We start from the raw sequence: 55,303 nt of genomic DNA, 5'->3' as shown, positions 1-55,303 counted from the left end.
TCACCGCGAACGACGGCGCCTCCGTCCGCTGGCACCGGGCGCTCCCTGCGGCCGACGACTGGCTGCCCACCCACCGCGGCACCGGAGTGCTGCGCCCCCTGGGCCGGGGAATCCTCGCCGTCGTCACCCCGCCCCGCATCGCCGGCTACCGCCTCGCAGACGGCGACCTGCGCTGGGTGGTGCCCGCACGCGAAAGGTGCGTGTTCACGCCCGAGCGTGCCGTACGTCACGCCGGAGCGCTGATCGTCGCTCAGCCCTGCCCGGCGGCGGCGTGGACGTCCCAGCTCATCGCCGTCGACGCCCTGGGCCGGATCACCCCGCACCGCACCTCCCTCGGCAACGACGTTCCCGGCCGGCGGCCCGAACACCCGAACACAGAAAAAGTGCTTGCACGGCCCCGTTAGACTTGGCCCATGGCCATTCTCCTCGCGCATTAGACGGCGGGAACGCCTCAGCCGCCCACCCGTCAACCCTTTCTGCCCTGGAGCCTGTCCGTGATCTCCGCCTCCGGTATCGAGCTGCGCGCCGGTGCCCGCGTCCTCATCGAGTCCGCCTCCTTCCGTATCGCCAAGGGCGACCGCATCGGCCTGGTCGGCCGCAACGGCGCCGGCAAGACCACCCTCACCAAGGTCCTGGCCGGAGAGGGCATCCCGGCCGGCGGCACGGTCACCCGCTCCGGCGAGGTCGGCTACCTCCCGCAGGACCCCCGCACCGGCGACCTCGACATCCTCGCCCGCGACCGGATCCTCTCGGCGCGCGGCCTCGACGTACTGATCCGCAAGATGCGCGACAACGAGCAGCGCATCGCCAACGGACAGGGCGCGACCCGCGAGAAGGCGCTGAGGCAGTACGAGCGCCAGGAGACGGAGTTCCTCACCAAGGGCGGGTACGCCGCCGAGGCCGAGGCCGCCACCATCGCCGCCGCGCTCAACCTGCCCGACCGGGTGCTCGGCCAGCCGCTGCACACGCTCTCCGGCGGTCAGCGCCGCCGTATCGAACTGGCCCGCATCCTGTTCTCCGACGCGGACACCCTGCTGCTGGACGAGCCGACGAACCACCTCGACGCGGACTCGATCGTCTGGCTGCGCGACTACCTGAAGACCTACCGCGGCGGCTTCATCGTGATCTCCCACGACGTCGACCTGGTCGACACGGTCGTCAACAAGGTGTTCTACCTGGACGCCAACCGCGCCCAGATCGACATCTACAACATGGGCTGGAAGCTGTACCAGCAGCAGCGCGAGGCCGACGAGAAGCGCCGCAAGCGCGAGCGGGCCAACGCCGAGAAGAAGGCCGCCGCCCTGCATTCGCAGGCCGACAAGATGCGCGCCAAGGCCACCAAGACGGTCGCCGCGCAGAACATGGCCCGGCGCGCGGACAAGCTGCTCTCCGGCCTGGAGGCGGTGCGCCAGAGCGACAAGGTCGCCAAGCTGCGCTTCCCCGAGCCCGCGCCGTGCGGCAAGACACCCCTCACCGCCGAGGGACTGTCGAAGTCGTACGGCTCACTGGAGATCTTCACCGACGTCGACCTGGCGATCGACAAGGGCTCCCGCGTCGTCATCCTCGGCCTCAACGGCGCCGGCAAGACGACCCTGCTCCGCCTCCTCGGCGGCGTCGAGAAGCCCGACACCGGAGAGGTCGTCGAGGGCCACGGCCTCAAGCTCGGCTACTACGCCCAGGAGCACGAGACCCTCGACCCGGAGCGCACGGTCCTGGAGAACATGCGCTCGGCCGCCCCCGACCTCGACCTCGTCGAGGTGCGCAAGACGCTCGGCTCGTTCCTGTTCTCCGGCGACGACGTCGACAAGCCGGCCGGAGTGCTGTCCGGCGGTGAGAAGACCCGCCTGGCGCTCGCGACCCTGGTGGTCTCCTCCGCGAACGTCCTGTTGCTGGACGAGCCGACCAACAACCTCGACCCCGCCAGCCGTGAGGAGATCCTCGGCGCCCTGCGCACCTACAAGGGCGCGGTCGTCCTGGTCACCCACGACGAGGGCGCGGTCGAGGCGTTGCAGCCCGAGCGGATCATTCTGCTGCCGGACGGCGTCGAGGACCTGTGGGGCGCCGACTACGCGGACCTCGTCGCCCTCGCCTGAGAGCGCCGGAGAGTCAGCACAGCTTGATCGAAGGCGTGATCCACAGCGTATGGATCATTCGGCCGATCCGTGATCCATCATCTGTGTGAGATCTCCTCGTACCGAGGTGTGTCCTACATCCATTTCGCGGCCGAGCCCTTTATCGACAAGGGCTCGGCCGTCGTACGTCTCTGACCTGGCACTTCATAAAAGAACCCGTTCGGCGGTACGAACGCAGTCGGGGGGAATTATTGATTCCGCTTGTGGGGATGTGCTCCTGTCGTCAAAACCCTGTCTCACGGACCTTGCCGAATGGGTGGCCATGAAAGCCCGGAGGGGTGATCATGAGGGGACCAGAGCGCACTTCCCATGAGGAGGCACGGGTGGCCGAGACTCTGAAGAAGGGCAGCCGGGTAACCGGCGCCGCGCGCGACAAGCTCGCGGCAGACCTGAAGAAGAAGTACGACTCCGGTGCGAGCATTCGGGCGCTGGCCGAGGAAACCGGCCGCTCGTATGGCTTCGTGCACCGGATGCTCAGCGAGTCGGGCGTCACGCTCCGTGGGCGTGGCGGCGCGACGCGGGGCAAGAAGGCCGCCTCGTCCTGATTCCGGGCGGCCCATCGGCTTCGATGGTGGCCACCCGGTCGGTCGGCAGATCGACCGGGTGGTTACTGTGCAGTCACTTAGCTTTGCGCTTTAGCTTGCTCTGCTGACCGCACTCATCGGAGGCACTCCATGGCTTCGCCTGCCCAGGACCTCGGTCCGGTACTCGACAAGGACGGCGTACGGCTCACCGTCGACGACGCGATCGCCACGGTGACGCTGACCAACCCGGCCAAGCGCAACGCGCAGAGCCCCGCCATGTGGCGTGCGCTCGCCGAGGCCGGGAGGGTCCTGCCGGGGTCCGTCCGCGTCGTCGTGCTGCGCGCCGAGGGGCAGTCCTTCTCGGCCGGGCTCGACCGGCAGATGTTCACGCCCGAGGGAATCGAGGGCGAGCCGACGTTCATCGACCTTGCGCGCAGCAGCGACGGTGAACTCGACGCGAGCATCGCCGAGTTCCAGGCCGGTTTCACCTGGTGGCGGCGGAGCGACCTCGTGTCCATCGCCGCCGTCCAGGGCCACGCCATCGGCGCGGGCTTCCAGCTCGCGCTCGCCTGTGATCTGCGCGTCGTCGCCGACGACGTGCAGTTCGCCATGCGCGAGACCAGCCTCGGTCTGGTGCCGGACCTGACGGGCACGCATCCGCTCGTCGGGCTGGTCGGCTACGCCCGCGCACTGGAGATCTGTGCGACCGGGCGCGCCGTCCTGGCCGAGGAGGCCGTCAGCACGGGCCTCGCCAACCTCGCGGTGCCGGGCGACCAGCTCGACGGTGCGGTGCGGGATCTGGCGTCGGCGATTCTGGCTGCGCCGCGGGATGCGGTGATCGAGACCAAGGCGCTGATCCGTGGGGCGCACGGTCGCTCCTACGACGAGCAGCGTGCGGCGGAGAGGGCTGCGCAGGCGCGGCGGCTGCGGGATCTCGCCGGTCTCGGGGAGTGAGCCTCCGGCGGTGCTGCGGTGTGTCGTCTTTTTGCCTGCAGCGCCGTCGTGGCCGGTCGCGCCCGCGCGGCGGAGCCGCAGATTGACACAGCCCCGCGCCCCTGAAAGCCGCTGCCGGACCGGCGCGGAATCAGCCGACTGCTGTCACCAGCACCGCCACCGTCGGGTGATCGGGCAGTGACTCGGTGACCGCCGCGCGGACCTGCCGGGCCACGTCCGAGGCTCGGTGGCTCGCGCTCACCGCGAGTTCCACGCGGGCGTGGCGGTGCGGGAGGCTGCCCTCCTCCTGGAGGGTCGTGATGTGCACCGCCGCTCGGCCCAGGCCGCCCGTCAGATGGGTGACGCCCGGGACCATCAGGGCTGCGGTCGCCGCGCGCAGTTCGTCCGCGTCGTCGGGCTCCGCGGCGGGCGGCGGTGCCGGTGCTCGTACCGGGGCGGGTTCCGGGTCCTCGTCCAGCAGGGCCGTGACCCGCAGGTCGACCTCGGCCACCGCCAGGCCCAGGAGTTCTGTCGCCGCGGCTTCCAACGTCGTACGCACCAGGGCCGCCGTCGTCGGCAGCGGCTCGGACGCCGTCGCGGCGAAGTCCGCCGTCACGCGCAGCGGTCCGGGCGGCAGGGCGCTCGGCGGCGGCGGTACGGCGGGGTCGTGAGCGGTGTCCGGGTCGGCGAGTGCGATGCGGAGCGCGTCCAGCCGTACCCCGCGCAGTTCCCCGGCCGTGCGCCGGAGCACCGCCTCGGCCGCCTCCTCCGAGATCCATGAGCCGTCGTGCGGCCCGCCCAGGGGCAGGAGCCTGCCGAGGCCCAACTGATGCCGTACTGCCTGTGCCCACCGTTCCGTCGTCATTCCTCCAGCCTGCCGCATCCCCGGCGCGCGGCGGCGCAACCCCGCTTACCGTGGTCGTAGGACGACGAACCGAAAGGGACGTGCGGCGATGACCGACATGACGGAGCAGAACCGGACGGGGAACCCCCAAGGAACGAGCGAGGCGACGGACCCCCCGACGATGCGCAAGGCCCAGCCGACGCGGCGCGGCGGAGGAGACCCCGCCACCCGGGGGCGGACGACGATTGCCGACGGGGTCGTGGAGAAGATCGCCGGGCTGGCCGCCCGGGACGTGGTCGGCGTACACGCCCTGGGCAGCGGGCTCAGCCGCACCTTCGGAGCCGTGCGCGATCGGGTACCCGGAGGGTCGAAGTCCGTGACGCGGGGTGTGAAGGTCGAGGTCGGCGAGGTGCAGACGGCGCTCGACCTGGAGATCGTGGTCGAGTACGGCGTCTCGATCTCCGATGTCGCCCACGCCGTGCGCGAGAACGTGATCGCGGCGGTGGAACGAATGGCGGGCCTCGAGGTCGTCGAGGTCAACATCGCCGTGAGCGATGTGAAGCTGCCGGAGGAAGAGGACGAGGAGCCGGAGACCCGGCTCCAGTGACCCGCCGGCGACCGGACAACCGCACCACCGAACCGGACAACCGCACCACTGAGGGGAGCGCACGATGAGCAGGGCCATGGTCGGCATGATCGCCGGAATGGCGCTGGGCTTCGCCGGATACTTCGGCGGCTTCGGCGCCTTCGTGCTGGTGGCCGCCCTGGGCGCCATCGGGTTCGTCGTCGGCCGGTTCCTGGAGGGGGATCTGGAGATCGGCGACTTCTTCCGTACGCGTGACGACCGTCGGCGGTGAGCACGGTGAGCACGGTGAGCGACGGTGTCGGTGAGCTGCGCAGACCCACGGCCACCGTCGCGCCGGGCGAGCGCGGGGCCACCAGGATCGCCGACCGGGTGGTCTCGAAGATCGCCGCCCAGGCGGCCAGGGAGACCCTCAGTGACCAGTCCGAGGACACCTCACCCCCGCACGCCACCGTCGTCGTCCGCTCCCACTCTCGGCTTCCCTCGAGCGGGGGGACCCCCATCGCGGCAGCCCACGTCCGCATCCACATCGAGCTCGACTACCCCTGCGACATCGGTGCCCGATGCGCGGATGTGCGTCGACATGTCGCTTCGCGGGTAGGCGCGTTGGTGGGCATGGAGGTGCCGGAGGTGGCCGTTCACGTGGAGCGGCTGCATCTGACCCCGGCACACGGCGTGGCACAGGGGAGGACGCGATGAGCGAGCCCCAGGGCTCCGAGGGCACCACACAACGACTACCGGTCATCGAGAAGGCACCCGATGACGCACCGGCATACGGGCCTGAGCCGTCCGGCCACGACGGTGATCAGGGCCGCTTCTGGTCGGCGCGCCGGATCCCCGCGGGCATCGTGGCGGTACTGGTCCTGGCGGTCGCCGGCCTGTTCCTGTACGACATCGCGGCCGTACGGGCGCACCGGCCCGCGATGGCCTGGCGCCGCGAACTCGCCCGCCGGCTCGCCGAGCGCCCCCTCGACGACACCTGGGTGCTCGTCGGCGCCGGGGTCGCCGCCGTCCTCGGCCTCTGGCTGGTCGTGCTGGCGGTCACCCCCGGTCTGCGCGGGGTCCTGCCGATGCGGCGCACCCACGCCGACGTCCGCGCCGGACTGCACCGCGAGGCGGCGGCCTTCGTGCTGCGCGACCGCGCCATGGAGGTCGCCGGCGTCCAGTCGGTACGGGTCCGGATGCGCCGCGCCCGTGCCGACGTGTACGCCGTCTCGCACTTCCGCGAACTGGGCGACGTACGCGCCGACCTGAACGCCACGCTCGACGACGCGATCAGGGGCCTGGGGCTCACCCACCCGCCCGCGCTGTCGGTGCACGTACGGCGTCCCGGACGGAAGGGGTGAGGGCGATGCTCAGGATCGTCAACCGGGTACTTATCGGGATCGTCGGACTCGCCCTGCTCCTGCTGGGCGGCTCGGTCCTGGCCGTCGGGCTCGGCGCTCCGCCCCCGTCCTGGTGGATCCACGACGGCCGGCACGACGTCCTGCTCAGCGACGCCGAACGCACCCGCTGGCAGGGCTCCGGCTGGTGGTGGCCCACCGTCATCGCCGTACTGGCCGTCCTGGTCCTGCTCGCCCTGTGGTGGCTGACCGCGGTCCTGCGCCGACGCCGCCTCGCCGAGGTCCTGGTGGACACCGGTGACGGCGAGGGCGCGCTGCTGCGGGGCCGGGCCCTGGAAGGCGTACTGGCGAGCGAGGCGGGCGAGTTGGAGGGAGTGGCGCATGCCCGTGCCCATCTGACCGGCCGCCGTACCGCCCCCGAGGCGCGCGTGCAACTCCTCCTGGAACCGCACGTGGACCCGGGAACGGCCCTGCACGAGCTCACGACCCGGGCCCTGATGCACGCACGCAATTCCGCGGGTCTCGCCGCATTTCCCGCCGAGGTGCGGATGAAGGGCGTCAAGCACCGTGCGGAGAGGGTCAGTTGACCTTCAGAATCCGTGCCGCATTCCGCCGTCGACGGGGATCATGATCCCGGTCAGATAGGAAGCGGCGGGGGACAACAGGAAAGCCGCCGTCCGCCCGAACTCCTCCGGTGTGCCGTAACGCCGCAGTGGAATACGGGATTCGTTCGCGGTACGCGTGGCTTCGGGATCGGCGGACAGTCCGTCCAATTCGCGGACCCGGTCCGTGTCGATACGGGAGGGCAGCAGACCCACGACCCGGATTCCCCGGGGCCCCAACTCGTCGGCGAGGGACTTGGCGAATCCGGCCAGCCCGGGGCGCAGCCCGTTGGAAATGGTGAGCGCGGGAATCGGCTCGTACACCGAGGCCGACAGCACGAACCCGATGACACCGCCCTCCTCCAACTGCATGGCGGCCTCCCGGGCAAGCCGCACGGCCCCCAGGAAGACGGACTCGAACGCCGTACGCCACTGGTCGTCCGTGTTGTCCGCCAGGAACCCGGCCGGAGGCCCGCCCACGCTGATGAGGATGCCGTCGAAACCGCCGAACCTCTCCCGGGCCGCCGCGATCAGCCGCGCCGGGGCCTCGGGGTCGGCGTTGTCGACGGCCACCCCGTGGGCATCGGGCCCCAGCTCGGCCGCCGCGTCGGCGACCCGCTTCTCGTCCCGCCCCGTCACGACCACCTTCGCGCCGTCCGCGACGAGCTCACGCGCGGAGGCATTGCCGAGGCCCCGCGTGGCCCCCGTGACGACGTACACCCGGTCCTTCAGTCCAAGATCCATGGCCCCTATCCTGCCTCGTCGTCCCCGAACAGGGCGAGGGCGGTGTTCACCAGACCGACGTGGCTGAAGGCCTGCGGGAAGTTGCCGAGCTGGCGGCCGGCCACGGGGTCGTACTCCTCGGCCAGCAGACCCACGTCGTTGGTGAGCCCCACCAGCCGTTCGAACAGCTCCCGTGCCTCCTTCTTGCGGCCCGTCATGTGCAGTGCGTCCGCGAGCCAGAACGAGCACACCAGGAACGTGCCCTCGTCGCCGGGCAGCCCGTCGACCGTCGTCTCGTCGGTGCTGTAGCGGCGCAGGAAGCCGTCGTGGCCCAGCTCCTCGCGGATCGCGTCGACGGTGCCGATCACGCGCGGGTCGTCGGGCGGAAGGAAGCCCACGCGCGGGATGAGCAGGAGCGCGGCGTCGAGTTCGCGGGACCCGTAGGACTGTGTGAACGTGTTCCGCTCGGTGTCGAAGCCCTTCTCGCACACCTCGCGGTGCACCTCGTCGCGCAGCGCGCGCCAGCCGTCCACGTCGCCGCGCAGCTTCGGGTTCTCCTCCAGCGTGCGCACGGCACGGTCGGCGGCCACCCACACCATGACCTTGGAGTGGACGAACTGGCGGCGGCCGCCGCGCACCTCCCACAGCCCCTCGTCGGGCTGTCGCCACTGTGCCTGCAGCCAGTCCATCAGGGTGGCCTGGATCGCCCACGTGTGCGGCTTGGCGGACAGGCCCGAACTCCGGGCCAGCGACAGCGAGTCCAGGACCTCGCCGTACACGTCCAGCTGCAGCTGGTTCACGGCCTCGTTGCCGATCCGCACGGGCGTCGAGTCCGCGAAGCCGGACAGCCACGACAGCTCGAACTCGGGCAGCCGCCGCTCGCCCGCGAGGCCGTACATGATCTGCAGGTCGGCCGGGTCGCCCGCGACCGCGCGCAGCAGCCAGTTCCGCCACGCCTCGGCCTCCTCGTGGTAGCCGCACGCCAGGAGCGCGCCGAGGGTGAGGGTGGAGTCGCGCAGCCAGCAGTAGCGGTAGTCCCAGTTCCGCACCCCGCCGAGCTCCTCGGGCAGTGAGGTGGTGGGGGCGGCGACGATGCCGCCGGTCGGGGCGTAGGTGAGGGCCTTGAGAGTGAGCAGGGAGCGCAGCACGGCGTCGCGGTGGGGACCGTCGTAGCGGCATGCGGCGGACCACTTCTGCCAGTCCTTCACGCTGGTGTGCAGCGCCTTGTACGGGTCGATCTGGGGCGGACGCGGGTGGTGCGAGGGGTGCCAGGTGAGGACGAACGCGACCTTCTCGCCCTTCTTCAGGGTGAACTCCGAGTGTGTGCCGTAGTCCTCGCCCCAGGTGTGCACCGGGGGTTCGGTGCGCAGCCACACCGAGTCCGGGCCGGCGATCGCCACCCGGTGGCTGTTGGTTTTGCGCATCCACGGCACGATCGAGCCGTAGTCGAAGCGCAGCCGCAGCGTGCTGCGGACGGTCACCTTGCCGTGCAGGCCCTCGACGACGCGTACGAGGTCGGGGGCGTGGTCGCGCTGCGGCATCAGGTCGGTGACGCGCACCGCCCCCTCGGCGGTCTCCCACTCGGTGTCCAGGACGAGGGTGCCGGGGCGGTAGGCGCGGCGGGTGCAGTGGCCCTTGGCGCCCTTGGGTGCGATGCGCCAGTGGCCGTTCTCCTTGTCGCCGAGCAGCTTGGCGAAGCAGGCAGGCGAGTCGAAGCGGGGCAGGCACAGCCAGTCGACCGAGCCGTCCCGGCCGACCAGGGCCGCGGTCTGTTCGTCGCCGATGAGGGCGTAGTCCTCGATACGGGGATGCACGGAGTTGCGGGTTCCCACAAGGGCCGCAGGGCAATCCGGGGTGGGGCCGGGGGAGTGACCGGCGCGTGGCTACACCGCTGCGGGTTCCGCTTCCTGCGCCTGTTCCTTGGCGGCCGCTTCCTCCCGGTCACGGCGCTCGCGTCGTACGAGCACCCACCAACCCACCGGGACACCGGCGGCGAACAGCCACCACTGGATCATGTACGCGTAGTTCAGCGGGGCGTCCTCGCTGCCGGGGTCGGAGATCTGTTCGGGGCTGTTGCCCTTCGCCTCCGGCGCCGTCTGCTCGATGTAACCGCCGAGGACCGTGGCCCCGAGCCGCCGGGCCTGCTCCTCGCTGTTGATCAGCATGACCTGCCGGTCCGGCAGCCCCTTGATCTCCTTGATGCCGCTCGCCGCGGTCGTCTCGTCGGCCTTCAGCCGCCCCTTGATGGTGACCTTGCCGGCGGGCGGCGCGGGGATCTTCGGGAAGGTGGTCTGTGCCCCGTTCGCCGGGATCCAGCCGCGGTTGACCAGCACCACCTTGCCGTCCGTCAGGACGAACGGGGTCAGGACATGGAAGCCGACCTCGTCGTCGGAGTTGGTGCGGCGCCTGACGACTTCCTCGCGGGCGGTGTCGAAGGTGCCCGTCGCGGTGACGGTGCGGTATTTGTCGGTGCTGGTGACCGCGTGTCCGGGGGAGGTGAGCTGCTCCACGGGGACCGGCTTCGCGTGCAGCGCCGCGGAGACCAGGTCGTTGCGGGCGGTGCGCATCTCGTAGCGGTGCTTCTGCCAGATGCCCAGCCTGATCATCGTGGGGATCAGGAGGAGGGCGATCAGGGTGAGGATCACCCACTGCCGGGACAACAGGAAGCGGTACACCCCACGACCGTACAACTCGGTCGTGGGGCGCATACGGGCGGGTAGCGGGTTACACCTTGTCGACGATGCCCACCTTGCCCTCCTCGCGGGCGCAGTGCGCTCCGCAGAACCACTGGCCGTCGACCTCGACTCCCTGCCCGATGATCGACACACGGCAGTGCTCGCACACGGGTGCCATGCGGTGGATCGCGCAGGAGAAGCAGTCGAAGACGTGCACCGCTCCCTGCGCATGCACCTCGAAGGTCATTCCGTAGTCATTGCCACATACTTCACAGGTCGCCATGCGCCACAGGGTGAGCCGTCGCCGCCGCGCGGGCGAGCGGGCGGCGGGCGAGTCGCGTGGCAATCACCCGTCCGTACGGGTCATCCGTCGGCGGGCTCCACATCCCTGAGCAGCTGTCCGAACGCCGCCTCGTCCACCACCGGAGTCCCGTACTGCCGGGCCTTGACCACCTTCGACGTACCCGAGTCAGGGTCGTTCGTGACGAGCAGGCTGGTCAGCCGGGACAGGCTCGTCGCGACATGCAGCCCCGCCTCGACCGCGCGGTCCTCCAGCAGCTCCCGCTCCACGGAGGTGTCCCCGGAGAAGGCGATCCGCATGCCCTGCTTGAGTGGTTTGCCGTCTTCATAGCGACCCGGGTTGGGATATGGGCATACGGGCCTTTTGCGGGAGGGGCGCCAACTGCTCGGCCGATAGCTGCCGTAGCCCCCGCTCTGCTGTCCGATCCGGGGCGCGGGCCGGTCCGCCCACTCCGTCAGCGGCCGGCACTCGTGCAGCGGCAGCCGTACGCCCCCGGCCGCCGCGGCCACGAGGCTCGGCCGGAACGCCTCCGCCAGCACGCGCGCGTCGTCCAGCGCGTGGTGCGCGCGCTGCTGCACGACGCCGAAGTGGGCGGCCAGCGACTCCAGCTTGTGGTTGGGCAGCGGCAGGCCCAGCTCCTTGGAGAGCGCGATGGTGCACAGCCGCTGCCGCACCGGCGCCTCGCGCTCCGCGCGCGCGTACTCCCGCGCGATCATCTGCCAGTCGAAGACCGCGTTGTGCGCGACGAGCACCCGGCCCTCCAACCGGGTCGCGAACTCCTCGGCGATGTCCTGGAAGAGGGGCGCACCCTCGAGCGCCTCGCTCGTCAGGCCGTGGATCCACACCGGCCCCGGATCCCGCTCCGGGTTGACCGTCGTGTACCAGTGGTCCTGGACCTCGCCGCGCGCGTCCAGCCGGTAGACGGCCGCGGAGATTATCCGGTCGTCCCGGGCCAGGCCGGTGGTCTCCACGTCAACGACCGCGTATCCCTGCGGATACGCGGCCGGCCACGCTGTGGGGGAGGACGCTGCGGTCGGAAGGTCTTCGAGCATGGTCCCTGAGGATACGGGCCGGCACTGACAGTCCTGTCCGTCAGGTGGCCTTCCGCGCCGCTCTGTTCGAGTGCCGCGAATGGCGCGAATGTCTGTGCCCCCGGCTATGGACCTTTTCGGCAGCCGGTGCAAGCGTGCTGCCCGCCCGGCGTGTGACGGCCGACGGAAGGGCGGTACGGCTATGGCACGCGTACGGTACGGGGCACGGACCGAGGCGGAGATCGCCGCCGCGCGCACAGCGGCCGCGAGGCTTCCCGACATCTGGTCCACCGGTGTGGTGGCCCAGTGGGAGACCGACCCGGACGCGCTCGCCGCGGTGCTGCCGCCGCCCCTGAAACCCACGGGCCGGCCCCTGGTCCGGGTGAACATCAGCAGGGTCGACCTGTCCGGACACCCGCTCGGCGCGGGCTCGTTCGCGGTGGCCGCCTCGCACGCGGGCGTCGACGGCTGGTACCCGCTCGTCATGCCGATGACCCACGAGCGGGCCCTCACCGGCGGCCGTGAGGTCTTCGGGGAGCCCAAGAAGCTGGGCGAGGTGACGGTCGAGCGCGACGGCCTCGTCGTCCATGCCTCCCTCGCCCGGCACGGCATCGCCTTCGTCGAGGTGCGCGGCGCGGTGAGCGGCCGGCTGCCGCTGCCGGAGCGGAGCCGGAAGACCGACTTCTACTTCAAGTTCCTTCCCGCGGTGGACGGTTCGGGCTTCGACGTCGATCCGGTGCTGGTCCACTGCCTGCGCAACGAGAAGGTGCGCCGGCTGGAGCGGGTCACCGGGGAGGTCGTCCTGCGCGAGTCCATGTACGACCCGGTGGCCGACCTCCCGGTCCTCCGGCTCGTCGACATCACCATCGGTGAGAAGACCAGCGACCAGCGCGGCAAGGTCGTCGAACGGGTCAGCCCGGAAGCCCTGTTGCCGTACATCCACCAGCGCTACGACGATCCGGGGCAGATCCTCGACGCGCCTCCACAGGGGCGGGTGTAATGGAACTCCGGGCCGGACAGGTCGCCGTCGTCACCGGGGCGGCTGGGGGCACCGCCCACGCCCTTCAGGCAGTGGGGGAGGGATCGGGCTCGCCATGGCCCGGCGGTTCGCGGGCGAGGGCCTGAAGGTGGTCCTCGCCGACGTCGAGGAGAGCGCCCTGGAGAAGGCGGCCGCGGACCTGCGCGCCGAGGGTGCCGACGTGCACGCGCGCGTGGTCGACGTCGGCGAGCGTCAGGAGGTCCTGGACCTCGCCGAGTCGGCGTACGAGACGTACGGCGCCGTGCATGTCCTGTGCAACAACGCCGGGGTCGGCTCCGGTGCCGAGGGCCGCATGTGGGAGCACGAACCGAACGACTGGAAGTGGGCGTTCGCCGTCAATGTGTGGGGCGTCTTCCATGGCGTCCAGGCGTTCCTGCCACGGATGATCAAGTCGGGTCAACCCGGTCATGTCGTCAACACGTCCTCCTGCGACGGCGGCATCGCCCCGCTGCCCACCGCCTCCGTGTACGCCGTCACCAAGACCGCCGTCGTCACGATGACCGAGTCCCTGTACGCCCACCTCAGGGCGGAGCACGCGCGCGTGGGCGCGTCCGTGCTCTTCCCCGGGCCGCACATGCTGCGCACCGGCCTGTGGGAGTCGCACCGCAACAGGCCCGAGCGGTACGCGAAGGAGCGGCCGCGCAGGACGCCGTACCGCAGCCTCGGCCAGTGGGAGGCGGCGATGCGCGCGGCGGGCCGGGAGGTGTGGTTCACGCCCGTGGAGGAGGTCGCGGAGCTCGTCGTGGACGGCATCCGCGCGGACCGCTTCTGGCTGCTGCCGGCGAGCGAGCACAGCGACGCCCAGATCCGCGCGCGTGCCGAGTCGATGCTCCACCGCGCGACTACCCGCACGACGAGGGGACCTACCCGTACTCCAGGGAGGGCCTGCGCGCCGCCTACGCGGGCGTGCCGCGCGACGAGGTCGCCGCCATGGTCGGGGGCAACGCGGCGCGCGTGCACGGCTTCGACCTGGATCTGCGGGACCCGATCGCGGCGAAGGTGGGGCCGACGGTGGCGGAGCCGGCGCAGCCGCTGACCGAACCGCCGGCGGACGCGACGAGCCCGGCGTTCGCCCGGGGAGCGTCGGTACGGGTGTGGTGACGCCCGCAGTGGGATCCTCCCGATGTGATGGAACCAACGCATGCCGGCGAGGCCCACGGGGGCTCACTGGGCGAGCGGCTGAACTGGCTGCGCGCGGCCGTGCTGGGCGCGAACGACGGCATCGTCTCCACCGCGGGTCTCGTCGTCGGTGTGGCCGGCGCGACGGACCACCGCTCGGCCCTGCTCACCGCCGGGCTGGCGGGTCTGCTGGCCGGGTCGATGTCGATGGCCGCCGGGGAGTACGTGTCCGTCTCCACCCAGCGGGACTCCGAGATGGCCGCGCTCGCCCTGGAACGGCGCGAGTTGCGCGAACAGCCCGAGGCCGAACTGGAGGAACTCACCGGGCTGCTCCAGGAGCGGGGCATGTCCCACGAGGTGGCCAGGGAGGCGGCCGAGCAGCTGACCGAACGGGACGCACTCAGGGCGCACGCGCGTGTGGAGCTCGGCATCGACCCCGACGAGCTGACCAATCCCTGGCATGCGGCGTGGGCGAGCTTCCTCGCGTTCACCGTCGGCGCGCTGCTGCCGCTGCTGGCGATCGTGCTGCCGCCCGCGGACTGGCGGCTCCCGGTCACCGTGGTCTCCGTACTGGGCGCCCTCGCCCTCACCGGCTGGACCAGCGCACGCCTCGGTGGCGCCCGGCTCGGGCAGGCCGTGCTGCGCAACGTCGCGGGCGGGGCCCTGGCCATGGGGGTCACCTACGCGGCGGGGGCGCTGCTGGGGGCGGCCGGGGTCTGAGCAGCTCGGGAGAATTCCGCTGCCCGCGGCGGAGCCGCAGGTAGACACAGCGGCAGCGCCCTGAAGGGGCGCGCGCACAGCAATGCGGAGCGCTCAGGTCCCGGTTCCTGCTGGTCCGCGGCGCCCTCGGCGAGCGGCGGGCGTCCGCGGCGGCGTACGGTGAAGTGCGCCCGACCACCCCCCGAGCGCACCCACGACACCGCACGAGAAGGACCCTCGCCATGCGCGCCACCACCATCCACGCCCCGTACGACATGCGTGTGGAGGACGTGCCCGAGCCCGTGGTGCAGCTGCCCACCGACGCCGTGGTGCTGGTGCTGCGCGCCTGCATCTGCGGCAGCGACCTGTGGGCGTACCGCGGCGAGGCGGCCCGGCAGCCGGGGCAGCGCATCGGGCACGAGTTCCTCGGTGTCGTGGAGGAGACCGGCAGCGAGGTCTCGAACATCCGGCGAGGTGACCTCGTCGTCGCGCCCTTCATGTGGTCCGACGGCGTGTGCGACTACTGCCGCGAGGGCCTCACCACCTCCTGCGAGCACGGCGGCTTCTGGGGCTCCGTCGGACACGACGGCGGCCAGGGCGAGGCCGTGCGCGTGCCGTTCGCCGACGGCACCCTCGTCCAGCTCCCCAAGGACGCCGCGTCCGACGACCACCTGCTGTCCGCCCTGCTGACCCTCTCCGACGTCCTCGGCACCGGCCACCACGCGGCCCTCGGCGCGGGCGCCCGCCCGGGAGCCACGGTCGCCGTCGTCGGCGACGGAGCCGTCGGCCTGTGCGCGGTGCTCGCCGCCAGGCGGCTGGGCGCGGAGCGCATCATCGCCCTGGGCCGCCACCAGGTCCGCACCGACATCGCGCGCCGCTTCGGCGCCACCGACGTCGTCGCCGAACGCGGCGACGCGGCCGTCGAGGCCGTACGCGAACTCACCCGCGGACAGGGCGCACACGCCGTCGTCGAAGCCGTCGGCACCGAACAGTCCATGCGTACGGCGGTCAACATCACCCGCGACGGCGGCGCGATCGGCTTCGTCGGCGTGCCGCACGGCAGCGGCACCGGAGTCGACCTCGGCGTCATGTTCGACCGGAACATCGCACTGCGCGGCGGTGTCGCACCGGTCCGCGCCTACATCCCGGAACTGCTGCCCGACGTCCTCGACGGCACCGTCGACGCCTCACCGGTCTTCGACCTGACGGTCGGTCTGGAGGGCGTCCCCGACGGCTACAAGGCGATGGACGAGCGCACGGCCCTCAAGGTGCTCGTCATCAACGACTGACCGTCACGACCAGCGGATCGGCAGCGGCAGCGCCGTCAGCAGCCCCGACACCAGGACCACCACGCCCAGGGCGGCGACCTCCATGCGCGCGGGGAAGCAGGCGGTCAGCGGGTCGGCGGCGCGACGCAGCCGGATCCGCGCCCACAGGGCGAGCAGGGCGACGGTGACCACGAGGATCACCTTGGCGAGCAGGGTGCGCCCGTACGCCGTCGTCGTCAGCTGGTCCAGGATCGTGTGCGACGGCATGCGGCGCAGCGAACTCCACACCCCGGTCGCGGTGATGGCGGCGAGCAGAACGGCCGCCACGCGCGCGTAGAGCCCCAACAGGGCCGCACCCGTCTCGCAGGGGCCCCACCGGCGCAGCGTCCGCAGCGTGTGCAGCAGGCTGCCCGTCCACAGCGTCGCGCACGTCAGGTGTAAGAACGTCAGCCCCGCCCCGAGCAGCGGGCTGTGTTCGGTCGTGGGATGGGCGCGCAGGGCCTCCGCAGCGATGATCGCGGCCAGCGGCCAGACCTGGGTGGCCGGGCGGCGCGAGAGGGCGCAGAGGCCGACCGCGAGAAAGGCGTTGACCTCGACCAGCGCGAGCTTGCCGTCCCGCGAGTCGTAGAGGCCGCCGACGTTGATGTCGGCAAGGCTGTGCGGCACCAGGTTGCCGGTGGACACGACCGAGGCGAGACCCAGTGCGGCGACGAAACCGGCGGCGGCCGCGTACGGTACCCAGCTTCGGGGCGCGGCTTCCGGAGCGCCGGGCAGCGAACGGGCCAGACGCTTCACGAACAACTCGCCCACCGGCACGCACACCGCGGCGAACAGCACTGCCCGCAGCAGCCCGATGCCGCCGACGCCGGGCGCGGCGGCCTCCCCCGTGCCGTGCAGCGCGGCGGACGGGCCGAGCAGCGGTATCAGCGCGGCCAGGCCCGGAAGGAGGAGTACGGCGACGGTTCGGCCGGCACCGGGGCGCCGTGCGGGCTCCCCGGCTTCGGCTTCCCCGGCCCTGGGTTTCGTCAAAGTCACCTCCCGATGGTTGCCAGCCGTCGCAGAACCGGGCAAGTGGAGTAAGACAAGTGGGGTACGGCATTCTGCGCATGGGTACGGTTTCGGGCGTCCCCTGACTCAGACCCAGCGCGCGGGATCCGTGCCCCAGGGCACCGGCGGACGCGCCCAGTCGGCCGGCCCGCCCGCGAAGGACACCGGCGGCAGGGCGTACCGCAGCCGCCCCAGCGAGCTCTCCGTCTCGGCGAGCCAGGGGCCGGGCCCGTCGTACGAGTCGTCGCCCGCAGCACCGGCCCCGATGCCGTTCACGAGCCAGTCGGCCGTCCGCGCCAACGCCAGCCGTACGAACCGGCTGCCGCCCTCGTACGACTGCTCGGTCAGCGCCCGCAGCACCGCTGCCGCCAGCAGATAGCCCGTCCCGTGGTCGAGTGCCTGCGCGGGCAGCGCACCCGGCTGCTCCGGGGAGCCCTCGACGGCGGCGATCCCCGAGGCCACCTGAACCAGGCTGTCGAAGCCCCGCCGCTCCCTCCACGGCCCGTAGGCGCCCCATGCCGACACCTGCGCCACGACCACGCCGGGACGCCGTTCCGCCAGCGCGTGCGGCGACAGCCCGAACCGGTCCAGGGCGCCCGGTCGGTAGCCCGTGACGACCACGTCCGCCGCTGCGAGCAGCTCCTCGAAGGTGCGCCGGTCGGCCGCCAGGTCCAGCGTCGCCGACCGCTTCCCGAAGCCCGTGTCGGCGTGCTGATCGGACAGCTCGGGCAGCTGCGGGGGGTCAACGCGCAGCACGTCCGCGCCCAGCAGGGCGAGCGTGCGGGTGGCGACCGGTCCGGCCAGGACCCGGGTCAGGTCGAGGACCCGCAGTCCGGCCGCCGGCAGCAGCGGGGACCCGTCCACGGGGGCGAGCACGCGCGCGTGCGAGGAGTCGAGCCGATCGCGCTCCACCAGAGGTCGCGCGGCCACCGCGGCGGCCTGTGCGTGCGCGGCCCACTCCTCGGGGCTCCGCAGTGCCACCGCCAGACCCCCGGCCGCGTACACCGCTTCCTCGACCTCCCGTGCGGACCGCTCGGCCAACGCGGCTTCGACGGCGGCCACGTCGTCCGGCGCGCCCAACGCTTCCAGCAGACGCGCCCGGTGGTGCGGATAGTTCGCGTGCGTCCGCACCCAGCCGTCCGCCGTCCGCCAGAACCGCGACAACGGGGCGAAGCCGACCGGCGCCCGCCCGTCGACCAGCAGATGCCGCTCACTGTGGAAGGCCGCGGCGACGGCGCCGTCGTCCACCCGCACCCCGGGCACCTTCGGGATCTCGCCCCGCCGTGCCCCCAGCTCGGCAGCGGCCAGCGCGCACGCTCCGACGCAGGCCCGCGCCAACTCCCGTACGGGAAGGCGCCCCTGGAGAGCGCCCTCCCGCACTACGGTCGACACCCGCGGGAGAAGGGCGGCATCGCCGCCCAGAGCGGACCATGCGAAGTTGATTGCAGTCATGACTGCACTATGCACTATTGACTGAATCAATATATGGACGGCGGCCCGGAGGTCGCGTCCTGTTTCTGCCCTGCTTCTTCCGCCCTACTTCGTCACCGCGTCCAGCGCGTCCACCGTGCCCCAGCCGTAGAAGCCGTTGTAGTTCCTCGGCCCCTCACACACCGCGTCGACCTTGCCGTCCCCGTCGAGGTCGTAAGGGTCGGTGCACGCCGTGCTGTCGGCCTCGGCGTACAGCAGGGCCTTCACCAGGCCGGCCGAGGCATGTGGATGGGTTGACTTGATCAATGCGGCGACCGCTGCCACATGCGGCGAGGCCATCGACGTACCGGCCATGTAGCCCCACTTGCCACCCGGCAGAGTGCCCAGGATCAGACCGCTGGTGGCCGGCGGGGCCGGTGCCTGGTATCGGGTCGAGTCGCCGCCCGGAGCGGCCACGTCGATGATGCCCAGACCGTGGTTGGAGAACGACGACTTGATGCCCTTCGCACCGGTCGCCGCCACGGTCACCACACCCGGCAACTGGGTCGGTATGTCAAGGCACTTGGCCGGATCGACCACCCGGTCGGAGGGGGTGCCGTCGTTCGGCGAGGACGGGTCCGTGATCGAGTCGGACGCCAGGTCGTAGTTCTCGTTGCCGGCCGCCGCGACGTTGACCGTGCCCTTCCTCTCGGCGAACCGCGCGGCCCGGGTGACGGCGTCCACGAGCGCCTTCTGGTCCGGGTCGTCGGTGCAGTTGAAGTACCAGGGATCGGTGTAATAGCTGTTGTTGGTGACGTCCACGCCGTGCTCGGCCGCCCACACGAAGCCGCAGACCACGGCCTCGGTGTAGAAGTAGCCCTGCGGGTTCGCCACCTTGATGCCGGCGACCTTCACGCCCGGAGCGACACCGGTCATGCCGACGCCGTTCTTCGCGGCCGCGATCTCGCCCGCGACGTGTGTGCCGTGCGGGCTCTCCGAGGCGCTGGGGCGCCAGGCGCCGTCGGTCGTGTCCGGCTTGCCCGACACACAGTTGACCGAGGCGCTCCGGTTGAAGTTCGGCGCGATGTCGGGGTGCGTGTCGTCGACGCCGGTGTCGATCACGCCGACCGTGACCTTCGGGCTGCCCAGCGACTTCTCGTGCGCCTTGTCCGCCTTGATGGCGGCGAGATCCCACTGCAGGGGCTCCAGCGGGTCCTGCCCGTCGGCGGCCTGAACGCCCTTCAGCTCCTCGGCCGTGAGTGCCTTCGGCGCGCCCATGTCGGTCGTCGACTGGGCGGGCAGTGGCGCGTTGCGGGTGTTGCCGGCCGACTCCACCCCGTGCACCGTGCGGATGGTCCTGGCGAAGCCGGGGTTCGCCGAGTGGACGACGATCACGCCGATCTCGTCGTACGACGTCACGATCGTGCCGCCGGCCTCGGCTATCGCCTTCTTCACATACGCCGAAGCGCCGTGTCCGGGGCGTACGTTGACGACGTAGCTGAGCGAGCTCGCGTCGGCGGCGGCGGCGGTGGTGGCCGCCGGCGCGCTGTCCGCCGCCGCGGCCGTGCCGTTCGGCAGGAACGCGAGGGCCGTCGCCGTCGCCATCCCGAGCGGGATCGCGATCGTGCGGCGGTAGCGCGGGTGAGGCGCTGTCATGTGTCGGTGTCTCCAGTTCGTTCGCGGTGCGAGCGGGGGGGCGGACCGTGCCGGAGGTCCGGGGCGGCGCGGTCCCTGTCACCGCGCCGCCCGTGCAGGCACTGGGTCTACTTCACCGCGCGCAGCGCGTTGACGATACCGAAACCGTAGAATCCGTTGATCCGTTTGCCGCCCACGCAGGTGGCGTCCACGACGCCGTCGCCGTCCCCGTCGTACGGGTCGGTCGGGCAGCCCGGGTTGTCGGCCTGCGCCTTGAGGAGGGCCTGCAGCTGGGCCGGAGTCGCCCACGGATGCGTCGACTTCAGCAGCGCGGCGACGGCCGCGACGTGCGGTGTGGCCATCGACGTGCCCTGCAGGAAGCCGTACGAGTTGTTCGGCATCGTGGAGAGGATGCGGCCGTTCTTCGACGGCGTGTCGGGGATCTTGTACTTGTCGCCACCCGGCGCCGCGACGTCGATGACACCGTCGCCGTAGCTGGAGTAGTAGGACTTGGCGCCCGTGACACCGGTCGCGCTGACCGTGACCACACCCGGCAGCTGGGTCGGCACGTCGAAGCACTTGTGCGGGTCGACCGTCCGGGTGACCGGCGTCGAGTCGTCGGGGCTCGAGGCGTCGACGAGGGCGTTCGAGTCGAGGTCGTTGTTGGAGTTGCCCGCAGCGGCGACATTGAGCGTGCCCTTGCGCTGTGCGTACAGCTGGGCCCTGTTGACCGAATCAACAATGGCACGTTGATCGGGGTCGTCCATGCAGTTGTACTGCCACGGATCAACGTAGTAGCTGTTGTTGGTCACCTCGACGCCGTGGTCGGCGGCGAACACGAAGGCGCACACGACGCTCTCGGGGAAGAACAGCTGGTTCGCGTCCGGCTGGGCCACCGTGATGCCGGAGACCTTCACGCCGGGTGCGACCCCCGCGACACCGATGCCGTTGCGTGCCGCGGCGATCTCGCCCGCCACATGGGTGCCGTGGTAGTGGTCGGCGTCCACCGGCCGCCAGGAGCCGTACGTCGTGTCCGCCTTGCCGCTCACACAGTTCGCGGACTGCGAGGCGGAGAAGTTCGGGGCGATGTCGGGATGGGTGTCGTCGACGCCGACGTCGATCACGGCGACGGTCACCTTCTTGCTGCCCGGGTCGACCTCGGCCGCCTTGTCGGCGCCGATCGCCCTGAGGTCCCACTGGTCGGCCTCGAGCGGCTCCTCGCCGGCCGTCGAACTGCCCGCGATCTTCGCGGCCTCGGCCTTGGAGAGGTACTGGACCGCCCCCTCGTCCGTCGTACCCGCCGCGGTCACCGGCGAGGTGCGCGAGGCCCCCGCGGACTGCACGCCGGGCGCCTTGCGTATCTCCTGGGCGAAGGCGGGGTTCGCGGAGTGGACGACGATCACGCCGATCTTGTCGTACGCCACGACGACGGTCCCGCCGGCCTTGGCTATCGCCTTCTTGACCGACTCGATCGTGCGGTGGTCCGTCTTGGTGTTGACGAGATACGCGAAGTTTTCCGCGTCGGCCGCCTGTGCCGTGGACTCCGTGCGCGGGGCGGCGTGAGCGGCCGCCGGCAGGAAGCCGAGCGAGGCGGTCAGCGACAGCACGACCGGTACGGCGAGTGCGAGCCGGCGTCTGGAACGCAGATGAGCCATGGGGTCTCCACATCATCCGGAAACGAAACCGCCCGAGACGCAGATGCTGCTCGGGCAGGTACATGACGGGCGGTGCAGGCCGAAGCTATCTCCCGAAGTCACCGGCCAGCAATGAGTTGCCCAAGGTGAGTTCGGAAACAGGTCAAGGGAGTTGAACCTGTCCTCGCGTGGCGCCGTGACCTTGGACAGGGAGCACGAGGACACTCGCCCCCGATCCCCGTCACAACCGCATCCGCAACGCGAGGAGACTCCGTGGCCACCGAGACACCGCCCCCCTCGAAAACCCAAGCCCGACTGCCCTCCACCGAGGAGTTCGTCGCGGAGCAGGAGAGTGCGGAGTTCGGTGAACTGCGCCGCTCCCACCGCTCCTTCGCCTTTCCGCTCACCGTCGGCTTCATCGCCTGGTACCTGCTCTACGTCCTGCTGTCGAACTTCGCGGACGACTTCATGGGGACCAAGCTGTTCGGCAACATCAATGTCGCCCTGGTGCTGGGTCTCGCCCAGTTCCTCACCACGTTCCTCATCGCCTGGTGGTACTCGCGGCACGCCGCGACCAAGCTCGACCCCAAGGCCGAGGCGATCAAGTCCCGTATGGAGGGCGACGCATGAGCATCGCGCAGCAGACCGTGCTGGCCGCGGGTGAGGCCAGCGAGCACCGGCCGCTGATCATCACCCTGTTCTCGGTGTTCGTCGCCGCCACCCTCGTCATCACCATCTGGGCGGGCCGCCAGACCAAGGACGCCGCCGACTTCTACGCGGGCGGACGGCAGTTCACCGCCTTCCAGAACGGCCTCGCCGTCTCCGGCGACTACATGTCCGCCGCGTCCTTCCTCGGCATCGCGGGCGCGATCTCGCTGGCCGGCTACGACGGCTTCCTGTACTCCATCGGCTTCCTGGTCGCCTGGCTGGTCGCGCTGCTCCTGGTGGCCGAGCCCCTGCGCAACTCGGGCCGGTACACCATGGGCGACGTCCTCGCCTACCGGATGCGCCAGCGGCCCGTCCGCACCGCGGCCGGCACGTCCACCATCGTGGTCTCGATCTTCTATCTGCTGGCGCAGATGGCGGGCGCGGGAGTGCTGGTCTCGCTGCTGCTCGGCATCACCAGCGACGCCGGCAAGATCGGGATCGTAGCGCTGGTCGGCGTCCTGATGATCGTGTACGTCACCATCGGCGGCATGAAGGGCACCACCTGGGTCCAGATGGTCAAGGCCGTGCTGCTCATCGCGGGCGCCCTGCTGCTGACCTTCCTGGTGCTGCTGAAGTTCAACTTCAACATCTCCGACCTGCTCGGCAAGGCCGCCGACAACAGCGGCAAGGGGTCGGCCTTCCTGGAGCCCGGCCTGAAGTACGGCCTCACCTCGACGTCCAAGCTGGACTTCATCTCCCTGGGCATCGCCCTGGTGCTGGGCACCGCGGGCCTGCCGCACATCCTGATCCGCTTCTACACGGTGCCCACCGCCAAGGCCGCGCGTAAGTCCGTGAACTGGGCGATCGGCCTCATCGGCGCCTTCTACCTGATGACCCTCGCGCTGGGCTTCGGCGCCGCGGCTCTCATCAAACCGGACGAGATCATCGCCTCCAACAAGGCGGGCAACACGGCGGCACCGCTCCTGGCCCTGCACCTGGGCGGTGTCGACTCCAACTGGGGCGCCATCCTGCTCGCCTCCATCTCGGCGGTCGCCTTCGCCACGATCCTCGCGGTCGTCGCGGGCCTGACCCTCGCTTCCTCCTCGTCGTTCGCCCACGACATCTACGCGAACGTCATCAAGAAGGGCGAGGCCACCGAGAAGCAGGAACTGCGCGCGGCCCGCCTGGCCACGGTCGGCATCGGGGCCGTCTCCATCGTGCTCGGCGCCATGGCCCGCGATCTGAACGTGGCCGGCCTGGTCGCCCTCGCCTTCGCGGTCGCCGCCTCCGCCAATCTGCCGACCATCCTCTACAGCCTCTTCTGGAAGCGGTTCACGACGCAGGGAGCCCTGTGGTCGATCTACGGCGGCCTGATCACGGCGGTCGGTCTGGTGCTGTTCTCGCCCGTCGTCTCCGGCAAGGAGACGTCGATGTTCCCCGACGCCGACTTCCACTGGTTCCCGCTGGAGAACCCGGGCATCATCTCGATCCCGGTCGGCTTCCTGCTGGGCATCCTCGGCACCTACCTGTCCAAGGAGGAGCCCGACAAGGGCAAGTACGCGGAGCTGGAGGTCCGGTCCCTCACCGGCACCGGCGCCCACTGAACCCACCGAAAACACACTGAGCACGCCCTCTGAGCGGCCGCGTCGTAGGGATCTACGACGCGGCCGCGCCATACCTCGTGGGATCGGGCCGCTGTCGTTGTCGGTGGCGTCACGTAGGCTCGCAGGTGACGGGAAATGATGGAGCCGTACTGATCCGTTACGAGGGAGGGGGCCCACGTGCTCATCGACACCTACGGCCGAGTGGCCACCGACCTGAGGGTCTCGCTGACCGACCGGTGCAATCTGCGATGTACGTACTGCATGCCCGAAGAGGGCCTGCAGTGGCTGGCCAAGCCCGACCTGCTCACCGACGACGAGATCGTCCGCCTGATCGACATCGCCGTCACCTCCCTGGGCATCAAGGAGGTCCGCTTCACCGGCGGTGAACCCCTGCTGCGCCCGGGCCTGGTCGGTATCGTCGAGCGGGTCGCCGCGCTGCAACCGCGCCCCCAGATGTCACTGACGACGAACGGCATCGGACTCAAGCGCACGGCGACGGCCCTGAAAGCAGCGGGCCTGGACCGGGTGAACGTCTCCCTCGACACGCTCCGCCCCGGCACCTTCAAGACCCTCACCCGCCGGGACCGGCACAAGGACGTCATCGAGGGCCTTCAGGCCGCCCGCGACGCAGGCCTGACCCCGGTCAAGGTCAACACGGTCCTGATGCCGGGAATGAACGAGGACGAGGCCCCGGACCTGCTGGCCTGGGCGGTGGAGCACGACTACGAACTGCGCTTCATCGAGCAGATGCCCCTGGACGCCCAGCACGGCTGGAAGCGCGAGGGCATGGTCACCGCGGGCGACATCCTGGCCTCGCTGCGCACCCGCTTCGACCTGACTCCGGAGGGTACGACCGAGCGCGGCTCGGCCCCCGCCGAGCGCTGGATCGTGGACGGCGGCCCGGACCGCGTCGGCGTCATCGCCTCCGTCACCCGCCCGTTCTGCGCGGCCTGCGACCGCACCCGCCTCACCGCCGACGGCCAGATACGCACCTGCCTGTTCGCTCAGGAGGAGACGGACCTGCGCGCAGCCCTGCGCTCCGACGCCCCCGACGAGGAGATCGCCCGCATCTGGCGACTGGCCATGTGGGGCAAGAAGGCGGGAGCGGGCCTGGACGACCCGTCGTTCGTCCAGCCGGACCGCCCGATGTCGGCGATCGGCGGCTAGGGGCCGTAGGGAACCTAGGCTTCCTGGGAGGACTCCCATTCCTTCAGCAGGACCACGTCCTTGAGGAAACCCCGTACTCCGAGGAACTGGGAGAGATGCTCCCGGTGCTCCTCACAGGCCAGCCACGTCTTGCGCCGCTCCGGCGTGTGGATCTTCGGGTTGTTCCACGCGAGCACCCACACGGCATCGGTACGGCAGCCCTTGGCGGAGCAGATCGGGTTCTCGTCACTCACAGGTTCGTCTCACAACCGGGCTGAACGAGGCGCTGAAAAGGCGCCGAACAAGGCGACGCCGAGCAGCCACGGGGGGAGCTGCCCGGCGTCGGTCTGTCGCTCCGACGGGGGATGCGGAGCGCCTACGAAGTATGTCACGGGTAACCCGTCGCCCGGCACCGGAACAACATGATTGATCTGAGCTTTTCTTGAGCTTTGTGCGGAGCCGACTTCCGTTTGCGACCCTTCCGACGTGGTCATGCCCGGTCGTGCGGCTCGCTTCGTGCGCCCGGTGCGGGCTCGGCCGCGACATCTTCCGGGACCGGCTCCGCGAAACCGTCGTTCGTCCGCGGCGGCGCAATCATCGGACGCATCGGGACACTCACGAACGTCGACGGAAGCGACGGCGCATTCTCCCGGCCCGCGTTCGCGATCACCACGGCGATGTAGGGGAGGACCGCTCCTAGGACCAACGCCACGATCGCGACGTGCCGTTCGACGTTCCACAGCGAGGCCGCGAGGATCACCGACACCGTACGGATCGACATCGAGATGACGTACCGGCGCTGCCGGCCGCGCACATCCTCGTCGAGACTCGCCCGAGCCCCGGTGATCCGGAACACCTGGCTGTTGCCGACGCCATGCTGCTTCCGCATCACATTCCACCATCCGCCCGCATCGGACCGTCCCCGTCCCCGTGCCCGGTCCGCCCCCGGTCGGGGGACGGCGCCCGGACACCTCAACGTTACGCCGCGCCTGCGCCGCCTACGAGACCGGGTCACCTCCTGCCTGGCCGAACGGCCTCGGCCGTAGCGCGTACGGCGGCGCCCGGCATGCGCCGTACGGTGCCCGGGCCGACACTGGGCGCAAGGCTCACGTCGAGCCGTACGAGGAGGCAGCCATGGGCTGGTTGTGGGCCATCATCGTGGGATTCGTACTGGGCCTGATCGCCAAGGCGGTCATCCCCGGCAAGCAGCACAGCCCCCTCTGGCTGACCACCATCTGCGGCATGCTCGGCGCGATCGCAGGCAACGCCGTGGCCCGAGCAGTCGGCGTCGACTCGACCCGAGGCATCGACTGGAGCCGGCACGCCTTCCAGCTGGTGGCCGCGATCATCATCGTCTTCGTGGTCGACATGGCGTACATGGCAACGCTGGGCAAGCACAAACAACGGGCGTGAGCACGGATACGGCGAAGGGCGGCCCCTCGGCTGAGGAGCCACCCTTCGGTGGTACTAGGCGCCGGTGACCTCGACGGCCGCGAGGTTCTTCTTGCCCCGGCGCAGGACCAGCCAGCGGCCGTGCAGCAGATCCTCCTTGGCGGGGACGGCGTCCTCGGACGCGACCTTCACGTTGTTCACGTACGCCCCGCCCTCCTTCACGGTCCGCCGCGCAGCCGACTTGCTGGCCACCAGCCCGACCTCGGCGAACAGGTCCACCACCAGGCCGGGCTCGGCGACCTGGACATGCGGTACCTCGGAGAGGGCCGCGGCCAGCGTCTTCTCGTCGAGCTCCGCCAGCTCACCCTGCCCGAAGAGGGCACGGGACGCGGCGATCACCGCGGCCGTCTGGTCGGCGCCGTGCACCAGCGTCGTCAGCTCCTCCGCCAGCGCGCGCTGGGCGGCCCGGGCCTGGGGACGCTCCTCGGTCTGCTTCTCCAGCTCCTCGATCTCCTCGCGGGACCTGAAGCTGAAGATGCGCAGGAACTTGGAGACGTCCCGGTCGTCCGCATTCAGCCAGAACTGGTAGAAGGCGTACGGCGTGGTCATCTCGGGGTCGAGCCAGACCGTGCCGGACTCCGTCTTGCCGAACTTCGTGCCGTCGGCCTTGGTGATCAGCGGCGTGCCCAGCGCGTGCACCACGGCGTCGGGCTCGACCTTGTGGATCAGGTCGGTGCCGGAGGTGAGGTTGCCCCACTGGTCGCTGCCGCCGGTCTGCAGAGTGCAGCCGTAGCGCCGGTACAGCTCCAGGAAGTCCATGCCCTGCAGGATCTGGTAGCTGAACTCGGTGTAGCTGATGCCCTCCTGGGACTCCAGGCGCCGGGCCACGGCTTCCTTCGCGATCATCTTGTTGACGCGGAAGTGCTTGCCGACGTCCCGCAGGAACTCGATGGCCGACATCCCCTGGGTCCAGTCCAGGTTGTTGACCATGACCGCGGCGTTCGGACCCTCGAAGTCCAGCAGCGGGGCGATCTGCGCGCGCAGCCGCTCGACCCACTGGGCGACGATGTCGGGCGCGTTGAGCGTGCGCTCGGAGTTCGGCTTCGGGTCACCGATCAGGCCGGTGGCACCCCCGACCAGGCCCAGTGGACGGTTGCCCGCATCCTGGATCCGGCGCATCGTCAGGATCTGCACGAGGTTGCCGAGGTGCAGGCTGGGCGCGGTCGGGTCGAAGCCGCAATAGAACGTGACGGGACCGTCCGCGAACGCCTTGCGCAATGCGTCCTCGTCAGTGGAGAGGGCGATCAGCCCGCGCCACTTCAGTTCGTCGACGATGTCCGTCACGGTTCTCGTATCTCCTTGATGATCTTCGGGCAGTCGAACGACTACCGGCTACGAGGTTATACGCCCTGACTGACAGAGCTCATATTGAAGTCGGGCACCCGCAGCGCAGGCATCGCAGCCCTAGTGAACCAGTCGCTCCACTCCCTCGGCAGCGTCTTTTCCGTGCGCCCCGCCTCCGTCGCCCGCCCGAGCAGGTCGACCGGCGACTCGTTGAAGCGGAAGTTGTTGACCTCGCCGCTCACCTCGCCGTTCTCGACGAGGTAGACGCCGTCCCTGGTCAGGCCGGTGAGCAGCAGGGTGGCCGGGTCGACCTCGCGGATGTACCAGAGGCAGGTCAGCAGCAGTCCCCGCTCGGTGTCCGCGACCATCTCCTCCAGGGAGCGGTCGTCACCGCCGGTCAGGACGAGGTTGTCGATCGCGGGAGCCACCGGCAGCCCGGTCAGGCCCGCGCTGTGCCGGGTGGTGGTCAGGTGGGCCAGCTCGCCCTGCCGTACCCACTCGGTGGCCGCGAGCGGCAGGCCGTTGTCGAACACCGACTGGTCGCCGCCGGAGGAGTGCGCGATCACGAAGGGCGCCGACTCCAGGCCCGGCTCGTTCGGGTCGCTGCGCAGAGTCAGCGGCAGCTCAGTGAGCCGGTCGCCCACGCGGGTGCCGCCGCCCGGTTTGGAGAACACTGTGCGGCCCTCGACCGCGTCCCGGCCGGACGCCGACCACATCTGGTAGATCAGCAGGTCCGCGACGGCGGTCGGCGGCAGCAGCGTCTCGTACCGTCCCGCCGGCAGTTCGATCCGCCGCTGAGCCCACCCGAGGCGTACGGCGAGTTCCGCGTCCAGCGCGGCCGGGTCGACGTCCTTGAAGTCGCGCGTGGAGCGGCCCGCCCAGGCCGAGCGAGTACGGTCCGGCGACTTGGCGTTGAGCTCCAGCGTCCCGTTGGGCTGGTCGTGCCGCAGGCGCAGGCCCGTCGACGTGCCGACGTAGCTCGTCACGAGTTCGTGGTTGGCGAACCCGTACAGCTCGCGGCCGCCCGCACGCGCGCGTGCGAACGCCTCACCGAGCGTCGGCGCGAAGTCGGCGAACACGGTCGAGGAGGTCTCGGCGGGCGCGTCCACGAAGTCCGGCGACTGTGCGACGCCCGTGACCAGCGGCTGCGCGTCCTCAGCCGGCCCGGCGCCGCGTGCGGCGGCCTCGGCGGCCCGCACCAGGGGCTCCAGCTCATCCACTGTCACGGCCGAACGGGAGACGACACCCGAGGCGGTGCCTTCCTTGCCGTCGACCGTCGCGACGACCGTGAGGGTACGCCCGCGCGTGACGCCGTTCGTGGTGAGCGCGTTGCCCGCCCAGCGGAGGTTGGCGGTCGAGTGCTCGTCGGCGATGACGACACAGCCGTCGGCGGTGGACAGCTCCAGCGCCCGCTCGACGATCTCGTGCGGCTTGTTGCTGCGGGCGCTCATCGACCGGCCTCCTGCGTGGTGTTCAGAATGTTGACGCCCTTGAAGAGCGCGGACGGGCAGCCGTGCGAGACGGCGGCGACCTGGCCCGGCTGGGCCTTGCCGCAGTTGAAGGCACCTCCGAGGACATACGTCTGCGGGCCGCCCACCGCGGCCATCGAGCCCCAGAAGTCGGTGGTGGTCGCCTGGTACGCGACGTCCCGCAGCTGCCCGGTGATCCGCCCGTTCTCGATCTTGAAGAACCGCTGACCCGTGAACTGGAAGTTGTAGCGCTGCATGTCGATCGACCATGAACGGTCACCGACGACGTAAATGCCCCGGTCCACCCCGCCGATCAGGTCCTCCGTCGCCATCCCGGCCGGATCCGGCTGCAGCGACACATTGGCCATGCGCTGCACCGGCACGTGTCCGGGGGAGTCGGCGAACGCGCACCCGTTGGACCGCTCGAACCCGGTCAGCTTGGCGATCCGCCGGTCGAGCTGGTAGCCGACGAGCGTGCCGTCCTTCACCAGGTTCCAGGACTGGCCCTCGACGCCCTCGTCGTCGTAGCCGACGGTCGCAAGGCCGTGCTCGGCCGTGCGGTCGCCGGTGACGTTCATCAGCTCGGAGCCGTACCTCAGCTTGCCGAGCTGGTCGAAGGTGGCGAAGGAGGTGCCGGCGTAGGCGGCCTCGTAGCCGAGGGCACGGTCCAGTTCGGTGGCGTGGCCGATGGACTCGTGGATGGTCAGCCACAGGTTGGAGGGGTCGACGACCAGGTCGTACAGGCCCGCCTCGACGCTCGGTGCGCGCATCTTCTCGGCGAGCAGCTCGGGGATCTGCTCGAGCTCGCTCTCCCAGTCCCAGCCGGTGCCGGTGAGGTACTCCCAGCCGCGTCCGACGGGCGGCGCGATCGTCCGCATCGAGTCGAACTCGCCGCTCGACTCGTCGACCGACACGGCCGTCAGCTGCGGGTGCAGCCGCACGCGCTGCTGGGTGGTCACGGTCCCGGCCGTGTCGGCGTAGAACTTGTTCTCGTGCACGGTGAGCAGGGAGGCGTCGACGTGGTTGACGCCGTTCGCCGCGAGCAGCTGCGCGCTCCAGTCCGCCAGCAGGGCCGACTTCTCCTCGGCGGGCACCGAGAACGGATCGATCTCGTACGACGAGATCCAGGTCTTCTCGGCGTGCACGGGCTCGCCGGCGAGCTCGACCCGCTCGTCCGAGCCGGCCGCCTTGATCACCTGGGCGGAGAGCTTCGCCATCGCCACCGCCTGCGAGGCGACCTTGGCGGCGGCGTCGAGGCTCAGGTCCACCCCCGACGCGAAGCCCCAAGTGCCGCCGTGCACGACCCGCACCGCGTACCCGAGATCAGTGGTGTCCGACGAACCGGAGGGCTTGGCGTCCCGGAAGCGCCAGGACGCGCTGCGTACCCGCTCGAACCGGAAGTCCGCGTGCTCGGCACCCAGGGCACGCGCGCGTGCCAGCGCCGCGTCGGCCAGGGCCCGTAGGGGAAGTGCCGTGAAGGCTTCGTCGATGGTATGAGGCACCGAGGTCTCTCCTTGTTGTCGTGACCTGTGATCGGACCGGCGGTTGCTCCGATCATTTCGCGTGACCGGGCCGCGGACCACAGGTTTCGAGCCGCTACCGGGAACTTTCTGTAGGGACCCGACAGTGAGTCCCGTAAGCCACTGTCGGTGCCCGATTGTCCGCGGGAGCACCGGGACCGATAGGTTTTCGAGGAAGCCGCCTGTCATCCAGGTGTTCGGGCGGGGGGTATAAGACCGCTATCGAAAGGGTGATCCGTTGAGCCGCTCGGTTCTCGTCACCGGAGGCAACCGGGGCATCGGCCTCGCCATCGCCCGCGCATTCGCCGACGCCGGCGACAAGGTCGCGATCACGTACCGCTCGGGTGAGCCGCCGGCCGGCTTCCTTGCGGTCAAGTGCGACATCACCGACACCGAGCAGGTGGAGCAGGCCTACAAGGAGATCGAGGCCGAGCACGGCCCGGTCGAGGTCCTGATCGCCAACGCCGGCATCACCAAGGACCAGCTCCTGATGCGCATGTCCGAGGAGGACTTCACGTCCGTCCTCGACACCAACCTCACCGGCACCTTCCGCGTGGTCAAGCGCGCCAACCGCGGCATGCTGCGCGCCAAGAAGGGCCGCGTCGTCCTGATCTCGTCGGTCGTCGGGCTGTACGGCGGCCCCGGCCAGGCCAACTACGCCGCCTCCAAGGCCGCCCTGGTCGGCTTTGCGCGCTCCCTCGCCCGTGAGCTGGGCTCGCGCAACATCACCTTCAACGTCGTCGCGCCCGGCTTCGTCGACACCGACATGACCAAGGCGCTCAGCGACGAGCAGCGCGAGGGCATCGTCAAGCAGGTGCCGCTCGGCCGTTACGCGCAGCCGGAGGAGGTGGCCGCGACGGTGCGGTTCCTCGCCTCGGACGACGCCTCGTACATCACTGGAGCCGTCATTCCCGTTGACGGCGGACTGGGAATGGGTCACTGATCACCATGAGCGGAATTCTCGAGGGCAAGCGCGTCCTGATCACCGGTGTGCTGATGGAGTCCTCCATCGCCTTCCACGCCGCCAAGCTGGCCCAGGAGCAGGGTGCCGAGATCATCCTGACCGCGTTCCCGCGGCCCACGCTGACCGAGCGCATCGCCAAGAAGCTGCCCAAGCCCACCAAGGTCATCGAGCTCGACGTCACCAACGACGAGCACCTGGGCCGCCTTGCCGACCTGGTCGGCGAGGAGCTCGGCGGCCTCGACGGCGTCGTGCACTCCATCGGCTTCGCCCCGCAGGACGCGCTCGGCGGCAACTTCCTCAACACGCCGTTCGAGTCGGTGGCCACGGCCATGCACGTCTCGGCGTACTCCCTGAAGTCGCTGACCATGGCCTGCCTGCCGCTGATGCAGAACGGCGGCTCGGTCGTCGGCCTCACCTTCGACGCGCAGTTCGCCTGGCCGCAGTACGACTGGATGGGCCCGGCCAAGGCCGCCCTGGAGGCCACCAGCCGCTACATGGCGCGCGACCTGGGCAAGCAGAACATCCGCTGCAACCTGGTCTCCGCGGGCCCGCTCGCGTCCATGGCCGCCAAGTCCATCCCGGGCTTCAGCGACCTGGCCTCCGTGTGGGACAGCCGCTCCCCGCTGGAGTGGGACCTCAAGGACCCGGAGCCGGCCGGCAAGGCCATCGTCGCCCTGCTGAGCGAATGGTTCCCGAAGACCACGGGCGAGATCGTCCACGTGGACGGCGGCCTGCACGCCATCGGCGCCTGACGCTGCCGCTGAGCCTCGGCCGACACCGAGGGCCCGCACCCACGCCGGGTGCGGGCCCTCGGCGCGTCCGCCGTACCCGGCGCGAGGGCGGGAAGCACCGTGGCGGTGCTGGATGTCTGCGGATCGCGCGTTGTCCGTGGCTGGTCACTCCCCCACTCTCGACTTCGCTCGAGCGGAGGGACCCCCATCGCGGCGGAGCCGCCTGTCGATACGGCTTCGCGCCCCTTGAGGGGGCGCAGCCATCGCCGGGATGTCACCCGTTCGGCCTATCCGGCCGGGCGGAGCCGGGACTCAACTGCGCACTCTGGATTACGTGTTCAGTACGTGATTCCTCCCCAGCACGGCCGAGGAGGTCCCCTTGTGCGCATCTTCCGCAACCTGGCCTCGGTGACCGTCGCCGTCGCTCTCGTGATGTCCCTGCCGTACGAGGCGATGCCCCACGTGCGCGTGAAGCCCGGGAAGCCGCCGGGACCGCAGCTCTTCGGCGCGGAGTGCCGCACCAGGGTCACCGGCTCCCACGTGACCGCGTACTGCCACAACCCCTATCCGCAGACCGACGGCGTCAGCCTGCATGTCGAGTGCGCCCGCTGGTGGGACATCGACACCGACGGCACTCCGGTCGACACCTGGCCGGCGATGACCGTACGGCTCACCGGCCGGTGCTGGAAGGAAGTCGGCTCGGTGTGGATCAGTCACCAGAGGCGGTGAACCGTCCGGGACGGCACAGGAACGGATAGCTCGCCGCCTCCGCACCGGCCGCCTCGGCGTCGCCCTTGCGGATCGCGTCGACCAGGCGCGTGTGCTCCATGTACGTCTCGGGGGTGAGCTCCTGGCCGACGTCCTCGCGCAGCCAGTCCCGCAGCACCTCGCCGAGGTCCGCGTACATCGCGGTCATCACGTCGTTGTGCGAGGCCGCCACCACCGCCATGTGGAAGGTCGCGTCCGCCGTCACGAAGGTCTCCGTGTCGCCCGACCCCCAGGCCTCCTCACGCCTCACGAGCAGCGCGTCCAGCTGCTTGAGGTCCTTCTCCGTGCGCCGCCCGGCGGCGAGCCTGGCCGCCGCCGACTCCAGCGTGGAGCGCAGTTCGGCGATGTGCCGCGGGTCCGCGTCGGCGAAGCGACGGTGCATCACACCCGCCAGCTCACTCGTCGCCACGACATACGTGCCCGAGCCCTGACGGATGTCCAGCAGACCGTTGTGCGCGAGGGCGCGAACGGCCTCACGGACCGTGTTCCGGGCCACGCCGAGCTGCTCGACCAGCTCGGGCTCCGTCGGGATGCGGGAGCCGACCGGCCACTCGCCCGAGGTGATCTCGTGCCGCAGCGCGGCGATGACCTGCTCGGACAGCGCGGAACGGCGGGGATGACTCAGGGGCATGGCACACCTTCGCACGCGGTGGGCGGGTCCGGCCGACCCGGGGATGGACAACCAATCATCCTATGATTCTATGATGGACGGCATGGCACGTGAGGAAACCCGGACGACGACGTTCACGCCCGCGGCCGTTTCGGCCGCGGGCGAGCCCCGACGACCCGCCACGCGCGCGTGGACGACGAGACTGCTCGTGCTCGGCATCGTGCTGTCGGCCCTGAACCTCCGCCCCGCCATCACCAGCCTGGGCGCGCTCCTCGAAGAGGTCCGCGACGGGCTCGGCATGAGCGGCAGCGTGGCCGGCCTGCTCACCTCCGTGCCCCCGCTCTGCTTCGCCGTCTTCGGCGTCACGGCCCCGCGCCTGGCCCGCCGCTTCGGACCGGGCGCGGTGGTGTGCGCGGGCATGGTCGCCATCACCGCGGGCCTGCTCATACGGCCGTACGCGGGCGGCACGGCCGGCTTCCTGGCCGCCAGCGCACTCGCCCTCATGGGCATAGCGGTCAGCAACGTCCTGATGCCGGTCATCGTCAAGCGCTGGTTCCCGGACCGGGTCGGCTCCATGACCGGCCTCTACTCGATGGCGCTCGCCCTGGGCACCGCCGCGGCGGCCGCGGTGACGGTGCCCATGACCGAGGCGCTGGGCGGAAGTTGGCAGTCGGGACTCACGGTGTGGGCGGCCCTCGCGGCGGCTGCCGTACTGCCGTGGATCCCGTTCGTACGGCAGCGGGGTGCGGTGCCCGCCGAGCAGCCGGCCGGGCGGCAGGAGCACGCGCGCGTGGAGGCGCCCGCGCTGCGCATCACCCGGAGCCGCACCGCCTGGGCGCTCGCCGTCTTCTTCGGGCTGCAGGCCACCGCCGCGTACGTCACGATGGGCTGGATGGCGCAGATCTTCCGGGACGCGGGCGTGCCCGCGGGCACGGCGGGGCTGCTGCTCGCCGTCACGATGGTGATGGGTGTGCCGCTGGCCTTCGTCATCCCGCGCGTCGCCGCCAGGCTGCCGCACCAGGGGCCGATCGTGATCGCGCTCGGCGCCTGCGGTCTCGCCGGTTACGCCGGCCTGTACCTCGCACCTGCCGCCGGTGCCTGGGCCTGGGCGCTGCTGCTGGGTGTCGCCAACTGTGCCTTCCCGCTGGCCCTCACCATGGTCGGCATGCGGGCCAGGACCGGCGCGGGCGTCGCCCAGCTGTCGGCGTTCGCGCAGAGCACCGGCTATCTGATCTCCGTTCCCGGCCCGCTCCTGGTGGGTGTGCTGTACCAGCACAGCGGCGGCTGGGGACTGCCCATCGCGCTGATGGCCGCCCTGATGGTCCCGCAGATGGTCGTCGGCGTCCTGGCGGGGCGCAACCGCACGGTGGAGGACGAGGCGGTCCGCTGACCCCGGCCGAACCGTCGCGGGCGCCGGGTGCGAGACTTGCCCTATGCCAGTGCTCGACCCGAACCCCCAGAACGGCCAGAAGAAGATGCTGCTCGTCTTCGGCTCGTTCCTCGCCATCTTCGTGATCATCGCCGTCATCGCGACGATCGCCTCGCCGTGACCGTCCGCCGGCGGCCCGATGGTGGGGCTGGCACCACCATCCCCTAGGGGGTGAGTGTCAGGGTCAACTGGGTGGATCTCCGGATGGGTTGAGGGCTCCGGATTCCGTAACTTCGAAGTGTGACCGCGAGAGGCGGATCACCGCAGACTCGAAGACCAGCGGAGGCACCCATGTCGGCCCAGTCGCACACCCGGCCCCACCCGGCGACCACGGCCGGCGTCGACATCCGGCTGCCCTGGTGGGCCCTCGCCCTGCCGACGCTCGCCTTCATCGTGCTGCTCGCACTGATGCTGAACCCGTCGGACGCGCAGGCGGCGGCGGGCGACCCGGCGATCACCCACCTCTTCGAGCGGGCACAGCAGCTCATTGGCCGCTGAGCACCGGTTCGGCCGCCAGTCAACTCCCTGCGCCCCATGGCCTGTTTCATGCGAAGCTGGGACCCATGAGCGTCGCAGAACCCCGCAGGATCGTCCTCTTCCGGCATGCGAAAGCCGACTGGCCACAGGTGACCGACCACGAGCGCCCCCTCGCCGAGCGGGGCCGCACGGACGCCGCAGTCGCCGGACGCAAGCTGACCGACACCGGTATCCCCTTCGATCTGGCCCTCTGCTCCACCGCGATCCGGACCCGCGAGACCTGGAAGCTCGCCGTCCATGAGTTCCCGCACCGGCCGAAAACCGTCTACGAGGAGCGGGTCTACGAGGCCTCACCCGGCGAGCTGATCGCGCTGCTCAACGAGACCCCCGACGACGTGCAGAACGCCGTACTCATCGGTCACAACCCGGGCGTGCAGGGCCTTGCAGAGATCCTGGCCGGCTCGTCCGAGGGGGACGCCGGTGAGCGGATGAACCGCCGCGGGTTCCCGGCCGCCGCCTTCGCCGTCCTGTCCTTCGAGGGCCCCTGGAAGAGCCTGGAGCCGGGTGTGGCCACGCTGCTGGAGTACTGGGCGCCGACCGAGTAGACGACCCGGCGGAACCAGCAGGCGACCGACGAAGCGAGCAGGCGACACGACGACCGAGGGGCCCGGCACCACCATGGTGCCGGGCCCCCTCGACGTGCGGATATCGGCGACTACTGATCGTCGTGCGTGTCCGCCGCCTCGACCTCTTCGCGGGTGACGCCCAGCAGATACAGGACCGTGTCGAGGAAGGGCACGTTCACCGCGGTGTGCGCGGCCTCCCGTACGACCGGCTTGGCATTGAAGGCGACGCCGAGACCGGCCGCGTTGAGCATGTCCAGGTCGTTGGCGCCGTCGCCGATCGCCACGGTCTGGGCGAGCGGTACGCCCGCCTCCGCGGCGAACCGGCGCAGCAGGCGTGCCTTGCCCGCGCGGTCGACGATCTCGCCGGTGACCCTGCCGGTGAGCTTGCCGCCGACGATCTCCAGGGTGTTGGCCTGTGCGAAGTCGAGCCCCAGCCGCTCCTTCAGATCATCCGTGACCTGGGTGAACCCCCCGGAGACCACACCCACTTGGTACCCGAGCCGCTTGAGCGTACGGATCAGAGTCCGCGCCCCCGGCGTCAGCCGCACCTCACTGCGCACCTTGTCCACCACGGACGCGTCGAGCCCCTCCAGGAGCGCCACGCGCGCGTGCAGCGACTGCTCGAAGTCCAGCTCCCCGCGCATCGCGGCTGCGGTCACCTCGGCGACCTTGTCCTCGCAGCCTGCATGCGCCGCGAAGAGCTCGATCACCTCGTCCTGGATGAGCGTCGAGTCGACGTCCATGACGACCAGCCGCTGCGCCCGCCGGTGCAGCCCCGCCGCGACGACCGCCACATCGACACCCAGTGCCGCGGCGTCCGTCACCAGGGCGGTGCGCAGCGGTTCGGTCTCGACGCCGGACACCGCGAACTCGACCGCCGTGACGGGGTACTTGGCGAGGCGGAAAATGCGGTCGATGTTGCCGCCGACGGAGGCGATCTGCGCGGCGATCCGGGCGGTCGCCTCCGCCGTGAGCGGGTGACCGAGGACCGTGACCAGTGAGCGTCCGAGGCCGCGAGGGCGGTTGTCACCCCGCCCGGAGATGATCTCCGCCTGCATCTTCATCGACTCCGCCCAGCTGTGGACGGTGGCCCGCAGATCTCCCTCGAGCCCGTGGGGCGGCGGGGTCACGAGCGCGCACAGCGTGAGCCGGCCACGGGTGACGACCTGCTCGATGTCGACCACGTCGACGGAGTAGGCGGCGAGGGTGTCGAACAGTCCGGCCGTGATGCCCGGCCGGTCCTTGCCGAAGATCTTGACGAGGAGGGTGGGGACGTCAGAGGTCGAGGTCTGCGATGCGCTCATGGTGTATCCACCGTATCCGGCACCCAGTGCCGCCCGCCGCCGCGGTCCGCCTAGCGGACACGGAACAGTGGGTGTCGAACGAATGGCGAAAGCTTTACGGGCCGGCCACGACTGCACCGGCGGCATGGGTCGCTGCGGCTGTCGGCGGGTGCCCCGGGGCGGCGCACGTGTGCCGGTGAGCCGTATGAGTCCGGCGGCGGCGAGGCGTACGGGTCCCGCTCGGGGAAGCCGAGGCGCTGCTGCTGCCGGCTGCACTCGTCCTGCGACGGGCGCGGCCAGGCGCCGGGCTCGGGGCGCTGGTACTCCGAGGGGTAGGCGGGGCGGGCGGTGGGCAGCTGGTCGCCCGGGTCGCCGGCGAGCTGCTCGGGGCGGTTCACCCGTCGGTCGTCGGCGCGGTGGCGGCCGTAGCCGTCGTACTGCCCGGAGGGGAGCTCGGGCTCCTCGTAGCGCGGCTGGGGCGGGCCGGTGGCGTCGGGGGCACGTGTGGCGGGGGCCGGTTCCCTCGGGGCGGGTGTATCCGGCGGAGCGTCCTCCTCTGGCCGGCGGAAGACTCAGGGGTTGGTTATGCACCCCTGGTGGCCCGGCCAGCCCCAGCGACCCCCTCGACCTGGCGGCGCGCCCGAGTGGACGCCCGGCGGACATCGCAGAGCGGCATACGCACGTAGGACGGCCCGGTTCCGTCAGGTGGCGATGCGTCCTGCTCGGCGCCTCGCTTCGGCCGGCGGGAGGGCCTACCCGTCGGCCCACTACTGCATCGGCCGCATCCGCCGCACCAGCTGTCGGCGAGGTCCGCTTGCGGAGCGCTGTGCCGTACAGCCCGGTTTCGTCGGGGTCGGCGTATGCCCCTCTGCGGTCTGCCTCTGGCCGGCGGGAGTCGTGGAGGTCGCCGACCCCTGTCCCGGTCGCATCCGCTCTCGGTGGTCACCCTGAAGGGCACATGCGCGCCGGGCGTCCCGGTTCCCGCGGCGGCCGACGCGTATGGCTCAGCGGTCGTCCTTCGGCCTCCCCGGAGGGGGCGGGGGCTGGGGTGGGGGCGGGCCTTCGTTCGGACCGGGCTTCGGCCGCTTCCCGCGTCGGGGCGGCGGTGTCCGGGGCGGGGGGCTGCCCATCGGGCGGGCCACCGTCGGTGCGCCGTACATGTCGCTGTTGCCGGTAGCGGGCGGTGGCGAGCCGCCGGGGTCCTGGGCGTCGCCGGGCGGCCGTCCGCGTCCGGGGGCACCCGGCGGACCCTGCCGGGCCCCGTCCGGCGGACGCGCGTCCTCCGGCTCCCGCAGCTCGTCCGGCAGCTGCAGATACGGATTGGTGGTGGGATTCGGCGCCCGGTACGGCGTACTGGGCGTGTACGGCCCCGACGCGCCCCCGGCTTCGCGCACGTACTGCGGATACCCGGCATCCCCGGCCGGCACCCCCGCGACCCCGCCGCTCAGCGCCAACGGCGCCGCCCGCCGCCCCGCCGCCCCGGTCGCCCACGCCAGCAGCGCCCCGGCAGCCCCCGCTCCCGCGCCCCACAGGGCGCCCAGCAGCAGCGCCATGCCGAGGTGCCCGTGCAACTCGATCCCTGCGCCGAACGCATCGAAGCCCAGCACCGACAGCGAGGCGTCCACCGACACCTCCGTCAGCCACGCCAGCAGCGGCAGTGTCAGCGCCGTCACGACCCCCAGCCGCACCGCACAGCGCCCGGCGAACCCGAGGGCACCCGGACCTCGTACGCCCGAAGGACCCGCAGCCGGCGAAGCCGCGGCCACCACCGGCGTCCGCACCGCGGCCAGCACCCCCGCCAGCAGCATCATCAAGACCGCCGCCACCCCCAGCAGCCACACCCGCCCGTCCAGGTCCGCCAGCCGCCCCAGAGTCACCGACCGGTCGGTCTTCGCAGTGAGCAGGCTGTCGAGCGGATGCGGCAGGAACTTGGTCAGTACGCCCGTGGCCCTGCCGTCGAACGGCACGAACAGGCCGATGGGGATGCCCAGCCAGGTGCCGTTGGGCGCGCCCAGCAGCGCGGCCCCGAAGATCCGCTTGGGGTGGTCGTCGCCGATCGCCGCATACGCCCCCGCCGCGAGGCCCGCCACCACTGCCACCAGCAGCACCGTGACGATCGCCGATGCCGCCGGCCGTACGACCCGGTGCGCGGCCTCCCAGCCGTGTGGCAGGGGAGTGCGGCGCGAGGCCAGCAGGGCGATCAGCAGGATGCCGGCCGACCAGCCGAGCCCGCCCAGCAGCGTGGGCGCCGTGTCGACGGTGAAGCCGACCGCCGCCTTCGCCTGGATGAGGTTGCCGATGTTGTCGGGCAGCAGCCCGCCGATGTTCCCGATGTCGCCGAGACCGGGGATGTCGACGCCGCCCCCGCCGCCTCCGCCGGGCAGCTTGTCGAGCCCCAGCGAACCGCCGTCGATCGTGATGACGTCGTGCCCCGCCCAGGCCAGCCCGCCCAGCGTCGCCACGAACAGCGCGACCACCGCGCCCGCGCGCGCGAGGAGTTCGGCCGGCGCGATCACAACTCCCGCCGCCCGCAAGGACCGTAGGAAGAACCACGAGAGCAGGAGTGCGCCGACCAGGCTCACCCCCAATGGCGTGATCGTGACGGCCGTATGCGCCTGAGCGCCTTTCAGGCCGAACGCGGACACGTCCCCGGACGGTGTGACCGAACCACCCGCCCCAAGTGCCACCACCGCCGCGGTCATCGGCCCGAGCGAGCCAGACGCGTCCGCCTCCAGCAGATGCAGGCCGAGCGCCGCCGTGCCCGCCATCCCGATCAACGCCCAGCTCACGGAGGCGATCGCGGACAGCAGAACGTCCCCCCACGGCACCCTCGTGCCGCTCCTGACGGACTCGGCACTCGACGACGTACTCATGGACGCGCTCATGGCAGACCCCCCGATCCGCATTGCGGCACGGTGGCCGCGCAAGTCCCCCTCGCGTGGATTACCACTCTCCGGGGCGGTTTCAACCCCGTCAACGGAACCAGCCGATGCGTATGCGCGTGGTGGTGCACAAGGCCCGACTTTCGGTCAGGGGGGCGAGCCTGAAATAGTTCCCGACGATGTTCGACATCCCTAGACTCCCTGTGTTGGGGGTAACTCGGGGGACTACTCAGTGGGGCATGGAGTGCCGGAACTCGTACTGGAATTGAATGGACGTACCTGGACGCTCGACCCGTCCAGGCCGTACACCCTCGGACGCGATCCGCAGGGGGACATCGTGCTCGACGACGCCAGAGTGTCCTGGCGTCACGCCACGATCAGCTGGGGCGGCCGCAGTTGGGTCATCGAGGACCAGGGCTCCACCAACGGCACGTTCGTGCAGGGGCAGCGGATCCATCACATGGAGATCGGGCCCGGCTCGGCGGTGCACCTGGGCAACGCGACCGACGGCCCGCTGGTCAACGTCACCGGCGCGGCGGCCGCCGTCGCCCAGCCCCAGCAGCAGCCGTACGCCGCTCAGGGCGCCGGCCCCGGCTGGGCCCAGCAGACACCGCCGCAGCAGCAGGCCCCGCAGCCCGGCTGGCAGCAGCCGCAGCAGGCCGCCGCGCCGATCCCGCAGCAGCAGGGCCCCGGTGGTGGCGCGGGGGCGCCGCCGGTCTACGGCGACCGCAGCCCCACCACGTTCCACCAGTTCTCCATCGGCCGCGTGATGCGCATCGGCCGTGCCCTGGAGAACGAGCTGGTCGTCTCCGACCTGCAGGTCTCCCGGAACCACGCCGAGTTCCACTCGACGCCCGACGGCCGCATGGAGATCCGCGACCTCGGCTCGCACAACGGCACCTACGTCAACGGCCAGCCGATCCCCAAGGGCGGCTCGGCGCTGCTCGGCCCGACCGACATCGTCGGCGTCGGCCACTCCACGTTCCGGATCGTCGGCGACCACCTCGAGGAGTTCGTCGACACCGGTGAGGTGTCCTTCTCGGCCCGCCATCTGACCGTCACGGTCGATGGCGGCAAGCAGATCCTCAAGGACGTCTCCTTCGGCGTCCCGGAGAAGTCCCTGATCGCGGTCATCGGCCCGTCCGGCTCCGGCAAGTCGACCCTGCTCAAGGCGCTCACCGGCTACCGCCCCGCCAACCAGGGCGACGTCCTCTACGACAACCGCAACCTGTACAAGCAGTTCGCCGAGCTGCGCCAGCGCATCGGTCTGGTCCCGCAGGACGACATCCTGCACAAGGAACTGACCGTCAAGAAGGCCCTCAAGTACGCGGCCAAGCTGCGCTTCCCCGCCGACACCACCGGCGCCGAGCGCGAGGCCCGCATAGACGAGGTGCTGCGCGAGCTGAAGCTCGACATCCACAAGGAGAAGAAGGTCACCTCCCTCTCCGGCGGCCAGCGCAAGCGCGTCTCGGTGGCCCTGGAGCTGCTCACCAAGCCGTCGCTGATCTTCCTGGACGAGCCGACCTCGGGCCTCGACCCGGGCATGGACCGCGACGTCATGCAGCTGCTGCGCGGCCTTGCCGACGACGGCCGTACGGTCCTCGTCGTCACCCACTCCGTGGCCGAGCTGGCGCTGTGCGACAAGCTCCTGGTGATGGCCCCGGGCGGCGCGGTCGCCTACTTCGGCCCGCCGGAGGAGGCGCTGAACTTCTTCGGCTACGACACCTGGGCCGACGTCTTCTCCGCCTTCGAGAACTACCGCGACTACGACTGGGCGGGGCGCTGGAAGGGCTCGCAGCACTACCAGATGTACGCCGCGGACATCGACGCCGTTGCACCACAGTCCGTACAGATGCCTCCGATGCAGGCGATGAAGCCGCCGAAGCCACAGGGCTGGATGAGCCAGTTCGGCACCCTGGTGCGCCGCTATGTCTCCGTCATAGCCTCCGACAAGGGCTTCCTCGCCCTGACGGTGATCCTGCCGCTCGTCCTCGGCTCGGTGAGCCTGCTCATCGACTCGGGCAAGGACCTGCTGGTCAACACGGAGATCAACCCGACGACCCAGCAGCCGGTCCCGAACGGCACGGCCACCACGGTCCTGCTGATCCTCGCGGTCGGCGCCTGCTTCGCCGGCGCCGCGAACTCCGTCCGTGAGCTGATCAAGGAACGGGTCATCTACGAGCGGGAGCGCGCGACCGGCCTGTCCCGCTCCGCGTACCTGATGTCCAAGGTCTTCGTGCTCGGCTTCATCACGGTGCTGCAGGGTCTGATGGTCGGCATGATCGGCTTCGCCAGCCGGACGATCCCGACGGAGGGCCTGGTTCTCAAGAACCTCCCGCTGCTCGAGCTCACCATCCCGGTCATGGCCCTGGGCTTCACCTCGATGATGTTCGGCCTGATCATCTCCGCGCTGGTGAAGACATCCGAGAAGACCATGCCCCTGCTGGTCATGTTCGCGATCGTCCAGGTCGTCTTCACGGGCTGCCTCTTCGCCCTGAACGGCGCGATCGGCGTCAACCAGTTCTCGTACCTGATGCCGTCCCGCTGGGCCGTCGCCGCCGCGGGCGCCACGCTCGACTTCAACAGGATCAGCCCGCCCGGCAAGGGCAAGCCCAACGACCCGCTCTGGGAGCACACCGTGGGCGCCTGGAGCATGGACATGATCGCCCTGATCGCGCTCGGTGTGATCTGCGCCTTCTTCGTCGCCCGCTTCCTGCGCCGCCACGAGCCGGAGGTCATGCGCAAGTAGTCGCAGTCCTACGACGCTCTCGTAGGGCGTTCTCGTACGGCGCGAAGGGCGGCACCCATCAAGGGGTGCCGCCCTTCGGCGTTCACGTGCAGAGGTCCGCGCCGACCTCAGTACGCGCTGTTGACGTTGTCGATCGAGCCGTACTTGTCGGCCGCGTAGTTGGCGGCGGCGGTGATGTTGGCGACCGGGTCGTAGATGTTCCAGGACGTGCCGTTGACGTGGTACGCGCTGAAGGTCGGCGGGATCACCTGCAGCAGGCCCTTCGACGGGATGCCGTTGATGGCGTTGATGTCCCAGTCGTTGATGGCGTTCGGGTTGCCCGAGGACTCCCGCATGATGTTGCGGTACAGGCCGTTGTAGCTGCCCGGTATGCCCTTCGACTGCATGATGTCGAGCGCGTTCCTGATCCAGCCGTCGAGGTTGTTCGCGTAGGTCTTGGCGACCGGCTTGATCGCGGCGCGCTGGGCGGACCGGCTCGCGGCCTCCTTCGCCTTGCGCGCGGCCTCGGCCTTCTTCTTGGCCGCGGCTGCGGCGGCCGCCTTCTTCGCTGCGGCCTCGGCTGCGGCCTTCTTCTTGGCCTTGGCCTCAGCCTTTGCCTTGATGGCCTCGGCCTTCAGGCTGGCACCGGCGAGCTGGTCGGTGACGCTGGCCTTGACGTCCTTGATCTGGTCGGAGCCGTACTCCACCTTGGCCGTCGAGACGGTGGCCTCGTTCGTGGTCGTCTCGGCGTTGCTGGGCACCGCGGAGAACGCGAGAGCGGCGGCACCGAGGGTGGCGACACCGGCCATCGCGACCTTCTGGTGACGGGTGAGCGAGCGACTGAGACGGCGAATGTTGGTGTTCTTGAGCATGGCAGACGGACCTCTTCGAATAGCGCGGAGGTCGCTCTACGTCCGGCGGGGGACACGGGTCCTTCCCGCACAAACGCCGCGGGGGGAACCCGCGGCGCTGAGCGACGACAGCCATTCTTAGCGGCCGCAAAATATCGTGGCAAAGGTGTGACGTACGATCCCCGGTAGTGGATCGGGTGAGGGCAAAAACGGACAGACTGGACCGTTCGCCCCGCTCATGAGGGGAGGGTCTGTCTCCTATCGCCCTTCGTACGTGATCTGCGCCCTATGCGCGGGCTCACATCGTCGCCGCAACGGTCTCACCATGAGTTGCTTGAGCAATGCACTGCGTGAGGAGCCTCCTACGGGAGGATGAGGTGGACGTCCCCGAACTCGTGCCACAGGTAGAGCCCGCGCAGCGCCTCCTCGTAGCTGCGGTCGATCGCGGCCCGCCCGGCGATCGCCTCCAGCATCAGCAGATGCGAGGCCTCCGGCTCGTGCAGCCCGGTCAGCAGCCCGTCCACCACCCGCACCCCGCGCTCCGGGGCGACCACGAGATCCGTCCACCCTTCACGCGCGCGTACGACGCCGTCCGGCCCCGCCGCCGACTCCACGGCCCGCACGGCCGTCGTCCCGACCGCGACCACCCGCCCGTCGCCCGCCTGCACGGCATTGATCAGCCGGGCCGACGCCTCCGGCACCGAGAACCGCTCCGGATACGGCGGCTCGTGCGCCTCCGCCGAGGCCACCCCCGTGTGCAGAGTGATCGGTGCGAACTGCACACCCCGGCTCACCAGCTCCGCCACCAGCCGAGCCGTGAAGGGCCGCGCCGCACTCGGCATCTCCGCACTGCCCGTCCCGTCGGCGGACGGCAGCGCGAACACCGTCTGGTACACGGACAGCGGCTGGTCCCGCTCCGTATAGGAGTAGCGAATGGGCCGCCCGTGCTCCCGCAGCAGCCCGAGTACCCCCGGCCCCGACACCCGCGCCCACCACAACCGGTCGCCGCGCGCGCTCAGCGGCTCCTCCAGAACCAGCCGCACGCCCCCGGGCAGCCGCACCTCCAAGCCCGCAGGTCCTCCCGCACGCGCGCGCGTGGCGCCTTGCCCGTCCGGATCCCTCAGCTCGACCGCCCACCGCCCGTCGTCCCCGCGCGTGGAGAAGTGCACCACCACGCGCGCGTGCCCGACCCGCCCGTCCACGGCAGCGGCCAGTGTGGGCGAGGTGTTCACCACGAGCAGATCCCCGGCCCGCAGCAGCCGCGGCAGCTCCATGAACGCATGGTGCGACACCTCACAGCCGCGCGACAGGAGCAGCCGCACGGCATCCCGGTCGAGCCCCGCCCCGCGCTGCTCGACCGGGATCCGGGCCGACAGTTCCTCCGGTACGTGCACCGCCACCCTCATCGCTGCCCCTCCAGCAGCGCCGGAGCCGCATACCGGCCGCTCACCGGACGCTCGTCCAGCAGCCGCAGGAACGCCGGCACCACACTCGCCGGTGTCGGCCGCGGATCACCGTCGTCCGGTACGGCCGCCGCATACAGGTCCGTGGCCATGTCCCCGGGGTCGACCGCCCAGACCCGCAGCGCGGGCTCCTCCTCGGCGAGCACCGCCGCGAGATGGTCGAGGGCCGCCTTCGAGGCGCCGTACCCGCCCCACGTCTCATAGGCCTCGGCGGCCGCGTCCGAGCTGACCGCGATCACCGTGCCGGCCTCGGACGCCCGCAGCAGCGGCAGCGCCTCCTGGACCAGGCCCAGCGCGGCCACCACGTTCACCTCCAGCGCCCGCCCGAACCCCTCAAGAGACAGCTCCTCCAGCCGTACGAGCGGCTCGGCGCCCAGCGCGCTCGCGTTGTTCACCAGCAGATCGATGCCGCCCAGCTTCCTTGCGGCCGCCACCAGCTCGGCCCGGTGACCGGCGGCCGTGACGTCCCCGGGCACGGCGGTCACGCGCGTGCCGTACGCGGACACGGCCCCCGCCGCCTCGCTGAGAACCCCCTCCGTCCTTGCGTCGAGCACCAGATCCCAGCCGCGCGCGGCCAGTGCCTCGGCGAGCGCCCGCCCCAGCCCCTTCGAAGCCCCCGTGATGATCGCTACCGGCATGACACGTCCCCTCGTCTCGCCCGCCCGTCGATCGGCGGTGACCTCAACGTAGGAACGGCCCCGCCCGCCCCGCCTCGGACGCGGGCCGCAAAAAGCCGGGGCCCTTCGGACTAGGCCGCCCGTCCGGGGCCCCGGACCTAGTCCGCCTGGCCTAGGCCCACCGGCGCAGGCAGCGCCGTCACAGGTCCGATCCGCGTTGTCACACCCCGCCGGTACCTTGAGGGCATGAGTCACGGCCCCCGGTCCGGCCTCACCGCGGTGAGTTCCGCGCTGCTGGCCATGAGCAGGCATCTCGAGGTGCGCGACGTCCTCAAGACGATCGTCGCCTCGGCCCGCGAGCTGCTCGACGCGCAGTACGCCGCCCTCGGCGTCCCCGACGATCACGGCGGCTTCGCCCAGTTCGTGGTCGACGGCGTGAGCGACGCGCAGTGGAAGGCCATCGGCCCGCTCCCGCGCCAGCACGGCATCCTCGCCGCGATGCTGCAGGAAGCGAAGATCGAGCGCCTCGCCGACGTCCGCAAGGACCCCCGCTTCGAAGGCTGGCCATCCGCCCACCCCGACATGTCCGACTTCCTGGGACTGCCCATCAGGGACGGCGACGAGGTCATCGGCGCGCTGTTCCTCGCAAACAAGCTGCGCCCTGTGGGGGGAAACCCCCCACACCCCCCGTGCCCAAAGACGGAAGGCAGCTGCGGCTTCACCGAAGAGGACGAGGACCTGCTCGCCATCCTCGCCCAGCACGCCGCGATCGCCCTCACCAACGCCCGCCTGTACGAGCGCAGCCGCGAGCTGACCATCGCCGAGGAGCGCTCGCGCCTCGCCCACGAGCTGCACGACGCGGTCAGCCAGAAGCTCTTCTCCCTGCGCCTGACCGCCCAGGCCGCCGCCGCCCTCGTCGACCGCGACCCGTCCCGCGCCAAGGGCGAGCTGCAGCAGGTGGCCGTGCTCGCCGCCGAGGCCGCCGACGAACTGCGCGCCGCCGTCGTGGAGCTGCGCCCCGCTGCCCTCGACGAGGACGGCCTGGTCGCCACCCTGCGTACCCACATCCAAGTCCTCGACCGCGCCCACAGCGCGCGTGTGACCTTCGACAGCCGCGGCGTGCGCGCCCTGCCCGCCGCCCAGGAGGAGGCCGTCCTGCGCGTCGCCCAGGAGGCCCTGCACAACGCCCTGCGGCACTCCGGGGCGCGGCACGTGGACGTGACCCTGACCCGGCACGACAGTGGGACCGTCCTCCGCGTCACGGACGACGGCAGCGGCTTCGACCCGAAGTCGATACGCCGCGCGGGACGCCACCTGGGCCTGGTGTCCATGCGTGACCGCGCCAGCGGGGTCGGCGGCGTGCTGACCGTGGAATCGGCGCCCGGAAAGGGCACCACGATCGAGATGGAGGTCCCCGGTGGCTGACGCAATCAAGGTGCTGCTCGTCGACGACCACCAGGTGGTCCGCCGTGGCCTGCGCACGTTCCTCGAAGTGCAGGACGACATCGAGGTCGTGGGCGAAGCGGCTGACGGCGCCGAAGGAGTCGCGCGCGCCGAGGAACTGCAGCCCGACGTCGTGCTGATGGACGTCAAGATGCCCGGCATGGACGGCGTTGAGGCCCTGCGCAAGCTCCGCGAGCTGAACAACTCCGCGCGCGTGCTGATCGTCACCAGCTTCACCGAACAGCGCACGGTGGTCCCGGCCCTGCGCGCGGGCGCCGCCGGATACGTCTACAAGGACGTGGACCCGGACGCCCTGGCCGGCGCGATCCGCTCCGTCCACGCCGGGCACATCCTGCTCCAGCCCGAGGTCGCCGGCGCCCTGCTGTCCCAGGAGGAGGCCAACTCGGGCCAGGGGCGGGGCGGTTCGCTCACGGAACGGGAGCGCGAGGTGCTGGGCCTGATAGCGGACGGCCGCTCGAACCGCGAGATCGCGCGCGCCCTCGTCCTGTCCGAGAAGACCGTGAAGACCCACGTCTCGAACATCCTGATGAAGCTCGATCTGGCGGACCGCACCCAGGCGGCGCTGTGGGCCGTCCGCCACGGCGTGACCGGCTGAAACACGCCGCGCGCCGGGACGCCGCGGCAATACGGAGGGTTCCGTTCCGGACTGAGATTCATACCGTCGTGGGAATGTCCCCCAGATGGCGCATCCTCCGCGGTTCTCCGCCGTTCTTCAGTGCGTGCTGCGGCGATTGCCGCGGCAACCGCTAGGGAGGGCTTGGAAAGTGAAGAACCTGAAGAAGGCAGCGGCTGTGACGATGGTGACCGGCGGTCTGCTCGCCGCTGGAGCCGGCATGGCCTCCGCCACCGGCGGCGCGCACGCCGACGGGACGGCCGTGGGCTCGCCCGGCATCGTCTCGGGCAACGTGGTCCAGGCCCCGGTGCACGTCCCGGTGAACGTCTCGGGCAACAGCGTGAACGTCGTCGGCGTGCTGAACCCCGCCTTCGGCAACCTGGCCGTCAACCACTGACGCAGCCCACACGGCATGCAGTGCCTCCGGCCTCCCGGGCATCCGGGAGGCCGGTCAGTTTTTTGACGGCAGTCGTTTTACGGCTCTTCGAGGGCGGTCGCCTTACGGCGCCGGTCGGCATATCTCAGCCCGTCCGGCGTTTGAGGACGAGGCCGTTCAGGCCGACACGGGGGCCTGGGGGCAGAGCCCCCAGACGCGACCACAACCGTCGGCCACAAAAACGCCGGCGCTCACCGCACCCCCCGCTCCCGCTCCTCCACAACGGAGTTGTACGCGGCGACCTGCGCCCGCCGAGCCGTCCGCTCCACCGGCCGCAGGGCCTCGGCCCGCGCCCCCATCTCGCCGGCACTCACGGCACCCCCCTGCCCGTTGCCGTAGGCGAGGGAAATCAGCAGCCCCACCCGCTGAGCCAGCTCCAGTACCCGCACCGCCCGCGGCGGATATCCCGGCGCCAGCACCTCCCGCCCCCGCTCGGCCCGCGCCCGGTACGCATCGATCGCCGCCTCCGCCACCGGCCCCGACCCGGCGACGTCCAGCCGCGACAGAACCTCCGTCGCATCCCGCAACGCCTCCGCCAGCTCCCGCTCGGCCTCCCCCAGCGAGGGCACATCGGCCGGCGGAGCCTCCCGCACCGGCAGGCAGTGCCACACGACCTCCACGTGCACATCGCCGTCGGGTCCGGCCTCGTACACCTCCGGCACCAACCCGAACGCGGCGCCATGACAGACCACCGCCTCCTCGGCGTCCATCGCCCGCGCATTGAACTCCGGCGGCCCGCTCAACCCCAGCGGATGCCCCGGCGCGGGCAGCGCGACCCGCAACCCCGTGGCGCCGAGCGCTCGCAGCCGGCCCAGCGCCAGCGTGAGCCCGACAGGCGCCGACTCGCCGGGCAGCCCCTCCATGCGATGCACGGCATCGTCCCCGACGATCGACAGCACAGCGTCGTCCGGCGAGACAAGTCCGGCCAAAAGGGCGTTTCCCCAAGCAGCAAAGCGTCCTGAACGCGGTTCCGAGAGCATGCCCCCACCCTAAGGACCGGACCGATGGAATGGGCCGGGCGGCCGGTGGCGTAGATTTCATCGAGGGCTGCGCCCGAAAGCGCGCACGCGACAGCCGAGACGCCGAGACCGGTCACACTGCAAGGGGAGACAACGCGCTCATGAGCGATGTTCTGGAGCTTCAGGACGTATCCGTGGTCCGGGAGGGCCGGGCTCTGGTGGACCAGGTCTCCTGGTCGGTCAAGGAAGGCGAACGCTGGGTCATCCTCGGCCCCAACGGCGCCGGCAAGACGACCCTCCTGAACGTCGCCTCCAGCTACCTCTTCCCCAGCAACGGCACCGCCACCATCCTCGGCGAGACCCTCGGCAAGGTCGACGTCTTCGAGCTGCGCCCCCGCATCGGCATGGCCGGCATCGCCATGGCCGACAAGCTCCCCAAGCGCCAGACCGTCCTGCAGACCGTCCTGACCGCCGCCTACGGCATGACCGCCGGCTGGCACGAGGACTACGAGGACATCGACGAGCAGCGCGCCCGCGCCTTCCTCGACCGCCTCGGCATGACCGAGTACGCGGACCGCAAGTTCGGCACCCTCTCCGAGGGCGAGCGCAAGCGCACCCTCATCGCCCGCGCCCTGATGACCGACCCCGAGCTCCTCCTCCTCGACGAGCCCGCAGCCGGCCTCGACCTCGGCGGCCGCGAGGACCTGGTCCGCCGCCTCGGCCGCCTCGCCCGCGACCCGATCGCCCCCTCGATGATCATGGTCACCCACCATGTCGAGGAGATCGCCCCCGGTTTCACCCACGTCCTGATGATCCGCCAGGGCAAGGTACTCGCCGCCGGCCCGCTGGAGCTCGAGCTCACCTCCCGCAACCTCTCCCTCTGCTTCGGCCTCCCGCTCGTCGTCGAACAGGTCGGCGACCGCTGGACCGCTCAGGGCCTGCCGCTGTCCTGACGGTGTGAAGCCCGCGCGAAAACACGGGTAAGAAGCCCGTCCCACCCACATCGCGCCCTGTCGGAGGCAGGACCCGCGGTCCTACCATGACCATGTGAACGACATCGACGCATGGGTGTGGTGGCTCGTCGGCGCGGCTGCGCTCGGAATCCCGCTCGTGGTGACCGCGATGCCGGAGTTCGGCATGCTCGCCGTGGGCGCCGTGGCCGCCGCCGTCATGGCCGGAGTGGGTTTCGGTTCCGTGGCCCAGGTGCTCGCCTTCGTCGTCGTCTCGGTCGCCCTCATCGCCGTCGTACGCCCCATCGCGGTCCGGCACAGCGCGCAGCGCCCCCAACTCGCCACGGGAGTCGAGGCGTTGAAGGGCAGGCAGGCTGTCGTGCTCGAGCGCGTCGACGGCTCCGGAGGCCGGATCAAGCTGGCCGGCGAGGTGTGGTCGGCGCGCTCGCTCGACGCCGGCAGCGCCTACGAGGTGGGGCAGGAAGTGGATGTCGTGGAGATCGAAGGAGCCACCGCGATCGTCATCTGACCTCGTAGGACTCAACTGAACCGAACAGCCCACGAGTTGTGCGACGGTCTGTCAGACTCGACCAGCAAGATCTTCAACAACCATAAGATCTTCCGAAAGCGCCGAGGCGGAGAAGGGTACGGGGAACGACGATGGAACCGGTCATCATCGTCCTGATCATTCTGGTGGTGTTGGTCTTCATCGCCCTGATCAGGACAATCCAAGTCATCCCACAGGCCAGCGCCGCCATCGTCGAGCGCTTCGGCCGCTACACGCGGACACTCAACGCGGGTCTCAACATCGTGGTCCCGTTCATCGACACGATCCGCAACCGCATCGACCTCCGCGAGCAGGTCGTGCCGTTCCCGCCGCAACCGGTGATCACCCAGGACAACCTGGTCGTCAACATCGACACGGTCATCTATTACCAGGTGACCGACGCCCGGGCCGCGACATACGAAGTCGCCAGCTACATCCAGGCGATCGAGCAGCTCACCGTCACCACGCTCCGCAACATCATCGGTGGCATGGACCTCGAGCGGACCCTGACATCCCGCGAGGAGATCAACGCGGCCCTGCGCGGCGTCCTCGACGAGGCCACCGGCAAGTGGGGCATCCGCGTCAACCGCGTCGAGCTCAAGGCCATCGAACCGCCCACCTCCATCCAGGACTCGATGGAGAAGCAGATGCGCGCCGACCGTGACAAGCGCGCCGCCATCCTCACCGCCGAAGGTACGCGCCAGGCCGCCATCCTCACCGCCGAAGGTGAGAAGCAGTCCCAGATCCTGCGCGCCGAAGGTGAGGCCAAGGCCGCCGCCCTGCGCGCCGAGGGCGAGGCCCAGGCGATCCGCACGGTCTTCGAGTCCATCCACGCCGGCGACCCCGACCAGAAGCTCCTCAGCTACCAGTACCTCCAGATGCTCCCGAAGATCGCCGAGGGCGACGCCAACAAGCTCTGGATCGTCCCCAGCGAAATCGGCGACGCCCTCAAGGGCCTCTCCGGCGCAATGGGCAACTTCAGCCCGTTCGGCGGCAATTCAGGCGGCGGAGGCTCGGAGAAGGCCCAGGAACGCCGAGAGAAGCCGTCAATCGACTGACGTCTCCTGTACGACACCGGGGCTCACCTCCGTCAGGAGGGGAGCCCCGGGTTCTGCGTACGGCCTAGGCGGCAGGCTGGGCCAGCCAGTCCGGCAGCGCCTCGAACTCCTCACTGCCCAGCGTCAGCAGCATCGCATCCTGCGGCGTCGGCTCGAACGGCTGCCGCAGCAGCGGCATACCCGCCTGCTCCGGAGTCCGGTCCGCCTTGCGGTGGTTGTCCTCCGCGCACGAGGCCACCGTATTCAGCCACGAGTCCTGACCACCCTGCGCCCGCGGCACCACATGGTCCACAGTGGTCGCCCGGCGGCCGCAGTACGCGCACCGGTGCCGGTCCCTGACCAGCACACCCCGCCTCGACCACGGAGCTTGTCTTCGGAACGGCACCCTGACGTACCGGCACAGCCGGATCACCCGGGGCACGGGTATGTCGACCGCGGCTCCACGCATGCGCAGCTCGGGGTGGGCCTGCTCGACAACGGCCTTGTCCTGCAGCACCAGAACGACGGCTCGATTCAAAGTCACCGTCGACAGCGGCTCAAAGCTCGCGTTCAGCACCAGCGTGTCCCGCATCCAGCCCACCTCCCATGCGCACCGGCCCACCCCCCTGGCGGGCGGGCTTGGATCAACTCTGGCCGGGCACGCCGAGATGGACAACGCAATAAAAACTGCCCGCCCCTGATCAATTCCAAGACCAGAGGCGGGCAAACGTTCCATGAACGTCAGTCTTCGGCGGGCACCTCGTACTCACCGATCAGCTGGGCACGCGCGATCGCGTGGAACCGCAGATTGAAACCGATGACGGCGGGAGAGGCATCGGAATCCGGGCCCAACTTCTCCTGGTCCACGGCGTACACCGTGAACACATACCGATGCGGCCCGTCCCCGGCCGGCGGAGCAGCCCCGCCGAAGTCCTTGCTCCCGTAGTCGTTGCGCACCTGCACGGCACCCTCGGGCAGCCCCTCGAACTTGCCGCTGCCCGCACCGGCCGGCAGCTCGGTCACCGAGGCCGGAATGTCGAACACGGTCCAGTGCCAGAACCCGCTGCCCGTAGGGGCGTCCGGGTCGTAGCAGGTCACGGCGAAACTCTTGGTCTCGGCAGGGAAGCCCTCCCACCGCAGCTGCGGCGAGGTGTTGCCGGCCGCATAGACCTGAGCGTCCCTGAGCGTGGCGCCCTCCTGGACATCCTCGCTCGTGACCGTGAACGACGGCACGGGCGGGTGGAAATCATGGGGGAGCGGCCGCCGCTTGAGCTCGGTCACCTCGGTACCTCCTGATCGAAGACGGAATCAGCAGTTCCGAGCCTAGAACCAGTTGCGCTTGCTGCCGACCTCGGACAGCCACTGGTTGAGGTATGCCGCCCAGTCGGTCCCGTGGAAGTCGTGCAGACCCACCTGGAACGACCGGAACGTGTCACTGCCCTCGCTGAACAGACCGGGCTTCTTGTCCATCTCCAGGATGACGTCCATGGCGTGCTCGTCGGCCACAAAGCTCAACTCGACCTGGTTCAGCCCGCGGTACTGGGACGGCGGGAAGAACTCGATCTCCTGGTAGAACGGCAGCTTCTGGCGCGTCCCCCGGATGTGCCCGCGCTCCATGTCCGCGTTCTTGAAGCGGAAGCCCAGCTGGATGAAGGCGTCCAGGATCGCCTTCTGTGCGGGCAGCGGGTGCACATTGATCGGGTCCAGATCGCCGGAGTCGATGGCCCGCGCGATCGCCAGCTCCGTGGTCACCCCGATGTTCATCCCACGCAGCGCCTGCCCGTCGATCATCGTGACCGGCGTCTCCCACGGGATCTCGAGCCCGAACGGCACCGCGTGCACGGCCCCGGCCTGCAGCTCGAAGGCGCCACCGAGCTGCACCTTGGTGAACTCGATGTTCTGCTTGTACTCCTCGTCGCCGCTCTCGACCTCGACCTTGGCCTGCAGCCCGACCGACAGGCCCTCGATGTCCTGGTTCACGGACCCGCCCTGGATCCGCACCTCACCCTGGACGACGCCGCCCGGAACGACGTTGACCTCGGTCAGCACCGTCTCGACCGAAGCCCCACCGGCCCCCAGGCTCGCGAGCAGCTTCTTGAACGCCATGTCTCTCCCTATACGTGTGGACCCTTGATCCCTACAAACGCGATCCGGGTACGGCCGGTTCCGCCCCACACCCTGGCAAGGAGAGGGAACCTTGACCACCCCTTGGTCTCCACCCGTCTGGACTAGGCTCGTGCCCCATGATCGCGCCACCGGACCGTACGCCACTGCCCAGGGAGTTCTTCGACCGCCCCGTCCTGGAAGTCGCCCCCGACCTCCTGGGCCGCATCCTCGTCCGTACGACACCGGACGGTCCGATCGCCCTGCGCCTCACAGAGGTCGAGGCCTACGACGGCCCGAACGACCCCGGCTCCCACGCCTATCGCGGCCGCACGGCCCGAAACGGCGTGATGTTCGGTCCGCCCGGGCACGTATACGTCTACTTCACCTACGGCATGTGGTTCTGCATGAACCTGGTGTGCGGCCCCGAAGGGAAGGCGAGCGCGGTCCTGCTCCGGGCCGGCGAGGTCGTCGAGGGCGCCGAGCTCGCCCGTAAACGTCGACTCTCGGCCCGAAACGACAAGGAACTGGCCAAAGGACCCGCACGCCTGGCGACAGCCCTGGACGTGGCCCGCGATCTTGACGGCACGGACGCGTGCGCCCCGGGCGACACCCCCTTGCGGATCCTGACGGGCACCGCCGTCGCCCCCGACCAGGTATGCAACGGCCCACGCACCGGTGTGGCAGGTGACGGAGGCGTGCATCCGTGGCGCTTCTGGATTGCCAACGACCCGACGGTGAGCCCTTATAGGGCCCACGTTCCGCGGCGCCGCTCAAGTTGACGCGCCCCTGGAAGGTGCGTAACGTAGCCCGAGCCGCTGAACCGGGTACGGCAATCGCCTGCAGCCGGAAGCGGCCAAACCACTACCTACGATCACCCCTCGGCGGGGTCGAATTCGGCGTGCCCGCATGCTCGAATTTGGACTCGCAGAACTCGATTATGAGTTTGTCGGGGGAATCGGTTAACGTAGTGAATGTCGAAAGGCCCCGCCGACAGGGAATCAGGCCCGAAAGGATCTGATAGAGTCGGAGCCGCCGGAAAGGGAAACGCGAAAGCGGGAACCTGGAAAGCACCGAGGAAATCGGATCGGGAAACGGTC

General features: G+C 70.5%; 56 protein-coding genes and 3 pseudogenes (1 of these 59 cut by a window edge). 33 read left to right on the top strand and 26 right to left on the bottom strand.

What is annotated here, in order from left to right:
* From IH68_RS0143815 to IH68_RS0143800, 4 genes are all read left to right on the top strand, one after another.
* Positions 1–404 carry the 3' portion of a hypothetical protein gene (locus tag IH68_RS0143815; protein WP_267883787.1) on the top strand. The gene continues 262 nt to the left of window position 1, outside the view, so only the last 404 of its 666 coding nucleotides appear in the window; its start codon lies beyond the left edge, outside the window; it ends in the stop codon at positions 402–404.
* Between the two features lie 90 nt (positions 405–494).
* Complete coding sequence (locus IH68_RS0143810) at positions 495–2,093, top strand: ABC-F family ATP-binding cassette domain-containing protein (RefSeq protein ID WP_030947929.1); 1,599 nt, start codon at positions 495–497, stop codon at positions 2,091–2,093.
* Between the two features lie 362 nt (positions 2,094–2,455).
* Positions 2,456–2,677 carry a helix-turn-helix domain-containing protein gene (locus IH68_RS0143805; RefSeq protein WP_004002281.1) on the top strand — a complete coding sequence of 74 codons (222 nt, stop codon included), beginning with the start codon at positions 2,456–2,458 and terminating at the stop codon, positions 2,675–2,677.
* Positions 2,678–2,806: 129 nt separating this feature from the next.
* Positions 2,807–3,610, top strand: a complete 804-nt coding sequence (locus IH68_RS0143800) for an enoyl-CoA hydratase/isomerase family protein (protein ID WP_030947926.1) — start codon at positions 2,807–2,809, stop codon at positions 3,608–3,610.
* 130 nt (positions 3,611–3,740) lie between these two features.
* Here the strand turns inward: IH68_RS0143800 and IH68_RS0143795 are convergent, their stop codons facing one another.
* Positions 3,741–4,454 carry a hypothetical protein gene (locus IH68_RS0143795; RefSeq protein WP_030947923.1) on the bottom strand — a complete coding sequence of 238 codons (714 nt, stop codon included), beginning with the start codon at positions 4,452–4,454 and terminating at the stop codon, positions 3,741–3,743.
* Between the two features lie 88 nt (positions 4,455–4,542).
* Between IH68_RS0143795 and IH68_RS0143790 the strand changes: the two genes are divergently transcribed.
* From IH68_RS0143790 to amaP, 5 genes are all read left to right on the top strand, one after another.
* Entirely contained in the window at positions 4,543–5,040 is a 498-nt protein-coding gene (locus IH68_RS0143790) for an Asp23/Gls24 family envelope stress response protein (RefSeq protein ID WP_030947921.1), read from the top strand.
* A 64-nt stretch (positions 5,041–5,104) separates the two neighbouring features.
* Positions 5,105–5,290, top strand: coding sequence for a hypothetical protein (locus IH68_RS0143785; RefSeq protein ID WP_030947919.1), 186 nt, complete (start codon positions 5,105–5,107; stop codon positions 5,288–5,290).
* 5 nt (positions 5,291–5,295) lie between these two features.
* Complete coding sequence (locus IH68_RS0143780; protein ID WP_030947916.1) at positions 5,296–5,715, top strand: Asp23/Gls24 family envelope stress response protein; 420 nt, start codon at positions 5,296–5,298, stop codon at positions 5,713–5,715.
* Positions 5,712–6,362, top strand: a complete 651-nt coding sequence (locus IH68_RS0143775; protein ID WP_030947912.1) for a DUF6286 domain-containing protein — start codon at positions 5,712–5,714, stop codon at positions 6,360–6,362. Before IH68_RS0143780 ends, IH68_RS0143775 begins: the two co-directional genes overlap by 4 nt.
* A 5-nt stretch (positions 6,363–6,367) precedes the next feature.
* Entirely contained in the window at positions 6,368–6,946 is a 579-nt protein-coding gene (gene amaP / locus IH68_RS0143770) for an alkaline shock response membrane anchor protein AmaP (RefSeq protein ID WP_030947909.1), read from the top strand.
* Positions 6,947–6,949: 3 nt separating this feature from the next.
* Here amaP and IH68_RS0143765 read toward each other — a convergent pair whose 3' ends face one another.
* The 5 genes from IH68_RS0143765 to IH68_RS0143745 all read right to left on the bottom strand — a co-directional run bounded on the left by IH68_RS0143765 (position 6,950) and on the right by IH68_RS0143745 (position 11,712).
* Positions 6,950–7,705: an SDR family oxidoreductase gene (locus tag IH68_RS0143765; RefSeq protein ID WP_030947907.1), complete on the bottom strand. Its 756-nt coding sequence runs from the start codon at positions 7,703–7,705 to the stop codon at positions 6,950–6,952.
* Between the two features lie 5 nt (positions 7,706–7,710).
* On the bottom strand, positions 7,711–9,498 hold the full coding sequence (locus IH68_RS0143760; protein ID WP_030947904.1) for a glycoside hydrolase family 15 protein: 1,788 nt from the start codon (positions 9,496–9,498) through the stop codon (positions 7,711–7,713).
* Positions 9,499–9,567: 69 nt separating this feature from the next.
* Complete coding sequence (locus IH68_RS0143755) at positions 9,568–10,359, bottom strand: SURF1 family protein (protein ID WP_030947902.1); 792 nt, start codon at positions 10,357–10,359, stop codon at positions 9,568–9,570.
* A 49-nt stretch (positions 10,360–10,408) separates the two neighbouring features.
* Entirely contained in the window at positions 10,409–10,642 is a 234-nt protein-coding gene (locus IH68_RS0143750) for a hypothetical protein (RefSeq protein WP_078912882.1), read from the bottom strand.
* 80 nt (positions 10,643–10,722) lie between these two features.
* Entirely contained in the window at positions 10,723–11,712 is a 990-nt protein-coding gene (locus IH68_RS0143745) for a DEDDh family exonuclease (protein ID WP_030947895.1), read from the bottom strand.
* Between the two features lie 181 nt (positions 11,713–11,893).
* Between IH68_RS0143745 and IH68_RS0143740 the strand changes: the two genes are divergently transcribed.
* The 5 genes and pseudogenes from IH68_RS0143740 (at position 11,894) to IH68_RS0143725 (ending at position 15,837) form a co-directional block, all read left to right on the top strand.
* A complete protein-coding gene (locus tag IH68_RS0143740; RefSeq protein ID WP_030947891.1) occupies positions 11,894–12,691 on the top strand; it encodes an acetoacetate decarboxylase family protein in 798 nt (265 codons plus the stop codon).
* Positions 12,691–13,571: pseudogene (locus IH68_RS50815) on the top strand (SDR family NAD(P)-dependent oxidoreductase); the annotation flags it as partial. The gene IH68_RS0143740 and the pseudogene IH68_RS50815, both read left to right, overlap by 1 nt.
* Positions 13,571–13,831: pseudogene (locus IH68_RS58715) on the top strand (amidohydrolase); the annotation flags it as partial. The pseudogenes IH68_RS50815 and IH68_RS58715, both read left to right, overlap by 1 nt.
* Before the next feature lie 24 nt (positions 13,832–13,855).
* Complete coding sequence (locus IH68_RS0143730) at positions 13,856–14,569, top strand: VIT1/CCC1 transporter family protein (RefSeq protein ID WP_030947888.1); 714 nt, start codon at positions 13,856–13,858, stop codon at positions 14,567–14,569.
* Positions 14,570–14,790: 221 nt separating this feature from the next.
* Complete coding sequence (locus IH68_RS0143725; RefSeq protein WP_030947886.1) at positions 14,791–15,837, top strand: zinc-dependent alcohol dehydrogenase family protein; 1,047 nt, start codon at positions 14,791–14,793, stop codon at positions 15,835–15,837.
* 3 nt (positions 15,838–15,840) lie between these two features.
* Here IH68_RS0143725 and IH68_RS0143720 read toward each other — a convergent pair whose 3' ends face one another.
* The 4 genes from IH68_RS0143720 to IH68_RS0143705 form a co-directional block, all read right to left on the bottom strand.
* Positions 15,841–16,851 carry a CopD family protein gene (locus tag IH68_RS0143720; RefSeq protein ID WP_030947885.1) on the bottom strand — a complete coding sequence of 337 codons (1,011 nt, stop codon included), beginning with the start codon at positions 16,849–16,851 and terminating at the stop codon, positions 15,841–15,843.
* A gap of 99 nt (positions 16,852–16,950) precedes the next feature.
* The gene (locus tag IH68_RS0143715; RefSeq protein ID WP_030947884.1) at positions 16,951–18,315 is read right to left on the bottom strand and encodes a CoA transferase; all 1,365 of its coding nucleotides are present in this window, start codon (positions 18,313–18,315) and stop codon (positions 16,951–16,953) included.
* 84 nt (positions 18,316–18,399) lie between these two features.
* Positions 18,400–19,929 (bottom strand): S8 family peptidase, encoded by a 1,530-nt coding sequence (locus IH68_RS0143710; RefSeq protein WP_030947882.1) that lies wholly within the window; start codon positions 19,927–19,929, stop codon positions 18,400–18,402.
* A gap of 107 nt (positions 19,930–20,036) precedes the next feature.
* On the bottom strand, positions 20,037–21,563 hold the full coding sequence (locus tag IH68_RS0143705; protein WP_030947880.1) for a S8 family peptidase: 1,527 nt from the start codon (positions 21,561–21,563) through the stop codon (positions 20,037–20,039).
* A gap of 252 nt (positions 21,564–21,815) precedes the next feature.
* Here IH68_RS0143705 and IH68_RS0143700 point away from each other — a divergent pair, with 252 nt between their 5' ends.
* The 3 genes from IH68_RS0143700 to moaA all read left to right on the top strand — a co-directional run bounded on the left by IH68_RS0143700 (position 21,816) and on the right by moaA (position 24,961).
* Positions 21,816–22,172 (top strand): DUF485 domain-containing protein, encoded by a 357-nt coding sequence (locus IH68_RS0143700; RefSeq protein ID WP_030947878.1) that lies wholly within the window; start codon positions 21,816–21,818, stop codon positions 22,170–22,172.
* Positions 22,169–23,794, top strand: a complete 1,626-nt coding sequence (locus IH68_RS0143695; RefSeq protein WP_030947876.1) for a cation acetate symporter — start codon at positions 22,169–22,171, stop codon at positions 23,792–23,794. The genes IH68_RS0143700 and IH68_RS0143695 overlap by 4 nt, the downstream gene beginning before the upstream one ends.
* A 177-nt stretch (positions 23,795–23,971) precedes the next feature.
* Positions 23,972–24,961 (top strand): GTP 3',8-cyclase MoaA, encoded by a 990-nt coding sequence (moaA, locus tag IH68_RS0143690; RefSeq protein ID WP_030947873.1) that lies wholly within the window; start codon positions 23,972–23,974, stop codon positions 24,959–24,961.
* 14 nt (positions 24,962–24,975) lie between these two features.
* On the opposite strand, the gene IH68_RS0143685 is transcribed toward moaA, so the two are convergent.
* Entirely contained in the window at positions 24,976–25,194 is a 219-nt protein-coding gene (locus IH68_RS0143685) for a hypothetical protein (RefSeq protein WP_030947870.1), read from the bottom strand.
* A 236-nt stretch (positions 25,195–25,430) separates the two neighbouring features.
* Positions 25,431–25,829: a DUF3099 domain-containing protein gene (locus tag IH68_RS0143680; RefSeq protein WP_030947868.1), complete on the bottom strand. Its 399-nt coding sequence runs from the start codon at positions 25,827–25,829 to the stop codon at positions 25,431–25,433.
* Between the two features lie 245 nt (positions 25,830–26,074).
* Here IH68_RS0143680 and IH68_RS0143675 point away from each other — a divergent pair, with 245 nt between their 5' ends.
* A complete protein-coding gene (locus tag IH68_RS0143675) occupies positions 26,075–26,353 on the top strand; it encodes a GlsB/YeaQ/YmgE family stress response membrane protein (RefSeq protein WP_030947865.1) in 279 nt (92 codons plus the stop codon).
* Positions 26,354–26,407: 54 nt separating this feature from the next.
* Here the strand turns inward: IH68_RS0143675 and tyrS are convergent, their stop codons facing one another.
* From tyrS to IH68_RS0143660, 3 genes are read right to left on the bottom strand one after another with little or no spacing between them, the layout of a single operon-like run.
* Complete coding sequence (gene tyrS / locus IH68_RS0143670) at positions 26,408–27,676, bottom strand: tyrosine--tRNA ligase (protein ID WP_030947862.1); 1,269 nt, start codon at positions 27,674–27,676, stop codon at positions 26,408–26,410.
* A gap of 56 nt (positions 27,677–27,732) precedes the next feature.
* Positions 27,733–29,127: a metallopeptidase TldD-related protein gene (locus IH68_RS0143665; protein WP_030947859.1), complete on the bottom strand. Its 1,395-nt coding sequence runs from the start codon at positions 29,125–29,127 to the stop codon at positions 27,733–27,735.
* Positions 29,124–30,647, bottom strand: coding sequence for a TldD/PmbA family protein (locus IH68_RS0143660; RefSeq protein WP_030947856.1), 1,524 nt, complete (start codon positions 30,645–30,647; stop codon positions 29,124–29,126). The genes IH68_RS0143665 and IH68_RS0143660 overlap by 4 nt, the downstream gene beginning before the upstream one ends.
* A 256-nt stretch (positions 30,648–30,903) precedes the next feature.
* Between IH68_RS0143660 and fabG the strand changes: the two genes are divergently transcribed.
* From fabG to IH68_RS0143645, 3 genes are all read left to right on the top strand, one after another.
* Positions 30,904–31,608: a 3-oxoacyl-[acyl-carrier-protein] reductase gene (gene fabG, locus IH68_RS0143655; RefSeq protein WP_030947852.1), complete on the top strand. Its 705-nt coding sequence runs from the start codon at positions 30,904–30,906 to the stop codon at positions 31,606–31,608.
* Positions 31,609–31,613: 5 nt separating this feature from the next.
* Complete coding sequence (gene fabI, locus IH68_RS0143650) at positions 31,614–32,381, top strand: enoyl-ACP reductase FabI (protein ID WP_030947849.1); 768 nt, start codon at positions 31,614–31,616, stop codon at positions 32,379–32,381.
* 360 nt (positions 32,382–32,741) lie between these two features.
* Positions 32,742–33,089, top strand: coding sequence for a hypothetical protein (locus IH68_RS0143645; RefSeq protein WP_030947847.1), 348 nt, complete (start codon positions 32,742–32,744; stop codon positions 33,087–33,089).
* Here the strand turns inward: IH68_RS0143645 and IH68_RS0143640 are convergent.
* Positions 33,070–33,759 (bottom strand): FadR/GntR family transcriptional regulator, encoded by a 690-nt coding sequence (locus IH68_RS0143640; protein ID WP_030947844.1) that lies wholly within the window; start codon positions 33,757–33,759, stop codon positions 33,070–33,072. The genes IH68_RS0143645 and IH68_RS0143640 overlap by 20 nt on opposite strands.
* Before the next feature lie 70 nt (positions 33,760–33,829).
* Here IH68_RS0143640 and IH68_RS0143635 point away from each other — a divergent pair, with 70 nt between their 5' ends.
* The 4 genes from IH68_RS0143635 to IH68_RS0143620 all read left to right on the top strand — a co-directional run bounded on the left by IH68_RS0143635 (position 33,830) and on the right by IH68_RS0143620 (position 36,249).
* On the top strand, positions 33,830–35,128 hold the full coding sequence (locus IH68_RS0143635) for a CynX/NimT family MFS transporter (protein WP_030947840.1): 1,299 nt from the start codon (positions 33,830–33,832) through the stop codon (positions 35,126–35,128).
* A 43-nt stretch (positions 35,129–35,171) separates the two neighbouring features.
* Positions 35,172–35,288: an SGM_5486 family transporter-associated protein gene (locus IH68_RS59290; protein WP_097262240.1), complete on the top strand. Its 117-nt coding sequence runs from the start codon at positions 35,172–35,174 to the stop codon at positions 35,286–35,288.
* Positions 35,289–35,458: 170 nt separating this feature from the next.
* Positions 35,459–35,665 carry a hypothetical protein gene (locus IH68_RS0143625; protein WP_030947837.1) on the top strand — a complete coding sequence of 69 codons (207 nt, stop codon included), beginning with the start codon at positions 35,459–35,461 and terminating at the stop codon, positions 35,663–35,665.
* A 65-nt stretch (positions 35,666–35,730) separates the two neighbouring features.
* Positions 35,731–36,249, top strand: coding sequence for a SixA phosphatase family protein (locus tag IH68_RS0143620; protein WP_030947835.1), 519 nt, complete (start codon positions 35,731–35,733; stop codon positions 36,247–36,249).
* A gap of 110 nt (positions 36,250–36,359) precedes the next feature.
* On the opposite strand, the gene serB is transcribed toward IH68_RS0143620, so the two are convergent.
* The 3 genes and pseudogenes from serB to IH68_RS0143610 all read right to left on the bottom strand — a co-directional run bounded on the left by serB (position 36,360) and on the right by IH68_RS0143610 (position 40,426).
* Positions 36,360–37,574, bottom strand: a complete 1,215-nt coding sequence (serB, locus tag IH68_RS0143615; protein ID WP_030947832.1) for a phosphoserine phosphatase SerB — start codon at positions 37,572–37,574, stop codon at positions 36,360–36,362.
* 155 nt (positions 37,575–37,729) lie between these two features.
* A pseudogene (locus tag IH68_RS58710) lies at positions 37,730–38,098 on the bottom strand (chromosomal replication initiator protein DnaA); the annotation flags it as partial.
* Between the two features lie 459 nt (positions 38,099–38,557).
* Positions 38,558–40,426 carry a streptophobe family protein gene (locus IH68_RS0143610; RefSeq protein ID WP_037886257.1) on the bottom strand — a complete coding sequence of 623 codons (1,869 nt, stop codon included), beginning with the start codon at positions 40,424–40,426 and terminating at the stop codon, positions 38,558–38,560.
* A 253-nt stretch (positions 40,427–40,679) separates the two neighbouring features.
* Between IH68_RS0143610 and IH68_RS0143605 the strand changes: the two genes are divergently transcribed.
* Complete coding sequence (locus IH68_RS0143605; protein WP_030947827.1) at positions 40,680–43,184, top strand: FHA domain-containing protein; 2,505 nt, start codon at positions 40,680–40,682, stop codon at positions 43,182–43,184.
* A 107-nt stretch (positions 43,185–43,291) separates the two neighbouring features.
* Here the strand turns inward: IH68_RS0143605 and IH68_RS0143600 are convergent, their stop codons facing one another.
* From IH68_RS0143600 to IH68_RS0143590, 3 genes are all read right to left on the bottom strand, one after another.
* Complete coding sequence (locus tag IH68_RS0143600; protein ID WP_030947824.1) at positions 43,292–44,035, bottom strand: transglycosylase SLT domain-containing protein; 744 nt, start codon at positions 44,033–44,035, stop codon at positions 43,292–43,294.
* Positions 44,036–44,376: 341 nt separating this feature from the next.
* A complete protein-coding gene (locus IH68_RS0143595) occupies positions 44,377–45,420 on the bottom strand; it encodes an S-adenosylmethionine:tRNA ribosyltransferase-isomerase (protein WP_030947821.1) in 1,044 nt (347 codons plus the stop codon).
* The gene (locus tag IH68_RS0143590; protein ID WP_030947818.1) at positions 45,417–46,115 is read right to left on the bottom strand and encodes an SDR family NAD(P)-dependent oxidoreductase; all 699 of its coding nucleotides are present in this window, start codon (positions 46,113–46,115) and stop codon (positions 45,417–45,419) included. Before IH68_RS0143590 ends, IH68_RS0143595 begins: the two co-directional genes overlap by 4 nt.
* Before the next feature lie 225 nt (positions 46,116–46,340).
* Here IH68_RS0143590 and IH68_RS0143585 point away from each other — a divergent pair, with 225 nt between their 5' ends.
* From IH68_RS0143585 to IH68_RS0143575, 3 genes are all read left to right on the top strand, one after another.
* Complete coding sequence (locus IH68_RS0143585) at positions 46,341–47,519, top strand: GAF domain-containing sensor histidine kinase (RefSeq protein WP_030947814.1); 1,179 nt, start codon at positions 46,341–46,343, stop codon at positions 47,517–47,519.
* On the top strand, positions 47,512–48,153 hold the full coding sequence (locus IH68_RS0143580; RefSeq protein WP_030947812.1) for a response regulator: 642 nt from the start codon (positions 47,512–47,514) through the stop codon (positions 48,151–48,153). The genes IH68_RS0143585 and IH68_RS0143580 overlap by 8 nt, the downstream gene beginning before the upstream one ends.
* Before the next feature lie 169 nt (positions 48,154–48,322).
* Entirely contained in the window at positions 48,323–48,568 is a 246-nt protein-coding gene (locus IH68_RS0143575) for a chaplin (RefSeq protein WP_030947810.1), read from the top strand.
* Positions 48,569–48,798: 230 nt separating this feature from the next.
* On the opposite strand, the gene IH68_RS0143570 is transcribed toward IH68_RS0143575, so the two are convergent.
* Positions 48,799–49,587: a hypothetical protein gene (locus tag IH68_RS0143570; RefSeq protein ID WP_078912881.1), complete on the bottom strand. Its 789-nt coding sequence runs from the start codon at positions 49,585–49,587 to the stop codon at positions 48,799–48,801.
* A 140-nt stretch (positions 49,588–49,727) separates the two neighbouring features.
* On the opposite strand from IH68_RS0143570, the gene IH68_RS0143565 reads away from it, so the two are divergent.
* From IH68_RS0143565 to IH68_RS0143555, 3 genes are all read left to right on the top strand, one after another.
* The gene (locus tag IH68_RS0143565; RefSeq protein WP_030947805.1) at positions 49,728–50,519 is read left to right on the top strand and encodes an ABC transporter ATP-binding protein; all 792 of its coding nucleotides are present in this window, start codon (positions 49,728–49,730) and stop codon (positions 50,517–50,519) included.
* A 94-nt stretch (positions 50,520–50,613) separates the two neighbouring features.
* The gene (locus IH68_RS0143560; protein WP_030947802.1) at positions 50,614–51,045 is read left to right on the top strand and encodes an NfeD family protein; all 432 of its coding nucleotides are present in this window, start codon (positions 50,614–50,616) and stop codon (positions 51,043–51,045) included.
* A gap of 131 nt (positions 51,046–51,176) precedes the next feature.
* Positions 51,177–52,121, top strand: coding sequence for an SPFH domain-containing protein (locus IH68_RS0143555; protein WP_030947801.1), 945 nt, complete (start codon positions 51,177–51,179; stop codon positions 52,119–52,121).
* Positions 52,122–52,185: 64 nt separating this feature from the next.
* Here the strand turns inward: IH68_RS0143555 and IH68_RS0143550 are convergent, their stop codons facing one another.
* From IH68_RS0143550 to IH68_RS0143540, 3 genes are all read right to left on the bottom strand, one after another.
* A complete protein-coding gene (locus IH68_RS0143550; protein ID WP_030947799.1) occupies positions 52,186–52,692 on the bottom strand; it encodes an HNH endonuclease in 507 nt (168 codons plus the stop codon).
* 149 nt (positions 52,693–52,841) lie between these two features.
* Positions 52,842–53,381 (bottom strand): YbhB/YbcL family Raf kinase inhibitor-like protein, encoded by a 540-nt coding sequence (locus tag IH68_RS0143545; protein WP_030947797.1) that lies wholly within the window; start codon positions 53,379–53,381, stop codon positions 52,842–52,844.
* Between the two features lie 42 nt (positions 53,382–53,423).
* Complete coding sequence (locus tag IH68_RS0143540; RefSeq protein ID WP_030947796.1) at positions 53,424–54,206, bottom strand: sporulation protein; 783 nt, start codon at positions 54,204–54,206, stop codon at positions 53,424–53,426.
* A 137-nt stretch (positions 54,207–54,343) separates the two neighbouring features.
* Between IH68_RS0143540 and IH68_RS0143535 the strand changes: the two genes are divergently transcribed.
* The gene (locus tag IH68_RS0143535) at positions 54,344–54,985 is read left to right on the top strand and encodes a DNA-3-methyladenine glycosylase (RefSeq protein WP_030947795.1); all 642 of its coding nucleotides are present in this window, start codon (positions 54,344–54,346) and stop codon (positions 54,983–54,985) included.
* Positions 54,986–55,303 lie beyond the last annotated feature (318 nt).

Origin of the sequence: Streptomyces sp. NRRL S-646 (assembly GCF_000720765.1) — a bacterium.
Taxonomy (GTDB): Bacteria; Actinomycetota; Actinomycetes; order Streptomycetales; family Streptomycetaceae; genus Streptomyces.
Note: the sequence above shows the minus strand (reverse complement) of the source record. Positions and strands in the feature narration are given on the sequence as shown.

What these genes read in the sequence shown, in the direction of transcription:
- IH68_RS0143800 (WP_030947926.1), top strand. Translation starts at nt 2,807, where the DNA reads ATGGCTTCGCCTGCCCAGGACCTCGGTCCGGTACTCGACAAGGACGGC.
- IH68_RS0143795 (WP_030947923.1), bottom strand. Translation starts at nt 4,454, where the DNA reads ATGACGACGGAACGGTGGGCACAGGCAGTACGGCATCAGTTGGGCCTC.
- IH68_RS0143790 (WP_030947921.1), top strand. Translation starts at nt 4,543, where the DNA reads ATGACCGACATGACGGAGCAGAACCGGACGGGGAACCCCCAAGGAACG.
- IH68_RS0143785 (WP_030947919.1), top strand. Translation starts at nt 5,105, where the DNA reads ATGAGCAGGGCCATGGTCGGCATGATCGCCGGAATGGCGCTGGGCTTC.
- IH68_RS0143775 (WP_030947912.1), top strand. Translation starts at nt 5,712, where the DNA reads ATGAGCGAGCCCCAGGGCTCCGAGGGCACCACACAACGACTACCGGTC.
- amaP (WP_030947909.1), top strand. Translation starts at nt 6,368, where the DNA reads ATGCTCAGGATCGTCAACCGGGTACTTATCGGGATCGTCGGACTCGCC.
- IH68_RS0143765 (WP_030947907.1), bottom strand. Translation starts at nt 7,705, where the DNA reads ATGGATCTTGGACTGAAGGACCGGGTGTACGTCGTCACGGGGGCCACG.
- IH68_RS0143750 (WP_078912882.1), bottom strand. Translation starts at nt 10,642, where the DNA reads ATGGCGACCTGTGAAGTATGTGGCAATGACTACGGAATGACCTTCGAG.
- IH68_RS0143745 (WP_030947895.1), bottom strand. Translation starts at nt 11,712, where the DNA reads ATGCTCGAAGACCTTCCGACCGCAGCGTCCTCCCCCACAGCGTGGCCG.
- IH68_RS0143740 (WP_030947891.1), top strand. Translation starts at nt 11,894, where the DNA reads ATGGCACGCGTACGGTACGGGGCACGGACCGAGGCGGAGATCGCCGCC.
- IH68_RS0143725 (WP_030947886.1), top strand. Translation starts at nt 14,791, where the DNA reads ATGCGCGCCACCACCATCCACGCCCCGTACGACATGCGTGTGGAGGAC.
- IH68_RS0143715 (WP_030947884.1), bottom strand. Translation starts at nt 18,315, where the DNA reads ATGACTGCAATCAACTTCGCATGGTCCGCTCTGGGCGGCGATGCCGCC.
- IH68_RS0143710 (WP_030947882.1), bottom strand. Translation starts at nt 19,929, where the DNA reads ATGACAGCGCCTCACCCGCGCTACCGCCGCACGATCGCGATCCCGCTC.
- IH68_RS0143705 (WP_030947880.1), bottom strand. Translation starts at nt 21,563, where the DNA reads ATGGCTCATCTGCGTTCCAGACGCCGGCTCGCACTCGCCGTACCGGTC.
- IH68_RS0143695 (WP_030947876.1), top strand. Translation starts at nt 22,169, where the DNA reads ATGAGCATCGCGCAGCAGACCGTGCTGGCCGCGGGTGAGGCCAGCGAG.
- IH68_RS0143680 (WP_030947868.1), bottom strand. Translation starts at nt 25,829, where the DNA reads ATGCGGAAGCAGCATGGCGTCGGCAACAGCCAGGTGTTCCGGATCACC.
- IH68_RS0143675 (WP_030947865.1), top strand. Translation starts at nt 26,075, where the DNA reads ATGGGCTGGTTGTGGGCCATCATCGTGGGATTCGTACTGGGCCTGATC.
- IH68_RS0143665 (WP_030947859.1), bottom strand. Translation starts at nt 29,127, where the DNA reads ATGAGCGCCCGCAGCAACAAGCCGCACGAGATCGTCGAGCGGGCGCTG.
- fabI (WP_030947849.1), top strand. Translation starts at nt 31,614, where the DNA reads ATGAGCGGAATTCTCGAGGGCAAGCGCGTCCTGATCACCGGTGTGCTG.
- IH68_RS0143640 (WP_030947844.1), bottom strand. Translation starts at nt 33,759, where the DNA reads ATGCCCCTGAGTCATCCCCGCCGTTCCGCGCTGTCCGAGCAGGTCATC.
- IH68_RS0143635 (WP_030947840.1), top strand. Translation starts at nt 33,830, where the DNA reads ATGATGGACGGCATGGCACGTGAGGAAACCCGGACGACGACGTTCACG.
- IH68_RS59290 (WP_097262240.1), top strand. Translation starts at nt 35,172, where the DNA reads ATGCCAGTGCTCGACCCGAACCCCCAGAACGGCCAGAAGAAGATGCTG.
- IH68_RS0143625 (WP_030947837.1), top strand. Translation starts at nt 35,459, where the DNA reads ATGTCGGCCCAGTCGCACACCCGGCCCCACCCGGCGACCACGGCCGGC.
- IH68_RS0143620 (WP_030947835.1), top strand. Translation starts at nt 35,731, where the DNA reads ATGAGCGTCGCAGAACCCCGCAGGATCGTCCTCTTCCGGCATGCGAAA.
- serB (WP_030947832.1), bottom strand. Translation starts at nt 37,574, where the DNA reads ATGAGCGCATCGCAGACCTCGACCTCTGACGTCCCCACCCTCCTCGTC.
- IH68_RS0143610 (WP_037886257.1), bottom strand. Translation starts at nt 40,426, where the DNA reads ATGAGTACGTCGTCGAGTGCCGAGTCCGTCAGGAGCGGCACGAGGGTG.
- IH68_RS0143600 (WP_030947824.1), bottom strand. Translation starts at nt 44,035, where the DNA reads ATGCTCAAGAACACCAACATTCGCCGTCTCAGTCGCTCGCTCACCCGT.
- IH68_RS0143595 (WP_030947821.1), bottom strand. Translation starts at nt 45,420, where the DNA reads ATGAGGGTGGCGGTGCACGTACCGGAGGAACTGTCGGCCCGGATCCCG.
- IH68_RS0143590 (WP_030947818.1), bottom strand. Translation starts at nt 46,115, where the DNA reads ATGCCGGTAGCGATCATCACGGGGGCTTCGAAGGGGCTGGGGCGGGCG.
- IH68_RS0143585 (WP_030947814.1), top strand. Translation starts at nt 46,341, where the DNA reads ATGAGTCACGGCCCCCGGTCCGGCCTCACCGCGGTGAGTTCCGCGCTG.
- IH68_RS0143570 (WP_078912881.1), bottom strand. Translation starts at nt 49,587, where the DNA reads ATGCTCTCGGAACCGCGTTCAGGACGCTTTGCTGCTTGGGGAAACGCC.
- IH68_RS0143565 (WP_030947805.1), top strand. Translation starts at nt 49,728, where the DNA reads ATGAGCGATGTTCTGGAGCTTCAGGACGTATCCGTGGTCCGGGAGGGC.
- IH68_RS0143555 (WP_030947801.1), top strand. Translation starts at nt 51,177, where the DNA reads ATGGAACCGGTCATCATCGTCCTGATCATTCTGGTGGTGTTGGTCTTC.
- IH68_RS0143550 (WP_030947799.1), bottom strand. Translation starts at nt 52,692, where the DNA reads ATGCGGGACACGCTGGTGCTGAACGCGAGCTTTGAGCCGCTGTCGACG.
- IH68_RS0143540 (WP_030947796.1), bottom strand. Translation starts at nt 54,206, where the DNA reads ATGGCGTTCAAGAAGCTGCTCGCGAGCCTGGGGGCCGGTGGGGCTTCG.
- IH68_RS0143535 (WP_030947795.1), top strand. Translation starts at nt 54,344, where the DNA reads ATGATCGCGCCACCGGACCGTACGCCACTGCCCAGGGAGTTCTTCGAC.